This window comes from Pirellulaceae bacterium (assembly GCA_019636385.1).
GTDB lineage: Bacteria > Planctomycetota > Planctomycetia > Pirellulales > Pirellulaceae > Aureliella.
In genome coordinates, this window is sequence record JAHBXT010000001.1 from 1,326,442 (window position 1) to 1,384,112 (window position 57,671).

Sequence of the window (57,671 nt, forward strand, 5' to 3'; positions counted from 1 at the left end):
CAATCCGTCGAGTAGTTGGATTTGGCTAATCGTGCGATTTTCAGCATCGCTGATTGTCCACATTCCATTCATCTTTCCATCGCTGAACTCGACTGAAGATTGAAACGGCGATTTGAATTTTGTGTAGGGCTCTTTTTCGAACAGCTTCGAGCTACCAGCGGTACAGAATCGAATCCACACTCCATCGGCCCGGCCCATCTTGTACGTTCCGCTAACTATGACATCACCGCGCTGGCTCCACTCCTGATATTCTCCATGGTTAACAAAGTTACCATTGGAATCCAGGATAACTTGCCGAGTTATATGCAGTTGGCCCGATGGATAGCGTTGCTGAATGACTTCGCCTTTGACTACTGCGGCTTCCGTTTTGACGACCGTTCCTGAATCTTCCAACTCCAACACCAGTTCTTCCTGAGCCCATGCGTTGGATAGGATTATTGACATTAACCCGATTCCATAGGCACCAATCCAAAGTCGGCGAGGTTGATTCATGGCAAAACCACTTCCTTAGCTGGTGACGCAGAAGCCTTGATCATCCAGAATTGCAATTCCATCGACTGCTAACCGATGCTAGCAATCATGACCTTGTGGCGGCACAATGTGCGCAGCACGAAATGCTAACCAGATCGGCAAACTGCACCGGCAGCCTTGAGACGGACTGCCAATTCCACCATAACTGGCGGGAATCGGCAGGACTTAGCGAGGTTTGTTGGTGCGAACCAATCGAACGCCGCTGATAACAACGTTGCCTGGCTTGGCTACCAATTCGATGTTCAGCTCCTTGCTCAATAGCACATTCTCAAAACGGCAATGTGCATGGAGCCCGCTGCGAGTAGCCGCAGGCTGTTGGATTTGGTCCAGTCCAGCCGTTAGTGCAGTAGACTTCATCGTGACCTGTTGTGACTGATTTACATCGGTCAACCGTACCTCGAAGCTAGGTGGCAGGCCACCATCATGCAATTCGGATGTTGTTCCAAAATACAATTCGATATCGTAAGCATGTGCTGCGACCGATTGATTGTTAGTCGAATCCGTTACCTCGGCCGTGACGGAAGCTACCTCTGCAGGCAACTCATCATCGGAGTCAGATTCTTTGGGCCTGCTGCCGGATTTAGCCGGTCTGCTTTGGATCTGGGTAATTAGCCCGATCCTCAGGTGTGTTGCCCCCACAGCTCCTGAAGACAGCACCCAGGAATTGTCTGCACCCAAAAAAGCGGATGAATGTTGTTGAACGAAACGCACGCCTTCATTCAGACGGATCGAAAGTGGTGGAGGATCGCCCGACGAGTGAGGATATTCAATCCACAACACGCCGTCTTCATCGCGCCGATCTCCCGGCGCTCCGAAGTTAATGCCTACCGACTCGATGGCGGTGTCGGCGTCGGCCAACGTAGCTGTCAAATTGGTCGCCCAGACATCGACGTCTGGCATGTGCACCAGCGCCAGCGATGTCTGATTCTGATAGGCGCACGAACAGGTCCGTGTGTAATCCGGAGCATTCAACACGCCGTTGGCCACGATCAAATTGGAAGTACATCCCGACTTGAATCCGCCAATATTTCCGGTACCGGCATCGGTCAACAAATCGTAATAGCCGGCAGCTCCTGAACGAAAAGTCAGGAGATTCTCGCTGGCAATAATCTGATTACAACCATAGGCGCGCGTAATTCTCCATGGCTGCAATTGGCCGGTCAATGGATTCTTGATCATACGTGGCTGACCTGTGCGAATATCAAACGCACCGGCGGATTGTGAGTATGCGTTGGTGTTGGTCAGAATCCACTGATGATGCAAGATGCACGGGCCGCTGTAGGACAGATCGTCCTGCGCCCATTGCAGCGACCCGGTAGCGGCTTGATAGACGCGCATTCCTTTGCCAATTTCGTCGGCCAGCCGATCGCTGCCGCGTGCGCCAGCTTGTAATAGCAAATCGTACTCTTGCGAATATCCTAACCACGTACCGACCACATGTTCGCGAACCTCCCAGAGGCCCTGTCCGGTTTGTGCATCCAACGCCAGGATGCGATTGGATTGGCTGTTCAATTGTCCACGGCGTTTCAAAGCTTCCTCGATTTGTGCCGGATGGCGATCGAGGCAGTACACCTTGCCACCGCCGGCCACGATGCCGTTGTGCCAAAAGCTGTGCTGAGCGTCGACGCGCCACAGCAGCTGACCACTATGCCGGTCAAATGCCAGCAGTGCACGACTGGCGGCGCGATCTAAACTCTTGGAACCGAAGGCTGCCTTGTTGCCTTTAAGGAGCTTGTCTCCATCGATTTCCAGACCTAGACGCTGACGATACTTTGCAAACCCCAACCCACCCAGCAGCACGTTGTCGTAGACTCCGATAAAACCCCATTCCAGCTGGTCGCCTGCCTCGTCCGTTGGCATGCTGATCTGACCTCTATCTTGGCCCGATGCTGCGTCCAGTATCTTGCAGGTGTTGCCCATCACCAAGTAAATGCGATCCTCGGTGACAACGTAATTCGTGCCGCGGGCGTTGGCCCCGGGAATGTGAACTTGGTTGTACTTTGTATCCAGTGGCGCATCTTCGTAGGTTTGATCATAGTACACATCAAATGTCCCTAAATCGTCGAAGTCGCGATGCCACAACACACGACCGGTATACACATCACGAGCACTGAGGCAATTATGTCCCTGAATGACTAAGCGGCCGGCGACTACTTGTTGCGGAGGACCATGGCCATGCCTGGGCAAAACATCCAAATTGCTGTTGCCGCCAAACCACAAGATTCCCAGCGGCATTTTCACTCGACTGTCATCTGACTTTACTGAATTGGCGATGTCACCATGCTGATGCGTCCAGTCCGCTGAACCAGGCAAAGGACCCACGCGTCGGACCACAACCGCGTTGGGATGAATTGTTAGCTGCGCCTGCTCCAATTGCAACTTGCTGAGGTGCTCGGCGGTTTGCTGTATCAGCGCAGCATCAGACCGTTCTATCAGCATAGCTCCTCCGAATGGTCGTACTGCTGAATACACGGCCTGGATGTCGGCGTCGGACCACTGGCTCGCCAGTTCTTCCGAAACGAATACGCTATGCGCAATATTTTGTGGCGGAGAGAAGCTGCGGGGAACGGAGCAGTGCACAGTGATTTTCGTCCCATAAGCCCCAAGAGCATCCAATTGCCGTCGCGCAGCATCGACGCGCTGCGGATTCGAATCGACAACGGCCAGCTGCACAAACGGACTAATCTGAGCCCAAGCCGCAATGAAAGCTGGGTCACACTCTCCGAACCAAAACGCATAGCCTTCGCCATTGGTCTGTGCAATCATGTGTTGTACACGCACGACTGCGGCTTCAATGGACTGTGGCTCGGCTGGCTGGGTTGTGGCTGACCTCTTAGTCGTCGTCTGCTCGCTCACTGCCGAAGTTGCTGGCTGGCCATAAGCATAGATCGTCCCTGATTCGGAAACAGCCAATAGCTTGTGATCGGCGACCAGCAGCCGGCCAATATTCTCGGGCGCTGTAAACTGCCGAACGATTTGGCCACCAGTCAATTTCCCGCTAGCCACTTCAGGCAGGCCAATGACTGTCACCGTCTGCTGGTCGGCTGCAATCAAGTGCTGGCCGGCGAGAATCAAGTCGGACATGGCTGGAGCGTTGATGTTCCACACGGAATCACGATACTTATCGTCATTCAGGTTAGCGGGATAAGCCCTAATCAGGGATTGATCCGATGATGAATAAGCAGCAAACAGAAAGTCTCCCCAAATGACTGGCTGGTTCGGCATAAAGGCCGTTTTGACTCCGGTCTCGATGTTAAATGCGCGCGTTCCGATATGCCGCGTATGCAGGTAGAAATGAACTGCGTCGGCTGCCACAAACGAGCCTCCGCTGCCTTTTCCGCCAGCTTCGATTTCAAAGTACTTGAACCGACCATCCGCGCGCTCAAAAACGGCAGGCACACTGCGGCCACCGGGCACAATTAGATAGTTTTCCGTGGCCAGTAGTGCACCTTGTGGAGCGACACCCGCAAACGAAGGAGCGCTATGTGGCTGTTTGATGTATTGCGCCCCAGTGCTGTCGTTGACCCACCGCAATTGTCCATTCTCAGCATTCAATGCATAGATAAAGGTGCCCATAAATGGCCAAATACTCGCCGCAAAATAGACGGTGTCATCGCGTACCACGGGACCGCCTCGCGCTGGCCAAGCTGACGTCAGCCGCCGATTTCCCAACGCGTGTTGTCGGCCTGGCGCACCGCTGAACCGCCAAAGCAATTGGCCATCTTCGGCGCGCAGGCAGTATAAAAAGCCGTCATCGCTGCACACCAGGACGCGATCGCGCCAGCCAACCGGGGGCAAACGAATCGGAGCCTCAGCAAAAAAGGTCCACAGCGGCTGGCCACTGGCGGTGTCCACTGCCAACAACTTGTCTTGATCGTTGAATCCGACGAACATCCTGCCGTCCATAACGATCGGCTCGAAGATTCGATCGTAGGGCATCAAATCCTGATTCAGTGGGTCATCCCACACCGGCTCGCGTGGCGCCTGCTGCATGCTCCACAACAGCTGCAAATCGTCTGGCAACTGATTGGGCGAAGCCGCCGAGCGCTGAGCGTCGTAACGCCACATCGGCCAATTCTCAGCCGCGCGGCTAACGGAAGTCCACCCGGCGATCAACAGCCCGCAACTAGCAGCTATGCGGTGAATCGTGTTTACACAGTCGAACATGCAATCGGCCTCTTTGAGTTTTGTAGCCACGTTCGCCAGAACGCAGGTGGTTATCGTGAGTGATCACCAAACGCATCCACGTTTGGCGGAAGCAGCAATCGCTGGTTGTGGGCGAACCATAGATACGCGCCCACAGCCTACTTTTTCTTGCCCGGAGGGATCGTCAGCAGTTGCGGCGTCGACTGCTCAGCAGGAATCGGATTGCTAACCAGCGTACTGCCCACCGCAGCATCCCAGTCAAAATCTAGCAACAGATCAAACCCTGGATTTTGTTCTTTGACCTGACAGGAACACGGTCCGATGATGAATTTCGAGGCGATGTGAATCACTTCACCTGCAATTCCTTTACCGACCAGCGCGTAGAGTACGATGCCGCGACCAAACACCGGAAAGGCGATCGGTTCATCGGGGTAATCGCGCAAGTCTTCCTCGCTGTTCAGCAAACAGTCAATCAGGAACTTCTCGGCGGGATCCTGACGACTCACCGTAATCACCGAGAAGGCAAGACGCAACTTGATCTTGGTTTGTTCCAAGACTTGCGGTTCCACTTCCAGTGCATCCGCTGTGGGCAGCTCCAGCTTCTGTGCATCGGCTTCCAATTGCTGCTCAAGCGTGTTGAGCGCCTGAGCGTCTTTTTGAGCGTCTCCCGACTGAACCAGTATCCAAACAGCGGATTGGCCATCGGTTAATCGTCGCGTGAGCTCGCGGCGCACCGGTGAATTCAGCACATAGCTGACGCCTTCAGCGGTCAGTGGACAGGCATGCGCTTGTTGATCTAAGGACGACCTTTTGGGATATAGCGTTACCAGGATGGGCGCTTTGTCGGGCTGGCTGTAAGTCTTCCATAGTTCCAAAATACTTGGATCGCTTGTGTTGGTGATGTCGACCTGCTGAACATCAACGACGGAGGGGCGATCGCTATTGCCGCTCAGTCTCGAGATTTCTTGCGCCAAGTCGCTGGCTAGCGGACCATGACTGAGGGCCAGCACGCGGTAACGATCAGGATTCCAACGTTCGAGGGCATAGCGGAACACCGGGACTTGACAGGCCACTGCAATACTGAGCAGACTCAACCAAGCGCAGACCAAAATCAACGCAACTCGACCATAATACCCATTGCTTCTAATCATAGAATCACGCCATGTTAAGTAGCTATCCTCGCCAGTGAGTGGGGCCATGCCTTGCCACGGTCTGGCGACCCTGGGCTACGCAAAACCTCTCACGACCACAGCTGCGGCAAACTGGTTTCCAACCCTCGCGTTTCCGCTCAAATGCTGGCCTCGAAACTTACCCAAAACATTGTACACACCGCCTTAGGTGGGCGGTAGTTGCGGAGTCTGGGCTGGCCTACAGGCCGGACAATCGAAACAGACTGACGGGACAGGTCTGTTTTTGACTCGTCCCGTCAGTGTAGGCAGACGACAGATGGGGTCAGCCCAATTTAGATGGAATGCAGTTGATTCACTTCAATTGATTGGCGACCGAGTTCGATGCACCCCATTTACCTTGACCATGCTACGACCACGCCCGTGTTGGCCAGCGTCCGTGATAGCATGCTACCGTTCTTAGGTGATCTATATGGTCATCCGTCCAGCAACCACTGGAGCGGTCGGGCTGCTGCAGAAGCGATCGAGGATGCGCGAAGCCATCTGGCCAGCCTGCTGGACTGTCACCCTAATGAAATTATCTTTACGTCTGGCGGCACCGAAAGCATCAATCTTGGACTCTTAGGGGTCGCTCGGGCCATCGGCCCAGCTATCGATGCTCCACACTGCATTATTTCCAATCTGGAACATGCGGCCGTCCGACAGACATGTGCGCAAATGGAGCGCGAAGGCTGGCAGGTATCGATCGTGCGCTGCAATCGTCACGGGCTGGTGGAACCCGATCAAGTGGAAGAAGTCCTGTGTTCTCAGACGCGCATCGTCTCGATCACTCACGCTAGCCACCAGCTCGGCACCGTCCAACCGATCGCTGATATCTCCAAGCTATGTTTTGACAGAGACATCCTACTACACACCGACGCCTCGCAAACGGTGGGCAAGATCGACTGCCGCACAACTCAGTTGAATGTTGACCTGTTGAGTCTGAGTGGACACAAGTTTCACGCGCCCAAAGGTATCGGCGCGCTGTATGTCAGACTGGGCGTACCGCTGGAGAATATGCTGCACGGCGAGGGACACGAAGCCGGATTGCGACCCGGTACACCCAACGTCGCGGCCATCGCTGGGCTGGGGCAGGCTGCTAAATTGGCACAGGCCGGTCTGGTAGCATCGATCGAGCGCCTGAGCGCACTGAGTAAGAATTTTCATGAACAATTGCAGACGCTGATCGGTAGACCCGTGCGATGGCTGTGCGATTCGTCCGAGCGACTGCCGGGCATCATGGCCTTGGAGTTCCCCGGCGTTACGGCTCATCAGTTACAACATAGGCTGCCCGAAATCTGCTTGGGACCAACCTTTACCGACAACGGAAAACGGACGACTCCACAAACCGACGCTTGGGCAGCCCTGGGACTGACGGAATCGCAAATCGCCAGCGTGGTACGCATCTCCATCGGTTGGACCACAAGCCAAGAAGAGCTGGATCGAGCAGCGCCCATGATCGCCTCGGCCTACGATTCGCTGCTGTCCGATTTATCCATCTCGGATTGCTGAGCTTCCGCGGGTTGCGAGGTAGTTGGAATTTGTGGCGGATGCTTTTCGATCGCTGACTCTGGCTGGTAAACTTCGTCTAGAGGCGTGCCGTCAACGCTGCGCCGCAGAATTAAATAGATGGCAACCGACGCGGACCAGAAAAAGCTGAATCCGTAAGCCAGCACCAGATTTTCAGCCAGCCAGCCTCCAGCTTGCAAATAGCGATTCGCATCGTCAGCCAGACCGCCAACCGACCACCTGTAGGTTGCGGAAATGAATCCCCAACCGGCCTGCACTGTCCATTGCACCAGCAGCGCACCTACTTGCCCTAGGCCGCCGAGGGCTACTACAAGCAACGCGACAACAACCGGCCTTTGAAAGATGTAGGCATTGGATCGACTAAAACCTTCAAAAGCGTCCGCCTTGTTTTCGATGCTGATGGCACAAATGCTCAGCGGAACCCCGATCAGCAAGCTAATCAACAATCGGCCGACAGCGAACATCAACGGAATGCTCAACACAATCAGCAGCACTCCTGTGACCGCCGCTGCCACATCTCCCAAGCGCGAAGCCCAACCGAGAATGACAATCGGCAGCAGCAGACAAAGCAGTGCAACGAAGTGCATTGCAATCGCCCAAAAAAAACTCATCCAGCGACTGGCGATGACCTTGGCAGTTCGTCCCCAGTCGGCAATGGTTCGCTGGCCTAATTCGACGGCCGCGCGCCGCGCCAACAGTCCGCCCAATAGCGCCCCAACCATTCCGATCCACACCAGGCAAAACGAAGCATAGGCCAACTGCTGGATGGACAGCGTGGGAAGATTGTCTATCCATTGAGGCACTGGCCAATGGATTCCGTATCGTTCGGACCAGACTAGCACACTACCCCAATCGTAACCTGGCGAAAACCAGCGCTCGGCTAGGCCTACCCCTTGTTGAATCAGTAGGACCGCCACCAAGCTCACAAACAGACTCGTCATGCGTACCGCCGGGTGAATCGCCCGGGTTATCGGGTACCACCACCAGGCAGACCGATCCCAGTCGATTTCAGCTCGCGATACTACGCGATCTTCAAAAGGAGTTTCTTCCATTGGTGACTCGGTTCCAATCTGATGTTACCAGGATTCTACGTTCCGGCGAACGTAGCTGCGACTAACTCAAACTGATCAAAGCACTACGCGTCGTGCCAACCCGGAGGCAACGCCGGTCTTCCCGTCGGCGGAGCCTTCGAATCTTCTTGTTGAGACTGGCAGGGTACCGCAACCTCCTCGTTTAGCCAACGCCCCAAGTCGATCATCCGGCAGCGATCGCTGCAAAATGGCATGCAATGCTGGGCTTGCTGCTGGTCCACGAACATGTCGCAGCTTGGGCAACGCGGGCGGCGTATTTCAGAATTCGGTATCAGCGGTTCGTTGGGGTGTTGATGGTACTTCTCCATCGGTCGGCTCGTTTCTGTTCTGCTGATTCTTCGATGAACCCAAGCTAGCTTTTTCGCAAAGCGACATTGGAAGGCATCTATTTTCCATGGATCAACCAGCAGCCGAAGATGGCCACCAGGGAAATTTGCGATTTTTTTGAAGGTTTGACCTAACGTGTCCAGGGTCTTGCGAAACTGGCTTCAGCCGATCGACGATTGGCCGATGCGCATGTTCGTCCTGAGTTTTTTGGAAAGCACTTCAACCATGTCACTTTCACTCACCACTCTGCGGTCGACTACCCCCAGGCAACTGGAATTCGCTTGGACCGATTTGGATTCGTCTTGGCAGGCTGACCAACGAGTCCCGGTGAATCCGCGCCCCAGGTTACCAGTGCATATCGTTCGCAAGCAACCATTCGCCAAGGCAGCAACGACTAGCTCCGCATCCCAAGCCAAAACGCGCCAACCTGTCCAACTGGATCGTTCGGTCAGAATTGGCCAAGCTCGCATGGGTACCTTGATGCTGAATTTGCTTAGAAGCTACGGCATCACCGAGGAAGAAATCGCCCTGGGCATCGCCAATTACGCTGGCGATGCCTGATCAGAACCTGCTGCTAGGGGGATACGTTTATCAGATACCTTTGGACTACAATAGGGCGGCTGCAACCGCAACAGGGGGATACGCCGAACCCATGCTGTAAACGATCGCGGTTGGCTGGTTGGTTCTATAACACGGTCCGAATTCCGACGCATGCACAGTATCGACTTTCAGCATCCAACGCGGCTCGTCTTCGGCCAGGGCTCGGTCGCTCGACTGGGGGAATTTGCCACCGAACTGTGTGCGACACGAGTCCTACTGGTTAGCGATGCCGGGGTCGTGGCGGCCGGACATCATGAGCGAGCAGTCCAGTTATTGAAAGCTGCGGGCCTACATGTCCAGTCCTTTCTAGATGTCCACGAGAACCCATCGACGGTTGATGTTCAGGCGGGCGCAGAGTTTGCCCGACAGGTCCAACCCGATTTACTCATTGGCCTGGGCGGCGGAAGTTCGATGGACTGCGCCAAAGGCATCAATTTTCTGTACTCTTGCGGCGGCACCATGGAAGACTATTGGGGTGTGGGTAAGGCCACCGGGCCGCTGCTGCCGATGGTCGCCGTGCCAACCACGGCCGGAACTGGTAGCGAAGCACAATCCTTCGCGCTGATCAGTCAACACGCTACCGGGCGAAAAATGGCTTGCGGCGACCGGCGGGCTGCCTGCCGTATCGCTGTCTTGGATCCCGAGCTGACTGTCACTCAACCGCCTCGCGTGACCGCGTTGACCGGGATTGACGCCATCAGTCACGCGCTGGAATCTTACGTGTGTAAGCGCCGCAATCCGCTCAGCACCTGCTATAGTCGCCAGGCTTGGCAATTGCTCAGCCACGGCTTTCCAATCGTCTTGCAGCACCCATCAGACTTGGAGGCTCGGGGCCAGGTTCAGTTGGGGGCCTTTTTCGCGGGACTGGCCATCGAGACCAGCATGTTAGGGGCGGCGCACGCACTTGCCAATCCGCTCACCGCACAGTTTGGAGTAACCCACGGGCAGGCGGTAGGCATGATGCTGCCTCAAGTCATTCGTTTCAACGGTACCGAAGTTGCTGGGTGGTACGACGACTTGTGGCATGATGCTTCGCGGACCGAGTTGGGACGAAAGTGCAACCGCGATCTAGCCAGCCTCAAAGGTCCGGCGGGCAGCGTGGAATGTTTGGCCGAACTCGTGGGACGACTGGTTCGCCTGGCAGGATTAGAAACAGAACTGCAACGTCTAGGCGTGGCCGAAGATTCATTAGACGCACTGGCGCGCGATGCTACCGATCAATGGACGGGAGCATTCAATCCCCGCTCACTAACTGAAGCCGATTTTCGTGAAATCTACCTGCAAACGATGGCGCGGCGCGAAGCGAGTTAGAAGGTGTTAAAAAAGATGGGTAATTGGCAATTGTTCAATGGATGGTTGACCCTTGCGACTTGGTTGCTGATCGGATGGTCTCAGATAACCACCGCCGACTGGCCATTGCCACGGGGCACGGCCGAGGGCACGGGAGCGACCGCCGAAGTACTGGCCGATCAACTGGAGCTGTTGTGGGAGCATCGACAGGGAGGGCTCGGGTTCGATTCCGGGCCGATCATTGCCGCAGGTAAAGTATTTGCGGCCGACGCGGACGGGAATTTGCTAGCTCTGAATTTGGACACTGGCCAGGTGGTGTGGAAACTCAAACTGGACACTGGGTTCATGTCTTCACCAGCCTACCATGAACAAACCATCTACATCGGCGATTTGGATGGCGTTATTCGAGCGCATAACGCCCATACGGGCCAAGAGCTGTGGAGCTACAATGCAGAGCGCGAAATTGATGCGGGGGGGAATTTTTTTGGTGACAGTTTGCTAATGACCTCGCAAAGCGGCAGCCTGCTGGCCATCGATCGCCGCAACGGGCGGTTGCTGTGGCGATACGACACCGAAGATCAGCTTCAATGCGGGCCGACGCTAGCAGGTCATTTGACGTTTCTGGGTGGCTGCGATCAACACTTGCATATCGTTGATGTGCGAACCGGTCAGTCGGCCACTGACAAAATACCGATCCAAGCACCCACCGGCAGCACACCCAGCATCAGTGACCAAGTGGTATTGGTCCCCAACCACAAAGGTCAGATCTGGGCGTTCGCAACCAACACCTTTCGTCCGCTGTGGATGTTCGAAGATTCAAAACTGGCCAACGAGTTCCGCAACAATGTGGCGGTGGCAGACGGACTGGTGGTTGCCGCCAGTGGGAATCGCCGGCTGTTTGCGTTGGATATGAAAACTGGAGATGTTGTCTGGCAACAGACATTGCGCAGGCGGGTCGAATCATCACCGGTGATTGCTGGTGACAAAGTCGCGGTGGCCGGTTCTGATGGTCGCATAATGCTGTTGGAACTAAAAACTGGCACGGAAGTGTGGAGCTTCGAAGTCAAAGGATCGTTTCTAGGCTCACCTGCCGTGGCGCACGGCAAGCTGGTGGTGGCTTCGGATCGTGGTGATATCTTGTGCTTCGGTTCGCCATCGTCCTGACCCGGAATTTCCTAGCTACCGTCGGCAGACGGTGGGCAAACTATAATTTCACCGTCTAGCGGCGGTGACTGCTGGTAGATTCTTACAGGCCACTTAGCATACAATCCAGGCAGCGAAAATCGGCAATGAGTACAGAAACCCTAAAGACCGACGTTGGCAGTTACTTTATCAGTAACTACCCACCTTATTCCCAGTGGAACGCCGATGTACTGCCGCAAGTGCAGCATGCGATGTCACAGCCGCCCAGTCCCGATGTGCCATTGGGACTGTATCTGCACATTCCATTTTGTCGCAAGCGCTGCAAGTTCTGTTACTTCAAAGTCTTCACAGGCAAGAACGCCAATGAGATCGAAGACTATGTCCAGGCTTTGTGTAAGGAAATTGAGTTGGTCAGCGCGCTGCCGGTGATGGGTCAGCGACCATTTCGCTTTGTGTACTTTGGTGGCGGAACGCCCAGTTTTTTGTCGCCTAAGCAGTTGGTCAGCCTGGTCGATCGACTGCGAGCCAACATCCGTTGGGATCAGGCCGAAGAGGTAACCTTCGAGTGTGAACCGGGCACACTCAGTCAGCCAAAGGTGCAAACGTTGCGCGAATTGGGCGTAACGCGGCTGAGTTTAGGTGTCGAAAACTTTGATGATGCCGTGTTGGAAGAAAACGGCCGCGCCCACTTGTCCAAAGAGATTCACCGCGCTTGGGAGTGGATCGTGGCGGCTGGCTTTCCCAACGTCAACATCGACCTGATCGCCGGTATGGTCGGGGAAACGTGGGATAATTGGCGACGCAATATTGACCAAACCCTGCAACTGTCCCCCGAGAGCGTCACGATTTATCAAATGGAGCTACCTTTCAACACCGTCTACTCGGCGGGAATGTTGAATGAACACTCCGAGTCCCCCGTGGCGGACTGGCCGACCAAACGGGCCTGGGTTCGGTACGCATTTGAGACACTGGCTCAGGCCGGTTACGTGCAAAGCTCGGCCTATACCATGATCAAAGACCCCAGCAAAGTCGCCTTCAGCTATCGCGACAACCTGTGGCGCGGAGCCGACCTGTTGGCAACCGGCATCGCTTCGTTTGGCCACGTATCAGGGGTCCACTATCAGAACCTGTCGGAGTGGCAGCAGTATTTAGCCAGCTTGGCCGACAATCGGCTGCCGCTGGCGCGCGGTTTGGTAACCACTCCAGAGCAGCGACTGATCCGCGAGCTGATCTTGTTGCTCAAACGCGGCTACGTGGAGCTAGACTATTTTCAGGACAAGCACCACGTTGACATCTGGCAGCGATTCCAATCGACATGGCAGAACTACATCGACTCCGGCTGGGTTCAGCGCGACGACCGCTGCCTCCGGTTAACCACCGAGGGACTCCTGCGAGTCGACGGGCTGCTGCCCGCTTTTTTTGAACTTGAATATCAGAACGTACGTTATACCTAATCGTTTCGATCTGATTCTGGAAGATTCTTGGTCGTCTTTCGTCACTCAGCTTCTGCGGTCAACGTTTTGTGTGGCCATGTTTGGCCATTTTGCGTCGAATTGAAAAGCGAGGCGACCGTTTTCTCGAGAACGTAGCACATTCAAACGAGGATGAGCTGTCTCAAAATGGTTGCTTATTCTCAGCTTGAAACATCTTCAATGTGCCTCTGTATCGCTGAACATGGCACTAGTGACACGCTGACTCACCTGTAAGTCGAAGAGAACACGTTAATTCTTGTTGGCGCTCAATTTTTGAGCGACTTGGCACGCGGATAGCTTAAGAGCGAGTCTCAGTTCTCGTCCACTTCGGTTGCGGATGCAGCCGAGGCGGAGATGTTCGACGATGACGTAAGTACCTGGTTTGGCATTTTACGAAACACCCCTAGAAAGGAGCCGCCTATCAGCATTGAAGGCTTGGGAGTCAACGCAGTGTCTATTATTTACCCTCACCGCAATTCTTAACTACTGTGGTCTCCCCACCCGGGCGTCCTCTCCTATAGGGGGCGCCTTTTTTTGTTTTTCGCTCATATCTGTTAGGCCGGTGCGGTCCCAGATTCATTGCCTTTGAACACGCTTGGAGGCTCTCGGCTCGCTCTGGGTACACCCACCCGTTTGCAGCAGCCCGCTCAGGCCGCCTTCGAATCGTCGGGTCGATCACTTTAATAACTCGCCGACAGCGCCGTCCGCACCGTTCCGCAGCCACCAATGGCCTCTGTGATTTGGCTATACTAGTTACATCGCCTTGCCCCCTGTCATGACTGGCACCCTGATGAAGCCAAAGCTCTGCATTTTGTCTGCTGTATTCGCCTGGCTTATGTTGTGTGGGCAACAAACCAGTGCCACAGCCAACGATTCGTTTCCCTGGCGTGTCGGCTCGGCTACCGCTGCGATGCAGGCCGACGACGACATGGTAATCGGCGGTGGCATCGGCCCGGGAAAAGTCCAAGGTCAAGAGGGCAAGCTACAAGCGACTGCTATCGTTATTCACGGACAGACCAAGCTGTGCCTCGTGGGCGTCGACATCTTGATGATGGATCGCGATTATATGGATCAAGCCGCACGCGGCATCGAGGCGACCTGCGACATCCCGTTTGACAACATTCTGATCAATGCCAGCCACACGCATCATGCTCCATCAACCGTCACGGTGCATGACTACCAGCGCGACGAAGAATTTTGCCGTCGCACGGTGGCCGCTATCGTCCAAGCGGCAGCTCACGCCGATGTGGCCGCGCGCAGCGCGCCACCCAGTCGCGGCCTGTTTCGCTTGGGGCAAGAAGCAACGGTTGGCCAGAACAGCCGCCAGTTGCTCAAAGATGGTCTGATCTACTGGATTGGCCCGCGCGATGATTTTGTCCGACCAACCGATCCATTCGATGTCGATCTACCTGTCATCGCCTTTCGGCAGTCCAGCGGAATGTTGACAGGGTTAGTGTTCAATCACTCGACGCATTGCATTGGCACGCGTAGCGGCCTACGCTCGCCCAGCTTTTATGGCCTAGCAGCGCAAGAGTTGGCCGAACAACACGGCGTACCCGTGACTTTCCTGTCGGGTGCGGCCGGGTCGACTCACAATCTGGTTCTCAACTGCGACGAGATGGTCACACGCCTGAAGTCGGCCTTCAATGACGCGCTTGACCAGGCCCAACCCTTGCAATCAACAAGACTAGCTGCCAAACGTGCCGAAGTGCAGTTTCAATTTCGCACGTTTGATGAACAAACCGAAGACCGCGCGGTATTGGCATATTGTCGCAAGTACGCGCCGCAACATGCCGACGACATCGCCCGGGTGTTTCGAGAGAGTCGCCTGAAATTGAAGCCGCTGCAGGGACAATCGCGACCGATGTGGCTGCAAGCCATGCGCATTGGCGAAATTTATCTAGTAGGTGTGCCCGCTGAATTTTTCACCGTGCTGGGACTGGAAATCAAACGCCGCTCGCCGCACCGATACACCTTTGTTTGTGGGCTATCGAACGACTATGTTGGCTACTTGCCCAGTCGTCAGGGATTTGCCAACGGTGGTTATCAGACCTGGATGGGCCTGCACAGCTTTGCCGAGATCGGCACTGGCGAAATGGTAGTTGAGGAATGCCTTCAGCTACTGGAGCAACTAGGCGCTCTGTAGCCACCGTCGCGTAGAGCCGTTCGCTCAGTTCAGTCAGCACAGTTGGCGGGCCGGCGCGGGGCCAACCAAACTGGAAGTTACGACCTTGATTTCTCTCCGCGCGAATTGGGTGCTCGTGCACAGCTTGCTTTGGCCTCGCTGGTCTCACCCTGGACATTACGTGAGCAGTAGCAAGGTTAAACTACCGACAGCGCCACCAAAGGTGTTCAGGCAAGCATTGGGCGTGAGCCGCCGCTTGAATCGCGCTGCGATAGCGCTTCGCGTCAGCAGGATAGCCGGCTGTCGGGCGCAGTCCTGAAACATGCCGACTCCAAAAATGATTGATCGACTCCATCAAACGCTCGCGCACATACTTGGCAGCCATCGAAGCCAAGGCGGTGGGTGCAAATGCATCTCCGCCGATTGTAAAGTGTAGCGAGAGTTTCTGAGGGGCGATTGCTTGATAACTGCAGCGTGCGACAGTCGCTTGAATTTCTGTGAACCAACTGTCGGGCATCCACTCCAGCAACATTGGCAGGTAATTCGTTCGTCCTCCCTGTCGATCGCAATAGACTTCAATTTCAACGTCAGGAGCGCATTCCATTAGCGCGGCCACCAATTGAAGACTGGCCTGTGACAGTAGCCGGCCCTTGGAGTCGAATCGTTGGACCTGCCGATTGAACTCGGGTTCGCTAATGATTTTGGTTCGTACCGCCAACAACTCGATGTTCAGCGCTCTCAACGCAGCGCGAGCCAATTCGTTAAGTCGATTGACTTCGTCGGCGGTGCTAGCTGCGCTGGCGGGCACCGGCAGACCGGCGAGGGCATCATACCACGGCAGATTCTCTGACCAATCGTCTGAACCGGGTGACAAGTGTTGTAGCAACTGAACCATGTTCGCAGGCTCGGCGGTGCCACCTGCTGGAGGTTTTAAGAGGCCCACCATGGCCAGCAGACCATATTCCAGCGACCCTAAACCGCTGCCGGAACGATACAGCTTTTTGGAGTCTCCTAGTGGCACATGAGAGCACCCGGATGCCCAGGCGGATGGGGCAAACTGTGGGCTAAGACATAAGGAAAACTGAGTGTCGGATAGTCCATGGGGAACCAGCCAGGCCGAGCCGCCTATCAGTAGCGGCCCTAAACTGGGGCCATAACCAGCTTCGTCTATGCCGATTATTAGTTTTTTTCCGGAGCCTGGGCTCATAAGCTGGGTAACTCTGGAGGCGATTCCTGGTAGATTTGGAGCGGCTGGTTATCCATAATAACAGTTGGTGCAGATCTCACACGATCACAAGCGGCATTCGGTAGCTGAGCTTATCTATGAAACTGTTTCTTCGTCCACTGTTTACTGTTTGTATGTGTTGCTGGTTTGCACTGGCCGCACCGCAAGCATCTGTGCATGCTCAAAACACCATCGTCGCGCCGGCCGCAAAAATCTCGGAAGAGGAAGCGCTTGCCCGACTGGATCAAGTTTTGGCCGATGCGGGGGTCGATCCGGCCAACTATACGCCACCAGCGGATACACCTCAACCGGCAGCCGATTCAACTGCGCGACCAGGCAAAACTCCGGACGCCAAGGCTGCCAAGCCAGAAGACGGCGCAAAACCCGTTGTGCGAACAAGCGAGCCTTCGCAACCTGCCGATCCCAAAGAATTGACATCCGCCAAACCCAACGATGAAGGCAAAATCGAGTTCCAATTTCGCAATCAACCCTGGCCTGATGTGCTGCGATGGTTGGCGACGGTTTCGGATCAATCGTTGGATTGGCAGGAGTTGCCAGGCGACTACATCAACCTGTCTACGCGCCAGCCGTACACATTGGAGGAAACCAAGGACGCCATCAACCGCGCGCTGTTGTTGCGTGGATACACGTTGCTGGAACACGACCGCGCCTTGACGGTGGCCAAGACCGAAGGTCTCAACCCATCGATCGTACCTCGCGTTCGACCAGAGCAGCTGGCCACCACTCCGCCACACAGTTTTGTGCGAACGACGTTCGAATTGAGCTGGTTGCTGCCTGAGGATGTGGTAAACGAATTTGGCAGTTTAATCAGCAAGAACGGCCAACTGCTATCTCTGGCTTCGACCAATCGCGTCGAAGCTATGGATGCCGCCGGCAACTTGCGCGAGATTTACGATATTTTGACTGAAGAGCAATCCGCTGCCGCGTTGGAAAACCTGGCCCAGCAGTTTCACCTGGCGTTTGCTCGAGCGTCACGGGTCAAGACTGACTTAGAAGCATTTTTAGGGGTCCAAGCCAACCAGTCGGCGCAACGCACTATGCCGCCAGGTGTCGATCCGCAGCAAATGCAGCAGCAGATGCAACAGCAGATGCAGCAGATGCAGCAGCAGATGCAACAACAAATGGCTGCGCAACAACAGCAAAATCAGCGACAAGGCAAGCCCAGTGCGCAACCAAGTGCTAGCGGACGTCAGCGACCGGAGAACGTGTTGATTTTTGCCAATGATCGTAACAACACCCTGATCGTCCACGCACCGCCCCACAAGCGAGCCATGATTGAATCGTTTATCAAGCGCGTCGACGTACCCAACGAATTGGCGACCGACTTTGAGCGCATCAGCATTCGCATGAAAGTATTCCGCCTGATTTCGTTGTCACCCCAAGAGCTGATCGCTTCGCTGAACGCTATGGACGTACTGGACCCAGCCACACGACTTCAAGTCAACGAAGAGAATCGCTCGGTGACCGCCTTCGCATCGCTGGCCGATCAATTGTTGATCCAGCGGGTCATCGACCGCTTGGACGGATCGCAACGGTCGCTAGAGGTCGTTCAACTGCGCCGATTGGATTCTGAATCTGTGGCCAACACAGTTCGGTCCTTGTTGGGTGGCGACGAAGAGGAAAAGACGCAGAATCGCTATGACTATTGGAATTTTGGCTCGCGCAACAGTGGTAACGACAAGAAACCTGAAAAAATGAGGGTGACGGCCAATATTCAAGACAATCAACTGCTGCTGTGGGTTAATCAAATTGAATACGACGAAGTCCAGAAGCTGCTGGTGAAACTGGGCGAGATTCCCCAGCCGGGCGGCCGCTCCAGCACCGTGCGTGTCATCGACGCATCGCGATCGCGCGACACACTTCAGTATCTCAAGCAGCTTAAAGAGCATTGGGAGAAAAACTACGAAAACTCCATGATCATTCCGGATGACTCGGAATTCTTGGATCAACCCGCCAACGAAGCAGACTCGAATAAGTCACCCGCGGCACCAGCCGACGACCGGGACTCAATTTCCCGCAATCGATCGAGTCACCAATCGACATTGCGACTGGTTGGGACGACCAATCCGTTTAGTAGCTCGGATGACTCGACCAGCCAATCCGCCGACAACGATGACTCACGTGCCCAGGCGAAAAGTAGTCCATCCACTGGCAAGCCACCCGTTAAGATTCGACTGGATGAGCGCGGCAATTTGGTTATCGAATCCGACGATACCGATGCTCTGGACCAATTGGAAATCTGGATGCAGGATCAGCGTCCCCCGCGTCGCGAATACGATGTATTTAAGGTCAAGCATGCTCCAGTGACGTGGATTCGGCTGAACTTGAAAGAATATTTTGCGAAAAAGAAGGATGAACCTCAACAAACCCGCAACCCCTACTGGTGGGACTACGACTCGCGACCCGCACAGAGCACTAAGAACGATCGTCAACTGGGCAAGCGTGCAGAGATTGATTTTGTCGCTGATGAAGATACGGGAACCATTGTCGTGCGCAATGCCGACCGACGCGATTTAAAGACCATTGGCGAGCTGATTGAGCTGTGGGACGTTCCGTCCAAGCCGGTATCAGAATCGCTCATGCGGTTCACAAAGACCGTGACGCTCAAGCATTCCCGAGCCGATAAGGTCATCGAGACGGTGAAAGAGGCCTATCGCGATCTGCTCAGTTCAAACGACAAAGCCTTTGAGAAAAAGGATGCTGAGGGTGACGCAAAGCGCGAATCCGGTGGTATGGATTTCATGTACAAAGGCCGACTGTCGCTGGCAGCCGACGAAGTAAGCAACCGGGTTATCGTTTCCGCTCAAGGACCTGAGCTGCTGAAAGTTGTACTGGCTACGATCAGCGATTTGGACGAGGCGGCCAAGGATCAGGGGTATATCAAAGTAGTGGCCCTAGGTGACGGCCTGACTCCCGATGCCCTTAAAGATGCACTACAAACCATCCTGACGACTCCCAAGTCAGACAACGCACAAGCTCAGCAAGCGCAAGCCCAGGCTAAGGCCCAAGCGGAAGCCGCAGACAGAGCGCAGCAGGCCGGCCAACTTAATAGCTCCAGCAATAACACTCGGAGAAGCCGTGGCTCGTCACGATGACGAAACATCCCGTTTCGATATGTGCCATTTGCGGCCTGCTGTGTGCGGATGATCGTCAGGCCGAGAGCAATTCGGTACACAGTTGTGGCCGTCGCGTGGCTTGGTTCCATCAGCATCGCCCGGCAACTTCCCAGGCTGCGCTTGGTTGCGGAACGAATATTCCGCTGGAGTCAGTTTGCGCTCAGATAGATCGTGTCCTAACCACCGCCAAACGCCCGCTGATCTGGATCGACGGCGCGGATGTACAAACGATGCGCGCCGCCGTCCTGCTTGCTCAGAAACACTTTGGCACAATCCATGTGGCGCAATCCTCAGGCCAAAGTGCCGTACAGCGCGTAATGACCGGGGATGGCTGGTTCGGAACGACATTGGCCGATGCATCTCGACATAGCCGGCTCTTGATCACCCTGGGCAGTAGTTGGATCGAACGCAGTCCGAAGCTCTTAGATGGTTTCGATTTTGCCGAAAGCTGCCGGTGGTGGCAAATCGATGTCGAGAACGGGCAGCAACATCCGGCGCTTCCTGCCCCCACCCGCCGCCTGTTGTGGCCCAGAGCCGATTGGTATCGAAATTTTTCACGTGTGGCCAGTTTATTGCAACGAACAAGTGAACCAACGTTTGACGCGACATCCGCTGAAATCGTAGATCTAGCTTGCGCACTGCGCGAATCTTCGAATTCGACGATCGCTTGGGAAGTGTCGCAGTTGAACAACCCAGATGATGAATTGCTGATTCATCACCTGTGGAATTTAGCCCGCGTGGTCAATTCTTCCAACCGCTGCCAACTGCTCGCGTTCGATAGTCAGCCTGGACTGGTGACGGCGCAGGCGGCTCTAATGTGGCTGACGGGCTGCTCGGCCACTGCCAGCTACAGCGGCACTGATTGGAGTTGTCCTACTTATCTGTCAGCGTTTCAGTTGTCTGACTGGCAGCGAGAATTCGATGGCATCGTGCTGGTCCGCAATACACCCTCGCCAGAACCGCTTACGCCACTGCGCTCAGAGGTCACTTTGAGCGAAAGTTCGATGGCGTTTCGAGATGGTTTACACGCCGGCCGACAGATGGTGGCCGCTGTTGGCGTTGAAGACAGCGGCTTTTTGATACGTGGCGACCACGGCGCGACACACCATCTAGCGCCTGCCATGAGTTCAAACCATCAACTGTCCGGCGATTTACCTCGGGCATGTCGGTTGCTAACAACGACTCTGGAGATGGCTCTCTGTGAAAAGAGTCGGCTATGATCGAGTTGGCCAATGCCCGAATTGTCGATCCGCTACACCCGCAGAATGGACAAATCACCAGTTTGTTCATTGACGGTGACCGATTTGTAGCTGCTGCGCGCGAGCCTGGCGTGCAGCGTATCGACTTGGGGGGGGCCTGGGTGCTGGCCGGCGGCATTGATATTCACACGCATATCGGCGGCGGCAAAGTCAATTTAGCCCGTCTATTGATGTCTCAGGTTCTGTCACCGGAACAACGCACGGTTTGGCCCACAACAGTCACGGGGCAAAAATATGCACGTATGGGGTACACCGCTTGTTTCGAACCAGCCATGCTGCTGAGTTCTGCGCGTCACACGCATATGGAATTGTGCGACACGCCGTTGTTGGACCATGGTGCTTATGTCGTGTTAGGCAACGAGGATTGGCTCTTAGAGTTATTGGGGCGAGCAAAACTGGAAGATGTGGTTTTGCGCAGCCTGGTCGGTTGGTCGCTAATGGCCAGTCGAGGACTGGCGGTCAAAGTCGTCAACCCGGGTGGCATCAACGCCTTCAAATTCAACCAGCGTCAACTGGACGTCGATATGCCTCATGTGCGCTACGGCGTGACCCCTCGTCAAATTATTCAACGGCTGTCAGCGGCAGTGGACGATCTGGGACTGGCTCATCCGCTGCACCTGCATGCCAGCAACTTAGGAATGCCCGGCAACATTCGAGCAACACTACAGTCGCTGAATGCTGCCGAAGGCCGGCGAGTACATCTGACACACGCTCAATTTCATTGCTACACTGACCAAGGCCACTACGGCATGGGCAGCGGAGCGGAACTGTTGGCCGAATATGTAAATGCCCATCCGAATGTCAGTTTGGATGTTGGACAAGTGTTGTTCGGTCAAACCGTTACGATCTCGGCTGACACGATGGCACAAACTCGCAACCTGTCTCACGCGCGTCCTCAACGAAGCTTGCTGAGCGACATCGAATGCCAAGCTGGATGCGGTGTGGTACCGATTCGCTATCAAGACACGCTGTACGTGCATAGCTTGCAGTGGACAATCGGCCTTGAATTGATGCTGCTGGTTCGCGATCCATGGCGGATTTTTCTGACGACGGACCATCCCAACGGCGGACCATTTACTGGCTATCCTCACCTGATTCGGTTGCTGATGGATCGATCGTTTCGAGAGTCGATGTTGGAGCGGATTCATCCGGCTGCGGCCGAACGCAGTTTATTGCGCGAATTAACTCGACAATACACTTTGGACGAAATCGCTATTGTGACCCGAGCCGCTCCGGCAAGAATCTTAGGATTAGGCGGCATGGGCTCGCTGGTCGCGGGTTGTTACGCCAATCTAGCGGCTTATTTGCCTGCCGGAGATTGGGAGACCACCTTCCGCAATGCCGCCTATGTATTCAAATCTGGGCAGCCGGTTATCGAGGACGATCAGGTCAGGCAACTTGAAGTACCACGCAACCGCTGGCGCGCGCAAGTAGACTACGATTCAGCCAGTGTAAATAGCTGGAGTCCCCAATTAGAGCAGTGTTTGCGTTTGCCGCGACAAGCTCTGGAAATCTGCGACGACCAGGCTGCCCAGTTGAGCCGCGCAACATCTGTCGTCCATGATTGTATCAGCTCATGCACATTGAAAGCCACATGATTAGCCACTGCTTACTTTAACCGCGTACCCCGCGGGCCGCGTGAACGTCCTGGCTTAACCACCTGCCGATAGGTCGCGCGACAACATTCCCGCTCCAACAAGCTACTATCCACTACATGCAGATTAACGACGTTGATATTCTGGATACGTTCGCCGAAGCATTTCCGATGACCGCCACACGCGTGATTATCACGGCGGCTGATGCCTATTGGGCACGGCGTGCGGCTGAGTCGATGACTGGCTTTGCCACCAGTGTGATTGGTTGCGGCTGCGAGGCGGGAATCGAATCCGAAATACCAGCCGATCAATCGCCCGATGGTCGGCCGGGAGTGACCGTGTTGCTGTTTTCGATTTCCGGCAAAGAATTGGAAAAGCAGCTTACCCGCCGAATTTCGCAATGTGTGCTGACTTGCCCTTCAACCAGTGCCTTCGCCGGCATGACTGGCGAAAAACTGATCTCTATGGGAGACCATGTACGTTATTTTGGTGATGGATACCAGCAATCCAAACGAATTGGCGAGCGACGTATTTGGCGCGTGCCGGTAATGGACGGTGAATTCGTGTGCGAGGACAAGACCGCGCGACAACCCGCAGTTGGTGGCGGAAATTTTGTAGTATTGAGTCAGTCACTGCAGGGCGCTCTGACAGCTTGTCAAGCTGCACAGCAAGCCGTGCAACGCTTGCCGCGCGTAATTATTCCCTTTCCGGGCGGCGTAGCCCGTAGCGGATCAAAAGTTGGCTCCAAGTATCGGGGACTCTCGGCCTCCACCAACGTCGCTTTTTGTCCGACGCTCCGGCATGTCGCTCCAACCCTGCTACCAGATTCGGTAACCGCTGCGCTGGAGGTAGTGATCGATGGACTGACCGAATCTGATGTGGTGGCGGCCATGCAGGTTGGCATTCGCGCCGCCTGCGCTGAAGGTCGCAAACACGGTTTACAAGCTATTACTGCCGGAAACTACGGTGGCAAACTCGGCAAGTACCACTTCCATCTGTACGAGGTGTTACAGTGAGCGCCCTGACGCTGATGCTCAAGCATACCATTCCCGATGGCCTGCGATTGCAGCTTGGAGCCATCGTGCCACATCGCCTGCAATCCCTGTCAGTCGCAGAAATTGCTCGGCACGTCGTGACGACAGACGATGAGCGGACAACGGTTGGCGACTGGTTCGATATTGCCGACGGCAATCGCAATCTCTTGATCTTGCAGGGCGACCTAGCGCGCTGCGATGGCATCGGGCAGTCGATGAACGGTGGTCAGTTGCATGTCGTTGGCTCGGTGGGACATTTTTTAGCCGACGGTATGAAAGCCGGAGTGTTGACCGTGCAAGGTAATGCCGGCCTGTATGCGGCAGGAGGCTTACGCGGGGGTCACGTTCTCATTTCTGGCAATGCTGATGACTATTTGGCGGCAGCAGCGCCGGGACGGCGACATGGCATGAGAGGCGGAACTGTGCTCGTCAGTGGTAATGTCGGCTGTTGGGCTGCCAGCCGTATGAGGTATGGCACGGTAGTCGTGCATGGCGATATCGAATTGGGGCTGGCCCTGCGTATGATTACCGGCACCGTTGTTGGCTGTGGAGCAGTCGATCCGCGCTTGGGCTGCGGAATGCGTCGAGGGACACTGCTATTTTCGCGAGTCGACTCGGCTGCGACGTCGGCTGAACATGGCCCTGCTGGATTTACTCAGCCCGAATCTAGCGAATTATCTTTTTTGCCAATGCTGCTCAAACAGTTGCACCCGCTTTTACCCCAGCCGCTGGCGCAGCGACTGCAACAGGTGCCATTTTGCGACTGGCCGCGTCGCGCCGATCGCAGTTTAGGCGATACTAGTAGCGGCGGACTAGGGGAAGTCATTTGGCTTGCACTGTAGGATCTTCGTAGTCGGGCAAGCATGACCCATGCATGATACAGCTTCGACCAACCAGCTGGCCCCAGAACAACCATTGCCCCTGCCTGCGCTGCTGTCGCGCAATCCGCTGCGCTGGCTCACGATCTTTGGGCCGGGGGCCATTGTAGCATCACTGACGATCGGTACCGGCGAATTAATCTTCTCGTCGCGCGCCGGTGCGATCTTTGGCTATCGCATTCTGTTTCTGTTTGCGCTGATTACGCTGGCCAAGTGGATCTTGCTGTATTCCGTAGCTCGACACATGGTCGCTTCAGGCGTGCATCCGCTCAGACGCTGGGTTAACCTGCCGATTGGTCCACGTGGCTGGTTGCCTGGACTGATGTTCCTGCTGGCCGCCGTGTGCATTCCGATTTGGGTCAGTTTTCACGCCAGCGTGCTAGGTGATTGGTGCGCGGACTTGACCAATACCAAGCGCCTGCTCTCAGGTGCGACCGTTCATATCTGGGGGTTAGTGATATTATGCGGTGTATTCCTGCTGGCGCTGCGCGGAGGCTATAGAGCGCTGGAGAACATACAACTGCTGGTGATAACCATCATGCTGGCAGCCGTCGTTGTATCGCTTGTGTTGCTGCGCCCAGATTGGTTTGAATTGCTAACAGGATTCATCATCCCACGGTCGCTCGAGTTTCCGCAGTGGCTTGTGGACGACTCGCGACCAGCCCTACAGCGCATCGCCGCGCAACCGCTTTGGATTGAAGCATCGTTATACGTGGGCGTCATCGGCGGGGCGGGGTATGACTATTTGGCTTACACCGCATTCTTACGTGAAAAAGGGTGGGGCAGAGCGGGAGGCTCCGAACTCATAGACACCCCTTCTGTGAAGGCGCATACGGAGGCCGAATCACAACCCGCTGCGTTAGCGAAAGGATTCGATCCGTCCCCCGCTACCGCACTGGGCTTAGACATCACTCCTCGCGATGCTGATCCAGAGCCACTCACGAGCCAGCAAATTGCAGACTTAAAGCTCTGGATGCGTGCGCCGCTCATCGACTGCACAGCCAGTTTCTTGACCGTCTTAATTTTCAGCACTGCGTTTGTAGCTTCGGGACACCTGATCCTGGCGCCTCAACACCAAATCCCGGGCGACGGCAGCTTTCTTGGCTTCCAAGCTCAGTTCCTTACGCGCCTGAGCCCTGGACTGTACCCGCTGTACGTCATCGGCACGTTCTTGACGATGTTTGGCACGCTGTACGGGACAATTGAGGTGGCGCCTGCCATCCTGCGCGAATGTTATCGACTGCTGCTCGTAAAACATCAGTCCATCTCGACTGCGGGCTTGCGCCAGGTGGGACTAGCCTGGACAGCCGCTGGAGCGGGCGCGGTGTTGCTGCTGAGTTTTTTCATCCAGTGGTCGGGAGGTCCAGACCGTCCACCGGGACTGACTGGAGTGTTGGTTCCGGCAAATCTCTTCACTGGAGTTTTGTCGTGCGGCATCATCTGCTTGCTGAATCCATGGATCGACCGGCGGCTACCCACGGCCTTGGCACCCGGCTGGTGGTTAGTAGCGATGAACCTGATTGCAGGCTGCGCATTCTTTGCGTTGGGCATCAAAGGCTATTGGGATTACGGCGGAGTTGCCGCACTCTGGATACTGGTGGGGACCGTATTGGCCGGTTTTGGCTTGGCCTGGGCGCTGCGGAATCGCCTGTGATGGCCACTTTATCGGCGGATGCTATTGCACAGCACTAGGCATCTCGATCACGATTTTTAAGCAATGATCAGCCCGGGTGCGGTGCATGTCGTATGCTGTCAGCACATCGTCAAATGACAGTCGATGCGTAATCAACAGCTCGGCTAGCGACGAATCCTGATTAATCAATTCGATCGCTTGACGACTGGACGCTTGATTGTCCTCTTCAGTTGCTCCGACAATCGTCGTGGCCTGACAACATTTGTGGAAGAACAGTTCAAAGTTGAAATCCATGTGCTGGCAACGCGGATAGCCGAAGAACAAGATTTGCCCGAACTTTTTGACCAGTTCCAACGACAGATTGATGGACTGAGTCTCTCCAGCCGCTTCGACAACGATGTCCGGCAAATGGCCACCTAGAATTTCGTGCAGCCTCTCGACGGGATCGGTCTGCGCGTTGTTGATTTGGTGCGTCGCGCCGAAGCGCTGCGAGTACTTCAGTCGATGCGGATCGGCATCGAGAGCAATTACCTGAGCGGCACCCATGCGCCGCAGGATAAAGTTGAACCACAATCCCGCCGAGCCTTGACCGAGAATAGCCACACTACGCCCCATGACGTTCGGTAAACGCTGAGCGGCATACATGACAGTCCCCAGTTGCTGGGCTTGTAATAATACCTCCAGCGGCTTGCCCTGCGGAAGCGGGATGACGAGATGTTCGGGTGCGAGGTAGTATTCGCACATAGCTTGATGTTCTGGAGCCAGTGCTAACACGCGATCACCCACGGAAAACGGCGAATCATCATTGGCTACCTCGTGAACCACTCCGACCATTTCGTGTCCTGTCGTGCCAGGTGGAAAGGGATAACTGGATGGTGGAGCAAAATGAAGCATTCGAATATCGCTGCCGCACAGCGACACATGCGAGGTGCGAACGACCACAAAGCCGGGTCGCGCTTGCGGCTGGGGCGCTTGAATGAATTCGGCCCGGCCGCGGGCCACTACCTGAACCGATTTGATGATGCTGACTCCGGTGTACCTGGTTTTCCGATGATCGTTTCACGCCTGTGTTGAGTCGGCGCGGAAGAATGCCAATTGCAACGAATTGAGTTTTGTTACTAACGACAAATGTGCCTTTCACAGCCAATCTGTATCGGTCTTGCGTGTTCTACCCTACGAATCGCGCGAACCACTACCTGAATTTTCGTCGGACCAAGGAGCGAATCGTCGGGATGGATCAATGGCACGCTGAATTTTACTAGCTAGCTCCTGCCAGCGTCGCTGACCCAAAAACAGCCTGTTGGACCGACCACGCACGGCGACCCCAGACAAATTCAATTCCCGCAAGCCTTCATCTAACTGAGAAATCTGCGAACCATACACCTTGGCCCATGTAAGTGTACCACCGCCACAATGTCGATGATCGTGCAGCATGCAGCGCTCTAATAATTGGCTAAGTCGCACCAGCACATCTGGCGACACAGCCATGCGCACCAGCACGGCATCCTCGGTTGGCAACGACTGCAACCATTGCCGATCGGCTTGTCTTTGCTGTTCATGCTCGTGATGCATCAGGACGCGCGATTCTTGCTGTATTAATTGCTGCAGTCGACTTACGGCTCCATCCAGCGAGCTGCTCGGGGCCGCCAAGCGAAGTGACAATTGATGATTGCTGTCGATGTCCAAGCCCGCGATGGGAAAGGGCTTGGCTTGAATTTTCGCAGCCAAGTGAATTGCCTGTTCGAGGGAGCCGTTTTCGATTACCAGAGTTGCATGTCCTTGTGGGGCTGGAAACACTTTCAGGGTGGCTTCGACCAAAATTCCCATGCGACCGAGGCTGCCCACCATCATCTTGGGGATATCAAATCCGGCAGCGTTCTTAACGACTTTGCCGCCTCCGCGAACCAAGTCCCCTAAACCATCCAACAGCGCCACTTCCATTACAAAGTCGCGCACGCCACCATACAGCAGCCGATCGGGCCCGCTGATTCCGCTGGCAATCGTGCCACCCAGAGTTGCACCGGCCTCCACGAACAGCGGATCAAACGGCAAATACTGGCCATGCTCGGACAATGCTGCGGCCAATTCCTGGATGCTGGTTCCAGCCAACGCAGAGATTAGAAACTCGCCGGGGTCGTAGCTGACGACGCCGCGTAGATTGACTAACTCGCAGCAGGTGACTTGATCGTCCAATCCCGTCAGACACTTGGTGCGGCCTCCCACTGGCATCAGCGGCAACCGGTCGCCACCGCGAATGCGTTGCTGAAGTTCTACAACCAACGACTGATTAGCGATATCCATGAATTGCCAATTGCCTTGAGCTATCTATCTGCGGTCGGAAACTGGGGGTCTGCCATTGTAATAGATGGCATCCGTTTGTGACTTGCCAGTCAGGCGGCCAGTAAGCGATAATTCTGACAGCCCTGGCCGCGCGCCAGAGCGTGGATGGCACACAACCACTCACTGCCCAATCCACCGGCTCACAAATTTTTGAAACCAAAGCAGCCTATTGAATCCTAGCCCGCTGTGAGAGCGAGGGGGGAACCCGACCGTCCCTCGCTGAAGCACCGGGTTGTGCGATCCCCGCCACAATCTTGTCATGCCTATTCGCAATCTCGTCACCTTGCTGATCGTAACCGTAGTCTGTCTGGCCTGCGCCTTGCAAGCCAGAAACTTGAAATATGGCGGTAAAATTGGTCGTGCCATCCGCCTGCTGGACGACAATTTTGTCGAATCGGTTGATCCTCAAGAGCTGTACGCTGCCGCCATGCAGGGCGTGGTCGGCAAATTGGACGAATTCTCTGAGTTCATTCCGGCGGATCGCTACAGAGAATTTCAGTCGCAGATCGAGCAGAAATTTGGTGGCATCGGCGTACAGATTGAAGGACCACCTGCCGTGCGGCGACTAACGGTTGTTACGCCTCTACCGAAGACGCCCGCCTTCAACGCCGGAATGCAAGCCGGAGATACTATTCTAGAAATCGACGGTCAATCCACACAGGATCTGACGCCTGCCGAAGCCACCAAATTCATGCGCGGCCCGGTGGGTACAACAGTCGAATTGTTGCTGCAACGTATGGATTCATCGGAAACCGTTCGATTGAAAATCCCCCGAGCCGACATCGAAATCGACAGCGTGTACGGCGATCGCCTGCGCGGCGATTCGACGTGGGATTATTTTTTACCTGAGGACCCGCGCGTCGCCTACATTCGCATCGCCATGTTCGGAGATCGCACGACCGACGAATTTTTGGAGGCGCTGAAGCGCGTTCGCGAACAAGCTGCCGCTCTAGTTATCGACCTACGATTCAATCCTGGTGGCATTTTGACCAGTGCAGCTGATATTTGTGACATGCTGTTGGATGAGGGCGTGATTGTACGCACGCAGGGTAGACGTTGGATGTTCAATAGCACCTATTCAGCATCTCAAGGCGTCGAACTCGATCCGGCCATACCTATAGTAGTACTCATCAATCAAGACAGCGCCAGTGCCAGCGAAATCATGGCGGGTTGCTTGCAAGATTTAGGACGCGCCCAAGTCGCTGGCAATCGCTCGTATGGCAAGGGCACTGTGCAACAGGTGTTTGAACTGGAAAGCAATCGGACGGCACTCAAGTTCACTACTGCTCGATTCATGCGGCCCAGCAATCGCAACATTCATCGCACTCGCGAAATGACCGACGATGATTTTTGGGGGGTGGTTCCCGACCCTGCCTTGACGATGTCGCTGGACGAACCACAGCAGATCTACCTCAATCGGCGCTGGATCATGCGCAGCGACCCACGCCTCAGCAGTCGCCAACACCAGCCGCCTGAGCCAGCGTTTGCTGCCGACCCTCAACTCAAGCTGGTGGTTCAGCACTTGCAGCGCCAGTTGGACATGCAGCGGGTTGCCTCGCCATGAGCCTGCTGATCGTCGGTTGTGGGTACGTTGGTAATGAACTCGTCCGCTGGTTGACAAGCAGCGGTTGGCCCAGCTCTAGCATTTTCACATTGACGCGGACGCAGCAACGAGCCGTGCAGCTAAAGCAGTCGGGAGTAACTCCCGTGATCGGTGATTGGCTGGACTGTGCATCGCTGCCTGAATTGCCGCCGGTCGCACATGTGCTGGTTAGCGTACCGCATCGCGCTGTCTCGACCGCCGCCCTGAGCCTAAAACCAACCCCTGACGACTATCAGCATGTCGTTGGCCTGCAGAATCTTCACCAGCGATTGACTGAACGAACGACGCCTCAGTGCGCCGCACCACATTGGATCTACTTGAGTACAACTGGAGTTTACGGCCAAACGGATCCGGGCGATCGAGTTGATGAGGACTCGCGGGTTTCGCCGCTGCGCACGGGGGCACGCATAGCATGGTCAGCAGAACGCTGGTTCAACGAGCATCGACGGCAGTGCCCCTCGACCGTTCTCAGACTGGCTGGAATTTACGGCCCTGGTCGTATACCGCTCATGGACACATTACGAGGTGGACAACCACTGGCTGGACCTGCCGAGGGGCTGTTGAATCTGATTCACGTCACCGATATTGCTCGCGCCATTGATTGGCTGATCACCGCCGAGAATCCGCGCTCGTTATACCTTCTATCCGATGGTCATCCCGTAGCTCGTAGCGACTTCTACGGCTACATAGCAAAAATGCAACAACTACCTCCTCCGCAATTTGCTCCTGCAGAACCCCTAGCTCCTGGTTCACGACGCGGCGGCAACAAGCGCGTCGATGCCAGCCGATTCTGGACCGATTCTGGATTGACTCCCATGTACCCCGATTACCGTAGCGGATTGACGGCAATCATACAGTAGTTGTCAGCCGCCGCGCGGTATTCCTGCCAGAACCCCAATAGCAAACTTATCAGCACGATAAGCAGAATGATAATTGCGTCAACAGAATCCTGCAGAAAGCAGGACAACGAAGCCGCCCTAATCAGTATCAACGTGACAGGACTTTTCAATTGATTCAAAAAGCAGCGCAATGGCGAGGACTGCCACCGCCTGAGTGCTTGATGCGATCTGTGATCCAACGCGCCAAAGCTTCGTCACTGCTCAAACCGCCGTCGTTTGATCCCAGCGCCGACGTGAGCTCTGTGCCGCGTTGACTCTAATAGTTAGCAAACTTCGAGCCCATGCTTCAAACACAACTCAAGCTCAATAATGAAGCTGGGCAGTTGTTGGACGAGCCATAGGTCGATGAAGGATGTTTATGATAGCCAGTGCCAGGTAGAGCAAAAACATCGAGCTAGGCTCGGGGACCATACTGTAACGCAGGTCAACGTACGAATCACCATAAATCAAATCCCAGTAACCTTCAAGCTCTGGCAATGACAGGTGATGGAATTGCCCCAAGACCTTGCCATTGTTCGTGGCATCGATCAATCGGAACATATCTCCGGTCTGTGGAAGATAGTCCCCCAGTAAGCTCACCAGCAACTGTCCATCGAGGTGGACATAGTTCTGGCTGCGAAGCTGATCGTGTTGCGTTCCCGGCATAAGCCCACCGAGCTGAAGTATGAGGTTGCCGGTCTCGTATTGAAAGAACTCACCGGATAGATCCATAGTGCCAGTATTGTCATCATGGCCGACCACCAACTGGCCGTGATTCTCCAGCAGGTTGATGAAGGCTCCGTGACCACTGATAGTGCCATGATTGACCAGTCGGGAACCTTGTACCGAAGGCCGTGTATGGTGGACCCAATTGAGATTGAGCCGGCCCTTTTCAGTAATTGACCAATAACTGGGCAAGTCAAGCCCGCTCTGATTGTCAGCTCCGATCAGCACGTCCAAGTGGCCACTGTTCAGATCAATGGTGTCTCCAAAGCCTTCCACTGTCGGTACGCCCAGTTGATCTGGCAGCCCGATGCGACCGGCGCGAATCGTCAACGTGGTCTGCGGATCGACGCGGGTTGAGGAATCGGTAATGGTCGAAGCATCCCAATTGAAATATCCGGTGGTAATGGTCGTGTTTCCCGTGACATGAGATTTGCCGTAGGTCTGGAAGAGCGTTTCCTGAGTCAGTGCAGTTGACGTAGTAACACTGCCACCTTCGTAGGTCAATTGCTGGCCTAGCATATTCATGGTCACAAAGGACCCAGGACCTCCGTCTAGATTCAGTGTAGACCCCTGGCCAAACACGAAGTCAGAGTGAATCGAGGCCGTGCCCTTTTTAACATCGATCAGTCCCTCATTCCTGAGCAACGAACCTTTGATGCGCGACTGATCATACATGTCGATTTGCCCGGCAGAGCCCCACTGCGGCCAGATGGGCGAGTTGATGGTCATATTCAATTCGGCATTGTGTCCAATCTGCAAGTCTCCACGGAAGCGATTATCATCGTTGATAAACGAAGTCGTCAGCGTCCATGTTTTGTGGCCTCCAATTGTGAGCTTATTGTTATCATCCTTTCCGTCCAGGTCGATGCGCCCGAAAGTCATTCCGACATTGGCGTTGATAGCCACGGGAGCGTTGTATACGAGTGTGCCAGCCGACGAGTATGAATGAGAGAGTGCCCAATCGGAAGCACCTCGAAAGTCTATTGTTCCACCGGACTTGATTGCAAAATCTCCTTCCGCCACCACAATATTATGGAAGTCGATGATGGCGTAGACGTCCGAATCAACTTCCGTGTTGCCTCGCATGATGAGTGCATTCGCAGGGTGAGTGGACATAAGCACAGCAGACTCGGTGTTCTGTGCGCCAGCCTCAAAATATGTCTTAGAACCCTTGTCCAAATACAGGTTGCCGATGTCTTCTTTGAAGTTGATCGAGCGACCTTCCGCGACTCGCATTTTTCCGACGAACTTCTCGAAGTCGCCGGCGGCAAAGACCAAGTCTCCGGACAAGGCTTCGATACTGCCGAAATTGTTAGAACCACTGAGATTCATCTTGGTCGAAGCGTTCGAGTCGACGACCAATGTGCCTCCCTTGGCCGAGATTCGGCCATTATTGTCCAGCTCTTTCTGAATAGAGAGTTTACCGTGACCTTGCAGCGCGACGCCTGGATCGGCGATCAACATTTGAGTTACGAGATGTCCGCCGTCAAGAGTGACTTTGGAGCCTACGGTATCCAATGCCAGGATGCCTCCGATATTTGTGCTGCTCTGTGGCTTGACAATTATCTCTGACTCCCCATCGACTAATGCATCACTGACTACATTGAGATCACCGAACACCGTCAGCTGTGCCGCACCTGACAGGTCCAGCGATTTTGCGTTAGCTGGTAAGGCTGCCACCACCTCATTGCCAAATCCAATTCTGACGTGCTGCGTCAGATCAGGTGTTTGACCACCGATCCAATTGAAAGGAGTAGACCAGTTGTTATCTGAGGGCGCAAGAGCATTGCGAGAAAAATCTACTCGATCCAGATGAACGGAGGCGGCACCCTTTTCGTGGGCATTTACCAATACATCTAATGCGCTGGGCAGGATGCGCGTACCGCTCGTCAAGGTCGTATACATCAGAGACTCTTCAGGCATGATGTGCCCTTCATTTTCACGGCGAACCTTCACGCCGCTGCGCATTCCAATCCATGGGTCTGGTATAGGAACATCGGGAACAAGTGAATTAAAGCCAATGCCCGATAAATGTCCCATCTCGTGAAGCATGACCGTCAGCAGGTCAGACCGATTTGTCGCCGAGTCAGAACTTGCGGTAGCCGTGTAACCGTATTCGAGTTCATTAGGCGGATTTGTTCCTGCAAACCACTGGTTCTTATCTGCGAAGTCAAGGCTGTCGACGTAACTAGTTTGAAACGGTCCGAATTCTTCGTTGACCAAGGGGGTTGGATCGATGAACCACTGAGCGTTGATTCTGAATTTGATCGAGCCATCGAAATTGTTGGCCACAGCTAACGCAGGACCGTCGAAATCTTCCCAGTGAATGTTCCAGTGGTAGGTCTCATTTCCGGGGCGTAGCGACATCCACATTGTGGCGGCCGCCTGAGCAATCGATGCCAACTTGCTTCCGTCTGGATCATACGAGGGATTGTTTTGCGGATTATCAATCGTAAAAGTAATGTCGATCGCCCTGACAGGCATCGCCGCTTGCAAATACAGGGCTAAACAACCCGCCAATCGGAGACATAATCGAAATGAGAGTCGTATCATGTTTTCGCTTTCAAATTCAGTATTGACTGTACTAAGCAGCGAGGTCTCCTGGTCACCGTCACCATTCCATCTGCTTCTCCGAAGGAGTGGGGCGGCATTAAGCGAACACCCGGTCGCCGTTCCCACGGTTGCTTCAGCCGAACATTGCCCATCTGCTATATGACATAGCGAAATTCGCTTACCAATCCGCCTCAGAAGGTGAATAGATTTCTGAAAACGTGCAAATGTCAGTTCGCCGGGCGCGCCTTATCAACTAACGCGAAGAGACCTGTCTGGCTAAGACAATGGCGATTGCCAGCGTTCTTGCTGAGATAGATGCCCAGCGATTAGGGCGGGCAATTGCCGTACTTCGCAGAGCCTGTGGTACAGAATGAAAACGAAGATGGATTGCACCCCCAATTCAGTTCGCCTGCCGAGCAACCGTTTTAGAGGATTTTGGCCATTAGCGATGCTATACTGAAGGTAGATCTAGGACATCGATACAGCGGAATGGGGCAATGCTCTTCCAGCAATTCACCATACTCATGGCGTATTCTGCGACAATTGGAGTTTAGAGGAATGGAAGATGTCCACCGAATCCAACAATGGCTCAGCGAGGCTCAGGCTGGGTCGAACGATGCTCTAGGACAGGCTTTGGAGGCGTGCCGTGCCTACCTGTTGCTGGTCGCCGAGCGCGAACTGGACCCGGCTTTGCGCGCCAAGGGCGGCGCATCCGACATTGTTCAGGAAACCTTTATCGAAGCTCAGCGGGCGTTCTCGCGCTTTTCGAGTACCTCCCATGATCAATTTCTGGCTTGGTTACGCGCGATGCTGCTGAACAATGTCACCGATTTTCGTCGCAAGTATAGAGGCACACAAAAGCGGAATTCGGATCGCGAAGTGGCCCTCGATGCTGGTCCATCTTCCTCCGATTGGCGCAGTCGGTTGGCGTCGGATGCCCCAACGGCCAGCGGTGAGTTCACGCAACAGGAAACACTACTCGAGATTCAAGCGGCTTTGGAGCAATTGCCTGAGGATTATCGACTAGTGATTGCTTATCGTTACGAAGAGAACTGTTCCTTTGAAGAGATTGCCCTGCGAATGCAGCGGACCCCTAACGCCGTCCAAAAACTATTTGCCAGGGCCATCGATCGGCTGCAGGCGATGATCGAGCGCGAGTTATGATGGACGACACTCATCTTTCGGACGATGAAGTTCGACAATTGCTGGAATGGGATGAAGCCCTGGCCCGCGGCGCAGACGCTCCTGCCAGTCATACGCCCCCCGCTGCAGGCGACTCTCGGTTAGTAAAACAGATCCGCTGCATGAAGTTATTGCGCCAGGCCTGCGGCAGACGGGTCTCGATCATTGCTGGCCAGCACGACCATCGCAAGACGCTGGCAAACTCGACGGCGTCAACCGTAACCCCTCTGGCAGCCGACCTGCCGAGTCTGGCGTCGAACTCGTTCCCCGCAGCCTTGGGCAAGTATGAATTGAGGGATGAAATTGGGCGAGGCGGTTACGGAGTCGTCTTCCTGGCCTATGACCGAACGGTGAGCCGCGAAGTGGCTTTGAAGGTTCCTCATGCCGGAGTGCTGATGCGCGAGGAATTGCTGATGCGCTTTCGCATCGAAGCCCGAGCTGCCGCAGTGCTCGACCACCCCAATATTGTGCCGGTGTACGATGCTGGCAATATAGGTCCGGTCGCCTATATTGCCTCAGCCTATTGCCCGGGAATCAGTCTGCACGAATGGCTGAGCGAAAACTCTTCACCCGCCGCTCCGCGACAGGCAGCCGAATTGGCGCTTTGTCTGGCCCAGGCGATTCAGCACGCCAATGAGCGCGGCGTGTTTCATCGCGACTTGAAACCAGCCAACATTCTGCTTCAGCCCATTAAAACGTTGTCTCCGCACCTGGATCAGAATCATGCAGCGCGACGCGCCCAAGCGGTGGCGGTAGCTCGGCACAGTGCGCTATCAGCTTTGATTCCCAAGATAACAGATTTTGGATTGGCCAAGTTGTTGGACCAGCCGCAGGCAACGCTCAGTGGATCGATCTTAGGAACGCCGGCATACATGGCACCGGAGCAGGCCAGCGGACAATCCAAGACATCGACATCGCGAGTCGATGTTTATGCTCTGGGGGCCATCCTGTATCAGCTTCTTTCCGGCAATGTCCCGTTCGAAGGGCAATCTCCATTAGAAACGCTTCACCGAGTTATCCATGAGTCTCCGATGCCTATTCGTACACTTCGGCCCAGTGTTTCGAAGGACCTGGAAACCATTTGCCTGAAGTGTCTCGAAAAAGATCCTGGACAGCGGTATACATCTGCCGGGCAATTGGCCGAAGACCTTCAGCGGTATTTGAATCATGAACCTATTTTAGCAAGACCTGCGTCAGCCTCCGAACAATTGCTCCGACTTTTTCGTCGCAAGCCACTGGCTAGCAGCCTAGTGGTGGCGCTGGCCTGTGCCATTGTGATCGGACTAGCCACCGTTTCGTTTCTGTTGAAACAATCGGAAGTGCGGCGCGTGCAGATACAACAGGCACTAAACGAGACCGCGGCGGCAAATGAATTGGCCAGTCAGCGGCAACGCATTAGCCAAAAACTATTGTATTTAAACAGCATATCGCTGGCTGACCGAGAGAGCACTGTCAATCTGTCCCATGCTCGGCAGGAGTTGATCAAGTGTGATCCGCAGCTGCGCCATTGGGAATGGGATTACCTATGGAAGAAATGCAATCCGGAGCTGTTGGACCTTTCGGGCCACCGCCAGGCAACTCGCGTCTGCCGTTTCAGCCCGGATGGGAAGTTGATCGCGTCTGGTAGCGGCAGTTGGGGACTACCTCAGGCGGGCGAGGTCATTGTCCGTGACAGTCAGACTGGTCGTATCATCTGGGAATTCAATGAGCATATTGGGCAGATTACGGGCTTAGCGTTTCACCCACATCACCATTGGCTGGTCTCATCGGATCAAAGCTGGCGCAGCGATCAGCATGGCAAGACTGTAGTCTGGGACCTGGAGAATGGGCAGTATGTGACCGCGCTGCGACTGGCGCGCAGCACCCACGACGTCCAGTTTGACCCCAGCGGAGATTATCTGGCTACGGCAGGTTTCGATGGTCGCGTTAGAATCTTCCGCACAGAAGGTTGGCGGCTGGTGCGGACGATCGTGCATCACAACAATAGCGTCCACGAAATCAGTTTTCATCCCTCCGGCAAGCTGCTGGCTACGGCCGGGCGCGATGGACGGATGGGTGTATTCGAAGTTCAAACTGGCAAATTGATCTACGAACAAGATGATCTCAACGACGCTCGCTGCGTCTCGTTCAACGCCGATGGATCGCTACTGGCTTGCTCGACCTTCGATGGATATTTGCTGATTTGGAGAACCAGCGATTGGAACCTCTTGGCCAGACGTTACTCTTCATCGGGCAGAATTGGCAGCATGTCATTCTGTCCTGATGGTGACTCTGTGTTGGTCACCACGCTCAGTGGCTCCACTGAACTATGGAATGCATTGACCGGCCACGTTAGCTTCTCAGTTCCGGGGCACTATCCGGGTACCCTTTACGCTACGACTAGCCCGACAGGAGATCTGATCGCGACTTGTGGCTTCGATGCTCAACTGAAAATCTGGAGCTTGACATCCAACTCAGACTCGAAGGTGTCGCGTGTGCAAAACGCGTATGTCAGTGATGTTGTAGTCATTCCCGGCACCCGAGCAATTGCTACTGGCGTTACCAAGAACCTGTCGTTTGTGGGAGCCGGAGACGGCGACTATGCAATTCGAATCTTTGATCGGGCAGAGGGAAAGATCACACGATTACTTGCTGGTCACACTGACTGGACAACCAAGTTGGATGTATCGGCAGACGGCCTTTACCTCGCGTCGGCCAGCCTGGATGGTAACGTCAAGCTCTGGCAGATCGAGACGGGCGAGTGTCTACAAACCTTCATCGGTCATCATGGCCCAGTAACCGATGTGGTCTTCGGATCGTCCACTGTACTCGCTTCAGCCGGCCAAGACGGCTCCGTTAAGCTGTGGCATACGGAAACCGGAGAAATGATCGCGGATCATTCCTTTGGCAAGGCCCCCGTTACCAGCCTAGCTGCTGCACCGGCCACAGGCTGGCTCGCGGCTGCCAGCCAATCTGGGCTTATCGAAGTGTGGAACTTGCAGTATCCCGATCTGCGCTTGAGCTGCAGTGGTCACGAAGGCATTGCCCCTTGTCTCAGTATGACCAAAGGAGGTGAACGTCTGGCGGCCGGCAGCAATTCGTACAGCATCACTTTATGGGATATTCCCAAAGTAGAGGCGGTAATTGCTCACGGTTCCATGACCCAAGTAAATAAACGACTTACCTGCCAGCTTCCCAGTCGCGAGGTCAAGGACTTGCAATTCCTGCCGGATGGCCAGCGATTGGCGTATGCCTGTACAGATTTCAGGGGTACCGCTGCTCTTCGCATGATCGATACTGAGACTGGCAAGGAAGCGCTGCAATTGGCATCCACAGGCCAAACTGTGGCAGCTGTCACCTACGATCCGCAGCAACAGGAACTAGTCTGGGCTGTCAACAACTTCGTGCATCTGATCGATGCACAGCTACCGACTCTGACTGAACGTTGGCAGCGTCATTCAAGTGACAGGCTGCGGTGGCATGCAAGTCAAGCTGATTCAGCGGAACGGCAGCAGCGAGCCTACAAGCTAGGCTGGCATCTTACCCATTTGATTGCGGCTGATCCAACGAATGCTCGACACTACTTCAGACGAACCGGTGCCTATGCGGCCCAAGAACAATGGGATCTAGCCAAAAACGACTTACAGAAACACTTTGAACTTGCTGGAGCCTCTGACGAAGCACCGTTTTACTTTGGATTACTAAGTCTCGCGCAGGGCGACTTGGTCGAATTTCATGACGCTTGTGACGAACTGATTCAGCGATTAGCCACCAGTAATATCGCGCGTGATGCCAACGCTTTGGCCTGGGCTCTGGCGCTGATTCCCGAGCGCCGTCAGGATCTAGAATTGATGGAGGAGCGTGTTGACTTCGCGTGCACCAAGACTCAGTTCGAATCGATCCGGCACCTGTCCTACAACACGCAGGGGTTGGTGTTCTATCGCGCTGGAAAGATGCCGCAGGCTCTGGAATCCGTTAAGAAGTCGATTGAACTGAAAAACGGCAGTGCTCACGAAGCCGATTGGATATTACTGGCCATGATCCATCACGCGCTTGGAAACATTGCCGAGTCGCGAAAATGGCTGCAGGTGGCTGAGCGCAGCCTTGACCAGGCCGTATTTATCGGCAGCCCGGCATCGAAAGCCTATTCACGCAACTGGTTCAATCGCTATCAAATGCAGTTGCTTCTACAGGAAGCTCGAAAGTTGCACCAGTGAACCTGGGCGTTGACCGTCTTCGTCATGGGGTCGGTTGAATTGTTGGTGCGATGCCGCTTTGATGTTTACTCGTATTCCCATTTCATGACTCAAGGGGCATCCATCTGGCGTCGGAACTATTTCCATTGCTGTTGATACCGGCCCAAAGTTTGTGCATGAGTCGACTGAGTGGCCAAATTACCCATTGCAGCCGGACTAAGATCTCCAAGCACTAAGCCACTAACGCAACAGATTAACAAACAGAGGATTCGCATGGAGAACACCTACGCAGACGTGAGTGGGTCAGCAGCCACCTAGAACAACCGCTCCCCAGGGTCGTACGCCCCGAGTATCCTTACTATGATTCCATGCGCTACTCAGAGACCACCCATTCAACCACCACCAATGAGAAAATATCGAAGCGACCACTGCTTCTGGATTCTGGAACAGAACAGCTGCTGGAATCCTATCAAGGTTCCGCAGGAATTTGCACGCCTAGCTGCTTGGACCATTGTTGCAAATAGCTGAAATCCAAAGCCGCTCGATTGACTGCCAGCAACTCGCCAATATCTGCCAAGTCGATCAACCGTCCAGCCATGGCCTTGAAAGTATCAGGTCCTCAAAGGCTAGCACCTGCACGCTGGCGTGCACGTGTGCAATGTGACATCACCGACGGCGCGCGAAGGCTTGTGAAAAGTAGCTAGAGTCATCCAGCAACAAGTCGACATTCACTTCGATGTAAGCCTCCGGTATCTCATACTTCCACTGATAAACCTGTATCGCACCGAGCGCCTTGGGGCCACCAGAATTCTTCGACCGCAAACCTCCGGATTGCAGGGATTGATCGAGTTGTTGTAACGCGTTGGCCTTGGGTACCAGTACGGCCAAATCAACATCTCGGGTGCTTCTGGTATAACCCCAGAAGGAAACAGATAGCCCACCCCCAATAGCCTTGTGTGGAATATCCGCCGGTGTGGTCCACACGTGTTCTAAGGCAATCAGGAGTTGGAGGTAGGCATGGTGTTGTTACTGAGGAGGTGGCTGATTGGCTTGCTGTGCGCGACGCTGCTGGACTTCCATGATTTCTTGCCATGTGCGCTCTTGAGGCTCGCGATACCACTGGCGATAGGCTTGCGCCAGTTCACCGTCAGGACCTATCTTATGCCGCAGGCCGATCGCACATCTTTCGACGGTTCTTGCACAATGGTGGCTTCTCCTGTGGTTAGCAGCCCCGTGGTTACTGTGAATTGCCGCTTTGAGCGTCTGCGACTGCTGGCAAATCGAGCGGCGCGTAGTAGGGGCGGCCTTTCAATTCGGAGAGCTTTTTAAACCACATTCTATCGGCAGACTCAGGTTGGAACGCCCAGTGCTGGCGATGATAGTTCCAATTGTCGGGAGCAAGTGACTGAGCGGCTTTGAAGTATTCTGCCGAACCTGCATCGCCGGCCAATTGTAGGTGGACGGCCAATTTGAAGTTAGCCTCGGCCAATCCATACCGGTCGTCTTCGGACATCAACCGCCTGCCGATTTCTGCTGTAGAGAGCGCATAGGGGCTGCGGTCACCCTGTTTAACCCAATCCCTCAAGCCCTGGACATAGCTGCCACCGTCCACCTTGATGTTCAGCAGCGCTACCGGTCGCGAATATGCGACTTCAGCCGGACGGACGATCCGTCCAGCTTCGTCGATCCACACACCCATCGGCACATTGACCATCTGGAACAAGCTACTGACCACGTGTTGCCTGTCGATCAGCGTGGTGTAGGAAGCTTTGGCCTGATCGTAGTACTTGCCGCACGCGACTTCTCCCTGCGTGTCTTGAGCAACGGCGATGATTTCAAAGTTCTGGTCCCGCAACTCTTGGTAGATGGCCTCCCAGCCTGTCAGGTCGCCTCGACAGCGACACCAAGACGCCCAACTCAGCAATAGGACTTTCTTGCCACGAAAATCAGACAGTTTTATTAACTGGCCTTGACGATTGGGCAGCTCAAAATCCGGGGATTCGGCGGCAGTGCGCGGCGAGCCGATCGAGCCAAAGCTCCAGATGCGTCGCTGAATGTCAACCACCACCGGCTGCGTGAGGCTACGTGCCAGTTGTGTAAGATTCAAGAGTTCCATGTCATCCTTGATTTGCAACAACTCGGCATCCAGGTCGCGACGGATGAGAATGCACTTCTGGTCACTGCACAGTCCTTCGGGTTTGAGTACGTATCCAGTCACCTCGGTGACCTGCGCAGGGGTCAGCCACAAAGCCTGTTCGGTGTCGAGCGCCAGGTCGAGGGTGACAGTGCGGTTGTTGTAGAGCACCGTCCCTTGCGTTGCACCTTGAGAAATTCCTGCCAGCGACGCCGCCAGCCCGCACACGGCAAGAACTACCAACCGACTAGCATAGCGCAACATGATAACTCCTGGGGAGGGCGATTCCGCGAGCAGACCGCCGAACGAAGATGAAACGGATCGAACTGGACTTTAAACTTTGAACTTAGACCGGCGATCCACGCTCGCTGACGATCATTGTAACCGATGCGGCTCTCCTATGATTCCCATGCAGCGATGGCGAAGGATGCAACTTCAGCGATTTGCTTTATGGCGAGCGCGTGCTTAGTGATAGTGGAATCGGTAGCGTACGACCAACCGGCCGGTTACTTCGCCTACTGGCGTGATCTTGATACTGCTATTGATGGTATCGTGGGGTTGACTGTAACTCCAGTCAACAGCGTCCGAAATACGCTCAGGCGGTCCGCCATATACCGACACATCGACACTGCCGTTTAGCTCGCCTTTAATATGCACCGAGAATCTGAAGACTTGCCGGACATTGTCTACGCCGGGAGCAAACGCGGACAAAGGTCGAGCGTCGATCTGGCTAAAGTCAATGACTTCGTACTGTTGCCATCGACCAGCTCCGCGCCATAACATGGCGACCAACAGCCCCGCGAACAACAGGCCGCCGACAGCGATTACCACAGGATGTTCATTCAGACGCCCAGAATTCCAGGCAGCCCTCAAGCCAGTAGTCCGTTGATTGCGATACATAGTAGAATTCGAGATGCGTTTAGTAACCTAGCAGCCGTTAATAAGTCTAGCCCGTGTGTGCCCAGCCCCGCTGTGTGAATAGCACGCGGGCAGTTTAACTCATCCAAAGTCACGCTATTATAATTTCTCTTGAAACCTTGAGCCTCCCCACCAGCATTTCGCTTTTTCGTTAATTTGCGCTGCTGTCTTTCCATTTTACGCTGAACAAGAATACTGCCTTGATGAATACAAGTACTAACCGATTTCTGTTCATCCTGACTGTGCTTTACTTGACGGGGACTGTTGGGCTGATTGACGTGACACGGGCTGAGGAAGGCATGTATCCGATCAGCGAACTCGAGCGGCTGGACCTGGTGAGCTTGGGAATTGACTTGACCGCCGACGAGCTGTTTAACAGCCAGCATGTCAGCTTGGTCGATGGTATCTGCCGCGTGAACGGCTGCACGGGCTCCTTCATTTCTGCCGAAGGTCTGATCATTACCAACCACCACTGTGCATACGAAGCCATTCAGCAAGCCAGCACCCCTGATCGCGATCTGTTGGCAGATGGCTTTCAAGCCAAGACGCGGAGCGACGAAATTCCGGCAGCTGGTTATGTGGTGCGCATTACCGAAAGCTATCGCGATGTTTCCTCGCAAGTACTGTCGGTGGTCGAGCCTGGCATGAATTACTTGGCCCGAACGGATGCCATTCGCAAGCAGAGTCGTCAACTGGAGAAAGAGGCCGAGGCACAACACCCAGGGCTGCGCGCTGAAGTGGCCGAGATGTTCATCGGCAAGACCTATGTGCTATTCTTGTATACCTTTCTGCGCGACGTGCGATTGGTCTTCGCGCCACCGGCCTCAATCGGCAACTTTGGTGGCGAACAGGACAATTGGCAGTGGCCGCGGCATACAGGCGACTTTGCGTTGATGCGCGCCTACACCGATCCCCGTGGCGCTTCAGCGATGTTTGATGAGTCGAACATAGCCTACCGTCCCAAACGAGTCATTCGCGTCAATGCCAACGGGGCTAATGAAGGTGATGGGGTATTCTTGCTGGGCTACCCCGGACGTACGGTGCGGCATCAGACAGCCAGCTTTGTGGAGACTGAGCAACGCGTGCGGCTGCCACTGATCGTTGATTTATATGGCTGGCAAATGGACGAGCTGATCAATGCCGGAGCAAATGATCGAGCCGTTGAATTAAAAATGCTTAGCCGACTGAGGTCGCTGCAAAACGTCGAAAAACGCAGCCGGGGACAACTGCTGGGACTGGAGCGAGCGAACATTCTGGCCGCTCGGCAGCGCGACGAAGAACGGCTGGCCAAGTTCATTGCGGCTGATCCCCAGCGCGCGCGACGATTTGGTGGAGTGCTGCCAAAACTCGACGCCCTGTATCAGCAGCTTCAAGTCAGCCTGCCGCTGGAAATGCATCTGGAGCAATTGCGGACCGCTCCGCGGCTGATGGCAGCAGCCTGGTTCCTGTTCGATTCAGCTTCTGAACGCGCCAAGCCGGATGTCGAGCGCGAGCTGCCGTATGCCGACAAGAATTTTGATCAGACGGTGCAACTGGTCAGAAATTCGTTGCGCGATTTTCACGGGCCGACCGACCAGCGACTACTGCGTGGATTGTTGGAGAGACTGCACGCCATCGACAGGGCTCAGCCAGGCAATCAAGCCCAACCATGGCTGGTCGATTTACAGATGGTTGATGCTTGGGTGGACGTCAGTCAATTGAGCCAACCAGAATTCTTCGCACACTGCCTTCAACTGGACCCTGCAGCGCTAGCCAAACTGGATGATCCGCTGCTGCAGTGGATGCACCGCCTGTATCCGATCTTCATGACCATTCGTCAATCACACAAGACGCGGGAAGGACAGTTGGGAGAGCTGTATGGCGAACTGTTGGAAGTGAAGCAGGTATTCCAATCGACCGACTTCATTCCTGATGCCAACGGCACCTTACGGCTGACCAGCGGACGGGTTCGCGGTTACCACCCCACGCCGGACGTATTTCAACCGCCAGTTTCGACGTTTCGCGGAGCCTTAGAGAAGACGACCGGAGTTGAACCGTTCATAACTCCCGCGGTCGTCCTGGATGCCTGGCACTCCAGGCGATTTGGCAACTACACGCACCCGCACTTGCATGACATCCCGGTAGCCTTGCTGTACGACACCGACACCACCGGCGGCAATTCGGGTAGCCCAGTACTGAATCGGCTTGGTCAGTTGGTCGGTGTCAACTTCGATCGCTGCTTCGAAGCCACCATTAACGACTTTGCCTGGAACAAGGACTACAGCCGTTCGATCGGGGTTGATATTCGCTACGTTTTGTGGTTGATCGACATTGTCTACGGAGCAAATCATTTGATCGACGAGATTCAGGCGATCAATCGATAGGAATATATCAGTAGTCATTATCAGTAAACGATGAAAACTTGATTCGCCCAGTACCAGAACGATGATCGCTACCAATACGCACTGGCCCAACAGCCGACAGCCCTCGACGATGGCCTCATCGTCGAGGGGTTTGCTGAGATGTCGCCGACGACGCTCATTTGGATCATCAGAGAGGCATCGATGCATGTTCCATGGCTTGCGACTGGTGCGCTCTGGACTATCGAAAGCTATTCCAGTCGATATCCAGCTTGCGCATCCGTGCCCGCAACGTGTGCGGGTTGATTCCCAGTATCTTGGCGGCTCCCAGCTCACCCTCAATGCGTCCACGGCAGACGGTGAGCGCCTTCTGAATGTGCTGTCGCATGGCTTCGTCTAGATTGGCGATCGGAGCATTTACGACACGTGCTTTTCGCGACTGCAGAGTCTCATGACTTTCGGGAATTACTTCGTAGAAGGTGGGACCACTGTCGACTTCTGGTTGGGACTGTATGGACAGGCCTAGTGCTCCAGCGATATCTAGATGTGTGCCGCGTCCCAGAATCACGGCTCGATCGATAACAGCCCCCAGCTCTCTGACATTGCCTGGCCAATGATAATTGGCCATTGCCAGAAGATCTTCAGGCGAGGGAACAACCGCAGGTAGTCCGAAGCGTGCGGATGCTCGCAGTGCCAAGTGTTTTACAAGCATAGGCAAGTCTTCAACCCGGTCGCGTAGGCGAGGTAGAAAAATTGGAAACACATTGATGCGATACCATAGATCCTCGCGGAAGGTGCGCTCACGTACCATGTTCGATAGATCACGGTGAGTGGCGGCGACAATTCGCACATCAACATGGATTGTACTCTTACCGCCCACACGCTCTATTTGATGATCCTGCAAGACTCTCAGCAGCCGCACTTGAGCTGCCAGGGGCAATTCTCCGATTTCATCTAAGAACAGTGTGCCACCGTCTGCACGCTCAAACCAGCCTTGGTGTTGTTCCATGGCTCCCGTAAAACTGCCCTTCTCATGCCCGAACAATTGCGAGTCGATCAGCTCGGAAGGTATGGCTCCACAGTTTACGCGTACGAACGGACCACTGGCTCGTTGACTGCGTTGATGAATGGCTCGCGAAATCACCTCCTTGCCAGTTCCCGTCTCACCCAGGATCAAAACAGGCATGTCTGATTTGGCTACCAATTCAACACGCTCCATTACGTTTTTCAGTCCTCGATTGGCTCCAACAATCTCATCGTGAATTTGATGGCGTCCAAGTCTCTCCAGCAATATTCGCCGGTCCGCATCAGCCGCTTCGCGCAATACTTTTAATTCGTGTAATCTCAGGTCATTGGCCAAGGCCACTGCCAAGGGTTCGCACAGTTCGCGCAGTAACCTTCGCCATGTGCGTAGGTCGGCTTCGTCGGATAGCACCATCACCGCCAAACCTGCTACGGACTGACCGCTGGGTAATGGGCAAAGCAGGGTCGTTAAGCTCGGCTCAGGCACGACGATTCGAGACAGCTGCCGAAAATCGTCAGGCTTGTTTCCAATCAGACACTCTTGACCCTGAAGCAATTGCTGAACCACGAGCGTTTCGTCGTCATTCAACGTAGTGATCAGGGCCGGCAGGGGACTACCCATGACCGTCTCACACGCAACCGTTTCCAGTCGGTGTCCATCTTCTGAGAAACGATCCAACCGAATCGCTTGCAATTTACAGCGCTCAGCCAATAGACGACTAATAGTCTTAACGGAATCGGCCAACTCCAATTGACGCGATATCTCGCGCCACACCTCAAGCAACAGTTGGTGAATATCACTCAAGTTTCAACCCTTGACATAATACGAGACCCTTAACCCAGCAAATATAACGCCACAGCCAGCACATTTCACGGCTAACCATCATATAAGATGGCCAGAAATCTTGACAAAAACATGAGCATCAACGGGCACTCATCGCTTGCCGTTCAACGGAGTCATTCGGTGCTGGGAGCTGCAAACGAGCTGAGCGACCGCCTGCTGAAGCACACATGCGCAACAAATAGCTGGCTGTTGACGATCAAATGAGCATCTTACCATCTGTTAAATGCGATCGAGTTAACCTCCGGCACGCCGCCGGTTCCAGTTGACTGAACCGCGCCAAACTCACAAGCAATTTTGATACCAATTGACCATCCAGCAATTGGCACAGCAGTTGCTTCTCTGGACCGGTTCGGGCAGGGCACCGCTGACGGTATCGCGCTCTGACGATTCTAGCAGACTAGGGCCGTCAATCTGGATGCAGCCCTGAACTGAGCTGAGCAGAAGCAGCCTAGTGAATCAGTCAACAGCACGCACAACAAACGGGAAGTAGCATGATCGAATTCAGCAACCGGCCAACAGCCAGTTCATTATTGTACTTGGGAGCGAGCCTGCTCGCTTTCCTGCTAGGCTGCAGCAGCTCGTCGGAATCGGCAGATAGTCAGGACAGTAGCACTGCCTCGACCAAGCCCATTTCACTGCTGAATGTTTCATACGATCCGACCAGGGAGTTCTACCAGGAATTCAACGAATCATTTGCCAAGCACTGGCTGGAGCAACATCAGCAACGGGTAACTATCGAACAGTCCCACGGCGGGGCAGGCAAGCAAGCACGGGCCGTGATGGATGGCCTGGAAGCCGATGTGGTGACCCTGGCAATTGGCTACGATATTGACGTGATGGCCCAGCGAACCAGGCTGCTGGATACCAATTGGCAATCGCGACTGCCTCACAACAGTTCCCCCTATACATCAACGATCGTATTTCTGGTTCGCAAAGGCAATCCCAAGGGAATCAAAGACTGGGACGACTTGATTCGTGGTGACGTCAGTATTATCACGACCAATCCTAAAACCAGCGGCGGAGCCAGGTGGAATTACCTGTCGGCCTGGACTTATGCGCTTCACCAGGAATTAGGGGATCTAAGCCAACTGAGCACCGTACCTGCCGAAGATCTAGCGGCGGCCGAAAGTAAGGCTCGCGATTTTGTCGCTCAAATCTACCAACGAGTCCCCGTATTGGACTCCGGGGCAAGAGGCGCGACCAACACGTTTCTACAGCGTAAGCTCGGCGACGTGCTAATCACTTGGGAGAACGAAGCCTTTATGGCACTCAAAGAGTCTGCTGACGGTTCTGCGGAGATCGTGGTGCCTTCGATCAGCCTGCTCACGGAACCGCCAGTGGCTGTGGTTGACAAATATGTTCAGAAGCACGGTACAACACACGTAGCCCAAGCATATCTAAGACACTTGTACAGTTCCCAGGGCCAGCAACTTGCCGCCAAGTATTTTTTTCGGCCAACTTCCACGGAGGGAATTTCCGTCGAATTGCTGTCGCAATTCCCTGAATTGAAACTGGAAACGATCTCCAATGTTTTTGGCAATTGGCAAGCCGCACAGCGAACGCATTTCGATGACGGTGGCTTGTTCGACCAAATCTATCAGCCAACCGCCAAGTGATTGACTCAGGGAAGAAACACGGCGCGATGATGGGAGTTAGTTTCAAGCAATACAGTGTACTGCCAGGATTTGGTATCGCGCTGGGCTATTCGATGCTGTACCTGAGTCTGATTGTGCTGGTGCCCCTGGGAACCTTGGTTTTCCATGCGGGCACCTTGGGATTGGATCGCGTTTGGCAGATCATTTCTGAGCCGCGCGTCGTGGCCTCGTATCGCTTGACTGTCCTGACATCGCTGGCTGGAGCTTGTGTCAATGGTGTGTTTGGATTTGTGGTCGCCTGGGTTCTGGTGCGCTACCGATTTCCGGGACGACGCCTGTTAGATGCTGCGGTTGACTTGCCGTTTGCCCTGCCGACAGCAGTTTCTGGGATCGCCTTGACGGCCTTGTATTCACAGAATGGGTGGTTAGGCCGGTACTTTTATAATTGGGGGATCCCCACGGCGTTCTCGCCATTGGGCGTCGCGATTGCGCTGACGTTCGTTGGATTGCCGTTCGTCGTTAGAACACTTCAACCCGCTCTGGAGGAACTGGACCGTGAGACCGAGGAAGCTGCCGCCAGTTTGGGGGCGAATCGGCTGCAAACCTTTTGGCGAGTCATTCTGCCCACTGTTTTGCCGGCGTTATTGACCGGATTTGCGTTGGCGTTTGCTCGCGCTCTGGGCGAGTACGGATCGGTTGTGTTTATTTCAGGTAACATGCCGATGAGAACCGAAATCACTTCGCTGTTGATCATCACCAAGTTGGAACAGCACGACTCTGCTGGTGCGACCGCAATTGCGCTCGTGATGCTCATCTTCTCGTTTGCCATTTTGCTGACGATTAATATCTTGCAATGGTGGCTGTATCATCGGCGAACCACGGGAGGTACGTGATGTCATCGAACGCTACAAAACTTGGTGCTTCTGCCGCCTGCAAAGATCCTCTATGGTTGAAGTTGCTGCTGATTGGAATCTCGCTTGGTTTTTTAGGACTGCTGCTGATATTGCCGCTGTCGCTCGTGTTTATGGAGGCCTGTCGTGAGGGCTGGCAAACCTACGTACGCAGCATTCGAGATCCTGCGGCCATCTCAGCCATCAAGTTGACTCTGCTGACGACAGCCATTTCGCTTCCTCTGAACACCCTGTTTGGCCTGACAGCTTCCTGGGCCATTGCCAAATTTGAGTTTCGAGGCAAGTCCTTTCTAATCACACTCATAGATCTACCCTTTGCGGTTTCGCCGGTGATATCTGGCTTGATCTACATACTGATTTTTGGCATGCACGGCTGGCTAGGGCCGACACTGCTGAAACACGACATTCAAATCATCTTCGCAGTGCCTGGCATCGTATTGGCTACTTTGTTTGTCACCTTTCCCTTTGTAGCCCGAGAGTTGATTCCACTGATGCAAGAGCAGGGGACCGAAGAGGAACAGGCAGCGATCTCGTTGGGTGCCAACGGCTGGCAAACCTTTATCAGAGTCACCTTTCCCAACATCAAATGGGGCTTGTTGTACGGAGTGATCATCTGCAACGCGCGGGCCATGGGAGAGTTTGGTGCAGTATCGGTAGTCTCGGGTCACATACGTGGCAAGACCAATACACTGCCTCTGCACGTCGAGATTCTGTACAACGAATACAACGTGGCTGCTGCATTCGCGATGGCCTCGCTGCTGGCAATACTGGGCTTGATTACTTTGGTACTGAAAACCGTGTTGGAATGGAAAGTTCGACAGCAATTATCCGCTGGCGCATCATGATCGTGACTTTGCACGCGTTTGAATTGACTGTCGACCGTGTGCATCGCGCTGATCGCGGCCGGACTATTGTGCGAGCCAGAATGGAAAACCATCAATTATGAGCATCGAAGCGATCCACATCTCGAAGTCGTTTGGCAGCTACCAAGCTCTGCAGGATGTCAACTTGACGGTCCAGGATGGCGAGTTGATCGCTTTGCTGGGACCATCCGGTTCAGGCAAAACTACCTTGTTACGCATTCTGGCTGGATTGGAAGTTCCCGACCCGAGTGATCAAACTCGGATACTATTTCATGGTCACGATGTGGCGGATAACCGAGTCGGCGAGCGACGTGTCGGATTTGTATTCCAGCATTACGCTCTGTTCCGACACATGACCGTCTTCGAAAATATCGCCTTTGGCTTACGCGTACGACCGCGCAAATTGCGCCCCTCCCGTGATGCCATTCAGGCCAAGGTCCACAATTTATTGAAGCTGATCCACTTGGAAGCCTTTGGCGGACGCTATCCGACCCAGCTTTCCGGTGGTCAGCGTCAACGCGTGGCCCTGGCTCGAGCGTTAGCGATTGAGCCGCGCGTGTTACTGCTGGACGAGCCCTTTGGAGCCCTGGACGCCAAAGTTCGGCAGGGACTTCGGAACTGGCTGCGAAAGCTGCATCACGAATTAAACATGACTACCATCCTGGTTACCCACGACCAAGAAGAAGCCTTAGAGGTCGCTGATCGCGTAGTAGTGATGAACCAAGCTAAGATCGAGCAGATTGGCACGCCGGCAGAAGTGTTCCATCAGCCAGCCTCCGAATTTGTCATGGATTTTTTGGGCAATGTCAACGTATTCCATCAGCGCGTCCAGGTTCGTCACGATGGACCTGAGTCGCTAGCGCGCAGCCCTGGTCAAGCCAAGCAGAACGTAAAGTTCTATGTACGCCCCCATGAGATCGACATCAGCAGTCGGCCCTCCGAACGGGCCTGGCAGGGAAAAATCCTCAGAATCAATCCGGCCGGAGCCATGGCAAAGATTGCCGTCCTGAGTGAGACCTACGGTGAAATTCAGGTAGAGGTCCCTCAAGACAGATTTCGGTCGTTAGAGTTATCCGTCGGTGACGTGGCCTATATGACAGCCATACAGGCCAGATCATTCTCGGCAGATTATGAAATTTGATCTCTGTATTGCCAACGCTGAACAAGCTGACTTTGGGCCGTGGATAGCCCCTCGTCGTCACTGGTTCAATCCCAACCAATTTTCATCTCTGTGATTTCTTGCATTGTGCCATACCGTATTCGCGCGGGGTCGTTTAGTTTTGGAACCCGCTTGGCAATGCAATCATTGGAACAACATCCCGTGCTGCATGCGGTGCTGGCCGTTAAATGCGATGGCTGACCGTCCTATGTCATGGAGCCGCTTCTCTTGAGTATCTACGACTTGCAGTGTGGAGCCGCGTTTCTCCTGGGAGAATCGGTATTTTGCGAACAACAGAATTTTCTACTGCAATTGGCACGCCGATCGCTGAATGTTGTGAGGCGTAAGAGCGAGCTATCTGCTTGAGCGAGATGAGCGATCACCTACTCGTGGTCAACGGATTGAATTCGGGCTCGCTGCACAGCATTGATCGCATTTGGCCAGCCACTCGATTGCGTGCTTGATGAATTTTGCGAGCTGTAATCGACTGATCGCCAGACATTGGGGTCTTAACTGAATAGGAGGATATTATTTTGAAATTAACACTGTGTACCCACCGCTCAATGAAATACTGGCTGATAGTGACTATGGCATGTTTTACGGGCTGTAGTAATGAGCCTGCTCAATTGGTTACCCACACGGTCGAAGGACGTGTTGTTTTGGGGAAAACTCCAATCCGTGATGCAACGGTTGTGCTACATCCAGTTACCGAGTTGAGTGATGAAGCCATTCGTCCGCGAGCCTTAACTGACGCGGATGGTAAGTTTCGATTAACGACCTACAAGCAGCATGACGGTGCACCGGCTGGTGAGTATCGAGTCACCATTCAGAAGTGGACCACCGACAAGCCCGATGAAGGCCCAAAGAATCGACTGAACCCGAAACTCGCAGTGCCTGAAACCTCTGGTCTTACAGCAACCATTCAGGACGGAGAGAACAAACTGCAAGATTTTAAGATCAGTAAGTAGATGCTGGCTGATCACACGTTAAACCACTTTCGTGAGACTGCTATCCTGGCATCTCACGCGCATTAACCGACACTTTAACTCACAAAAGAGAGAATCATGGCCCGTTTTAAGTACCGTCCGTTCAATCAACTCAGTTCGAACAAGATGGGTTTCACTTTGGTGGAATTGCTGGTGGTAATCGCCATCATTGGAATCCTGGTGGGGCTCTTGCTACCCGCTGTTCAGGCGGCTCGTGAAGCTGCGCGGCGTATGAGCTGCCAGAATAACCTCAAACAATTGGGAATTGGCCTGCACAATCACCATGACACCTACAAGTACTTGCCTGCCAATGTTCGGCCCGATGCTCTGAGCACTGTGCGTGTTCGCTGGGCAACTTATCTGTTGCCGTTTATTGAGCAGGGCAATTTGTATAACCAGATTGACCAAACCAAGAATTGGTCAGATGCTACCGTTCCAACAGGTGGCAGATCCAATGCAGCGCTGTTTGGAACACGGATACCCTCTTATGAATGCCCTTCGGCACCCAACGGTGAAATTCTGGATGGAGCCCCCGCGCCCGAAACTTGGCAACGCATCGTTGCCAATGGAGACTATTCTGGTTTTTATGGTGTCGATCCCCAGTTGCTCACCTTGAATCTGGTCGATCAGGATTCTGCCAAAGTCGATAATGGTGGTCTGTCAAAGACTAAGAGACTGAATTTTGCAGACTTCTCGGATGGTCTTTCCAATACGTTGCAACTGACCGAATCAGCGGGTCGTCCCAATCGTTGGGTTCGAGGCAGACTCGTGATCACTGCGCAGGTCAATAGCAACGAACGAGTCAACGGTGGCGGCTGGTGCCGTCCGGCGAGCGAGCTGAACATTCTGAGGGGTGCGTCCAGTGATGGAAACACGATTCCAGGTCCTGCAGCAATCAATGTGACCAACGGAGAGAATTTGGGCACCTACCCACACCCGTTCTACAATGTCGATGGAACAGGTCAAGTCTACGCCTTCCATGCTGGTGGTGCGAACGCACTCATTGGAGACGGCTCCGTTAGGTTTATCGCTCAGTCGATCAGCATGCGCGAGTTTGCTCGACTAGTTACCAGAAATGGTGGCGAAATTGGCACAACGGCTCCGTAGTGGGTAACCGCGAGGAGACAGCTTGCAAATCGCTGGCCTGCCAGATCGAGTCTGTGGTCTGGCAGGCCGCTAGGTTGTGTGTGCCGCTTTCGTTAAACCAGCAAGAGCTTAGCTGGGCGAACGGTACGCAATTGCGGTCTTCGTCACGGGCAGCATGTTCAATACTCAGTTTGTTGGCGATGAACTGTATGACGTCTCTATACCTAGTTGATGAAGTAGAACTGTTGACGCAGCAAGCAACATTTTCAAGATATACGACTCACCATGCTCAGGGGACTGGTCGATAACGTCAAAGCAAGTTAGGCCAAGATTAATCAGGAACACAACCAATTCTTCGACAACCATATAGACGCACCGAGTCCGTGATATTTGCGGACGACAACCCGCAAATAGTGTTAGCTAGACCTGCATTAGCGATAGGCTGTCAAAGAAAGTTTTATGTCGCCGTCCGACTGCATTGGAAGCAGTTGTAATTTTAGATCCATTGCCTTTAAATGACCGGTTTGTCGATCTGATACCGTTCGACTGGCAAATACAACTCGAAGGAAATAGCCAACATGACCAGTAGTCTTTTGCAGCGCAGTGTCACTACCGCCGTTGCTCGCAATTTAGCGACCACCACCAAGACATCACCTAAGATGATGTCGATTACGCCGCGTTACCTGCTTAGGCTCTTGCCATGGGTACAAGTCAATGGTGGTGTGTACCGAGTCAATCGCACCAAGGTCGAACTGGCGAAGGCCGACAGGATCGCAGTCGGCTTTGAGAATGAAATTGCGTCGCTCCCCAGTCAGGCGTTACGGAGCGTACCGTTGTTTTCTAGATTGCCCGATACCATTCTGGAACGCATGGCCGGTTACTTTAGAACAGAGAGTGTACCGATCGGCAACAAGTTGTTGGTCGAGGGCGAAGATGGCAGCAAATTCTTTATCATCGCTCAAGGCCAGGTGGAGGTACTGAGCAAGGGCATGCACGGTAGCAATTTACGTGTCGCGCTACTGACGGACGGTGAGTATTTTGGAGAGTCTGATTTGACATCGGACAAACCTTCCGATGCGACGATTCGCACCATCACACCCTGTGTGTTGCTCACATTGTCGCGAAAAGACCTAGACTTGCTCCTGTCCGAGAATCCGAACATGGTGGCAGAATTTCAAAAGGCGATCGCGGAACATCAAGAATTGAGATCCACTGTAAACCGATACGGCGAGCGTAACATCGACCTAGTGTCGGGGTTTGCAGAAAACGTGGAAATACCTGAGACGTTTGTAGATTACACCCCGACGCCTCGTGAATATACACTCTCATCGGTACAGACTGTAGTACGAGTACACACACGAGTTTCTGATCTATTCAATGGTCCTTACAATCAACTGGAAGAACAAATCAGATTGACGATTGAAGGTATCAAAGAGCGCCAGGAGTGGGAGCTAATCAATAGCAAGAAATTTGGATTGCTGCATTCCGTAGATCCCGCCATGCGAATTTCACCTCGATATGGAGCCCCCACGCCAGACGATCTTGATGGCCTGCTGGCTCTCGTCTGGAAGAAGCCGGCCTTCTTCTTGGCTCACCCCCTGGCAATTGCGGCCTTTTTGCGCGAGTGTACGTGGCGTGGCGTACCGCCAGTGACAGTTAGCGTGTTTGGGTTCCCAGTGATTTCTTGGCGTGGCATCCCCATTATACCTTGCGACAAACTGGAAGTTACCAATCGCTATCAGTCGCGTCAGTCTTCTGGCACAACGAATATCCTGCTAGTTCGCGTGGGCGAGGAAGACCAAGGTGTGGTGGGATTGCATCAAGCTGGCATTGAAGGCGAAGTTGCGCCCAGCCTTTCGGCTCGCTTGATGGGGCTGGATAGTTTAGGTGTTAGCTCCTACTTACTGACGCTCTACTTCTCGACTGCTGTGCTGACAGACGATGCCGTAGGCGTCTTGGAGAACGTTGAGGTTGGCTACTATCACGACTATATCCAACGAGTTCCTAAGTCGTTTGATCATGGTTCGGGAATCTAGACCATGTCAGAGCACATTCCGCCGACAACAGCTTTCGGAGCGGTTCCCAGCGAAGACAGTTCCAGGGCATTTTTGGAACAAGTCCTGGCTCGTTTTCCGGGCATGGCGCAGTCGACCAGTCTGCCATCCGAAGCGCCTGATATGGCTTCTCTTTCAGCAATCGAAACTAGCCGCCTGCCGGCACATGAAACGGCTTGCCCTGGCGCAGACCGCCTGCATTACGACCCGTCGAATGCTCCCGACATGGTTCAGCGATTAGCTGGACATTTGTCAACAACAAGTTTGCCTAAATCGGTTCAGGAAGCCGTCGAGCGGGCGGATCACGCACCTCAGGAACACCCCATTGCCTTTGAGCACTTGCGAGTGACTTTGCAGCAGGCCGAAGTTGCACAGAATGAACTGCGAAGACTTTCATTCGCCAAACAACTTGGCCGAGGTAAATTAACCAGCGACCGTTTAGTTAGTGGAGCGCATGTTCCCGCGACCGCCGGACGAACCCCAGATTTTTTTGCAAAACCATCACAGACGCTTGACGTTGCCTCTGTGCGATCAGATTTTCCTGCGCTCCACCAGTCGATCAATGGTCATGACTTGGTTTGGTTTGACAATGCGGCTACGACTCACAAACCACAGGTTGTGATCGATGCCATGTCGAAATTCTACGCGCGGGACTATTCGAATATCCACCGAGCGGCCCATACGCTGGCGGCACGAGCTACGGATCATTATGAATCAGCCCGCGAAGCTGTTCGTGAATTCATTCATGCCAAATCTGCCAATGACATTGTGTTCGTACGAGGAACAACAGAAGGCATCAACTTTATTGCCAATGTTTTGGGGACTTCATTGCAGGATGGAGATGAAATCCTGCTGACCGAAATGGAACATCATGCCAACATTGTTCCGTGGCAACTCATCGCTCGGCAGCGGGGAGCCAAGATTCGAGTGATCCCTTTTGATGATCGGGGCGAGCTGATGATGGATGAATACCGTCGTCTGCTGTCACTTAGAACCAAGGTTGTCAGTGTGACTCACGCTTCCAACACGCTGGGAACCATTTTGCCGGTCGAAGAAATTGGCGGCTTGGCTCATAAGTTCGGCGCAAAATACATCATCGATGGAGCCCAATCGGTGGCACATTTGCCCATTGATGTGACGGCGATGAATTGCGATTTTTTTGTGTTCTCTGGTCACAAAGTATATGCACCTACTGGAATCGGTGCGGTGTATATTCGACCAGAAATTCAAGAGATATTGCCTCCTTGGCAGGGTGGAGGCAATATGATTCATCGCGTTACTTTTGATGAAACTACCTATGCCTTTCCACCTAACAAGTTTGAAGCTGGCACACCCAGTATTGGAGATGCGGTCGGACTGGAGGCTGCACTGCGGTACTTACGACAATTCGACATCCAGGCTGTGGCCCGTTATGAACACAGTTTGCTAGAGCATGCCGGGCGAGAACTGGCTGGACTCGAAGGCGTACGACTGATTGGCGGGGCTGGCAATCGAACCGGACTGCTGTCATTCGTGATTGATGGACTAAGCACTGAACATGTGGGCCAATTGCTAGACCGACAGGGCATCGCGGTGCGAACTGGGCATCACTGCGCACAGCCATCCCTGCGCCATTTCGGCCTGGAATCGACGGTTCGTCCCTCATTTGCCATTTATAACACTCATGCCGAAATAGATCGGATGGTCAGCGCCATTCGAAGTATACAGCGCCGGCGGTGAGTGGTACCCGCTCTTCATTCAAAAGGACAATTCATGTCGCATGGAACTGCTTACAACAATATCGTAAACACGGTGGGGCATACGCCTCTAGTGCGCTTGCGTCGACTGGCACCTCCGGATGGTGGAGTTGTGTTCGTCAAATGTGAATTCTTTAATCCAATGAGCAGCGTGAAAGACCGTATCGGCAGAGCTATGATCGAATCTGCCGAAAAGTCTGGGTTACTGAAAGTGGACACACATATCATCGAACCTACCAGCGGCAATACAGGCATTGCACTGGCCTTTATAGCTGCGAGCAAAGGATACCGACTGACGTTGACCATGCCAGAGTCGATGTCGGTTGAACGTCGCGCGCTACTGAAAGCATTTGGAGCCAACCTCGTGCTGACACCAGCCGCCGA

Annotated in this window: 39 protein-coding genes (2 of these 39 only partly in view); 26 read left to right on the top strand and 13 right to left on the bottom strand. The window is 54.2% G+C overall.

All coding sequences use genetic code 11. The annotated features are described in order from the left end of the window. The 3 genes from KF752_04915 to KF752_04925 form a co-directional block, all read right to left on the bottom strand. A protein-coding gene (locus tag KF752_04915; GenBank protein MBX3420881.1) for a hypothetical protein crosses the window boundary here: on the bottom strand, positions 1-492 show its start. The gene continues 699 nt to the left of window position 1, outside the view; only the first 492 of its 1,191 coding nucleotides appear in the window; the start codon lies at positions 490-492; its stop codon lies beyond the left edge, outside the window. Between the two features lie 204 nt (positions 493-696). Then, a complete protein-coding gene (locus KF752_04920) occupies positions 697-4,698 on the bottom strand; it encodes a PQQ-binding-like beta-propeller repeat protein (protein MBX3420882.1) in 4,002 nt (1,333 codons plus the stop codon). 137 nt (positions 4,699-4,835) lie between these two features. Beyond that, positions 4,836-5,828 (bottom strand): hypothetical protein, encoded by a 993-nt coding sequence (locus KF752_04925; protein MBX3420883.1) that lies wholly within the window; start codon positions 5,826-5,828, stop codon positions 4,836-4,838. A gap of 360 nt (positions 5,829-6,188) precedes the next feature. Between KF752_04925 and KF752_04930 the strand changes: the two genes are divergently transcribed. Further along, positions 6,189-7,355, top strand: a complete 1,167-nt coding sequence (locus KF752_04930; protein ID MBX3420884.1) for a cysteine desulfurase — start codon at positions 6,189-6,191, stop codon at positions 7,353-7,355. On the opposite strand, the gene KF752_04935 is transcribed toward KF752_04930, so the two are convergent. Continuing rightward, positions 7,313-8,425: a hypothetical protein gene (locus tag KF752_04935; GenBank protein MBX3420885.1), complete on the bottom strand. Its 1,113-nt coding sequence runs from the start codon at positions 8,423-8,425 to the stop codon at positions 7,313-7,315. The genes KF752_04930 and KF752_04935 overlap by 43 nt on opposite strands. Before the next feature lie 83 nt (positions 8,426-8,508). Then, a complete protein-coding gene (yacG, locus tag KF752_04940; GenBank protein MBX3420886.1) occupies positions 8,509-8,772 on the bottom strand; it encodes a DNA gyrase inhibitor YacG in 264 nt (87 codons plus the stop codon). Positions 8,773-9,016: 244 nt separating this feature from the next. Here yacG and KF752_04945 point away from each other — a divergent pair, with 244 nt between their 5' ends. The 5 genes from KF752_04945 to KF752_04965 all read left to right on the top strand — a co-directional run bounded on the left by KF752_04945 (position 9,017) and on the right by KF752_04965 (position 15,442). Next, positions 9,017-9,352, top strand: coding sequence for a hypothetical protein (locus KF752_04945; GenBank protein ID MBX3420887.1), 336 nt, complete (start codon positions 9,017-9,019; stop codon positions 9,350-9,352). Between the two features lie 150 nt (positions 9,353-9,502). After that, positions 9,503-10,702, top strand: a complete 1,200-nt coding sequence (locus tag KF752_04950; protein MBX3420888.1) for an iron-containing alcohol dehydrogenase — start codon at positions 9,503-9,505, stop codon at positions 10,700-10,702. 3 nt (positions 10,703-10,705) lie between these two features. Then, positions 10,706-11,845, top strand: coding sequence for a PQQ-binding-like beta-propeller repeat protein (locus tag KF752_04955; GenBank protein MBX3420889.1), 1,140 nt, complete (start codon positions 10,706-10,708; stop codon positions 11,843-11,845). Positions 11,846-11,970: 125 nt separating this feature from the next. After that, a complete protein-coding gene (locus KF752_04960) occupies positions 11,971-13,278 on the top strand; it encodes a coproporphyrinogen III oxidase family protein (protein ID MBX3420890.1) in 1,308 nt (435 codons plus the stop codon). 808 nt (positions 13,279-14,086) lie between these two features. Next, positions 14,087-15,442, top strand: coding sequence for a hypothetical protein (locus KF752_04965; protein MBX3420891.1), 1,356 nt, complete (start codon positions 14,087-14,089; stop codon positions 15,440-15,442). A gap of 181 nt (positions 15,443-15,623) precedes the next feature. Here the strand turns inward: KF752_04965 and KF752_04970 are convergent, their stop codons facing one another. Beyond that, positions 15,624-16,628: a hypothetical protein gene (locus KF752_04970; protein ID MBX3420892.1), complete on the bottom strand. Its 1,005-nt coding sequence runs from the start codon at positions 16,626-16,628 to the stop codon at positions 15,624-15,626. Positions 16,629-16,744: 116 nt separating this feature from the next. On the opposite strand from KF752_04970, the gene KF752_04975 reads away from it, so the two are divergent. The 6 genes from KF752_04975 to KF752_05000 all read left to right on the top strand — a co-directional run bounded on the left by KF752_04975 (position 16,745) and on the right by KF752_05000 (position 26,203). Next, positions 16,745-19,762, top strand: a complete 3,018-nt coding sequence (locus KF752_04975) for a hypothetical protein (GenBank protein ID MBX3420893.1) — start codon at positions 16,745-16,747, stop codon at positions 19,760-19,762. After that, a complete protein-coding gene (locus KF752_04980; protein MBX3420894.1) occupies positions 19,759-21,003 on the top strand; it encodes a hypothetical protein in 1,245 nt (414 codons plus the stop codon). Before KF752_04975 ends, KF752_04980 begins: the two co-directional genes overlap by 4 nt. Next, positions 21,000-22,640, top strand: a complete 1,641-nt coding sequence (locus KF752_04985; GenBank protein MBX3420895.1) for a formylmethanofuran dehydrogenase subunit A — start codon at positions 21,000-21,002, stop codon at positions 22,638-22,640. Before KF752_04980 ends, KF752_04985 begins: the two co-directional genes overlap by 4 nt. 116 nt (positions 22,641-22,756) lie before the next feature. Next, the gene (gene fhcD, locus KF752_04990; protein ID MBX3420896.1) at positions 22,757-23,653 is read left to right on the top strand and encodes a formylmethanofuran--tetrahydromethanopterin N-formyltransferase; all 897 of its coding nucleotides are present in this window, start codon (positions 22,757-22,759) and stop codon (positions 23,651-23,653) included. Further along, positions 23,650-24,513 (top strand): formylmethanofuran dehydrogenase subunit C, encoded by an 864-nt coding sequence (locus KF752_04995; GenBank protein MBX3420897.1) that lies wholly within the window; start codon positions 23,650-23,652, stop codon positions 24,511-24,513. The genes fhcD and KF752_04995 overlap by 4 nt, the downstream gene beginning before the upstream one ends. 28 nt (positions 24,514-24,541) lie before the next feature. Beyond that, entirely contained in the window at positions 24,542-26,203 is a 1,662-nt protein-coding gene (locus KF752_05000) for an Nramp family divalent metal transporter (protein ID MBX3420898.1), read from the top strand. A 21-nt stretch (positions 26,204-26,224) separates the two neighbouring features. On the opposite strand, the gene KF752_05005 is transcribed toward KF752_05000, so the two are convergent. Further along, on the bottom strand, positions 26,225-27,184 hold the full coding sequence (locus tag KF752_05005; GenBank protein MBX3420899.1) for a zinc-binding dehydrogenase: 960 nt from the start codon (positions 27,182-27,184) through the stop codon (positions 26,225-26,227). A gap of 171 nt (positions 27,185-27,355) precedes the next feature. Beyond that, positions 27,356-28,483, bottom strand: a complete 1,128-nt coding sequence (locus tag KF752_05010; protein ID MBX3420900.1) for an FAD-binding protein — start codon at positions 28,481-28,483, stop codon at positions 27,356-27,358. A gap of 298 nt (positions 28,484-28,781) precedes the next feature. Here KF752_05010 and KF752_05015 point away from each other — a divergent pair, with 298 nt between their 5' ends. Both KF752_05015 and KF752_05020 read left to right on the top strand, forming a co-directional pair. After that, positions 28,782-30,086, top strand: coding sequence for a S41 family peptidase (locus KF752_05015; GenBank protein ID MBX3420901.1), 1,305 nt, complete (start codon positions 28,782-28,784; stop codon positions 30,084-30,086). Beyond that, positions 30,083-30,985, top strand: a complete 903-nt coding sequence (locus tag KF752_05020; GenBank protein MBX3420902.1) for an NAD-dependent epimerase/dehydratase family protein — start codon at positions 30,083-30,085, stop codon at positions 30,983-30,985. The genes KF752_05015 and KF752_05020 overlap by 4 nt, the downstream gene beginning before the upstream one ends. A 342-nt stretch (positions 30,986-31,327) precedes the next feature. Here the strand turns inward: KF752_05020 and KF752_05025 are convergent, their stop codons facing one another. Then, complete coding sequence (locus tag KF752_05025; GenBank protein ID MBX3420903.1) at positions 31,328-34,282, bottom strand: hypothetical protein; 2,955 nt, start codon at positions 34,280-34,282, stop codon at positions 31,328-31,330. 558 nt (positions 34,283-34,840) lie between these two features. Between KF752_05025 and KF752_05030 the strand changes: the two genes are divergently transcribed. Next, on the top strand, positions 34,841-35,446 hold the full coding sequence (locus KF752_05030; GenBank protein MBX3420904.1) for a sigma-70 family RNA polymerase sigma factor: 606 nt from the start codon (positions 34,841-34,843) through the stop codon (positions 35,444-35,446). Further along, entirely contained in the window at positions 35,443-39,660 is a 4,218-nt protein-coding gene (locus KF752_05035) for a serine/threonine protein kinase (GenBank protein MBX3420905.1), read from the top strand. The genes KF752_05030 and KF752_05035 overlap by 4 nt, the downstream gene beginning before the upstream one ends. A 645-nt stretch (positions 39,661-40,305) precedes the next feature. Here KF752_05035 and KF752_05040 read toward each other — a convergent pair. The 3 genes from KF752_05040 to KF752_05050 form a co-directional block, all read right to left on the bottom strand. Then, positions 40,306-40,527, bottom strand: coding sequence for a hypothetical protein (locus KF752_05040; protein ID MBX3420906.1), 222 nt, complete (start codon positions 40,525-40,527; stop codon positions 40,306-40,308). A gap of 349 nt (positions 40,528-40,876) precedes the next feature. Further along, positions 40,877-42,037 carry a TlpA family protein disulfide reductase gene (locus KF752_05045; GenBank protein ID MBX3420907.1) on the bottom strand — a complete coding sequence of 387 codons (1,161 nt, stop codon included), beginning with the start codon at positions 42,035-42,037 and terminating at the stop codon, positions 40,877-40,879. Between the two features lie 201 nt (positions 42,038-42,238). Beyond that, positions 42,239-42,673 carry a hypothetical protein gene (locus tag KF752_05050; GenBank protein MBX3420908.1) on the bottom strand — a complete coding sequence of 145 codons (435 nt, stop codon included), beginning with the start codon at positions 42,671-42,673 and terminating at the stop codon, positions 42,239-42,241. A gap of 221 nt (positions 42,674-42,894) precedes the next feature. Between KF752_05050 and KF752_05055 the strand changes: the two genes are divergently transcribed. Further along, positions 42,895-45,054 (top strand): S46 family peptidase, encoded by a 2,160-nt coding sequence (locus tag KF752_05055; GenBank protein ID MBX3420909.1) that lies wholly within the window; start codon positions 42,895-42,897, stop codon positions 45,052-45,054. A gap of 217 nt (positions 45,055-45,271) precedes the next feature. Here KF752_05055 and KF752_05060 read toward each other — a convergent pair whose 3' ends face one another. Next, complete coding sequence (locus KF752_05060) at positions 45,272-46,858, bottom strand: sigma 54-interacting transcriptional regulator (GenBank protein ID MBX3420910.1); 1,587 nt, start codon at positions 46,856-46,858, stop codon at positions 45,272-45,274. Between the two features lie 530 nt (positions 46,859-47,388). Between KF752_05060 and KF752_05065 the strand changes: the two genes are divergently transcribed. The 9 genes from KF752_05065 to cysK all read left to right on the top strand — a co-directional run. Next, on the top strand, positions 47,389-48,513 hold the full coding sequence (locus tag KF752_05065; protein MBX3420911.1) for a sulfate ABC transporter substrate-binding protein: 1,125 nt from the start codon (positions 47,389-47,391) through the stop codon (positions 48,511-48,513). A gap of 29 nt (positions 48,514-48,542) precedes the next feature. Beyond that, positions 48,543-49,385 (top strand): sulfate ABC transporter permease subunit CysT, encoded by an 843-nt coding sequence (gene cysT, locus KF752_05070; protein ID MBX3420912.1) that lies wholly within the window; start codon positions 48,543-48,545, stop codon positions 49,383-49,385. Continuing rightward, the gene (gene cysW, locus KF752_05075) at positions 49,385-50,248 is read left to right on the top strand and encodes a sulfate ABC transporter permease subunit CysW (protein ID MBX3420913.1); all 864 of its coding nucleotides are present in this window, start codon (positions 49,385-49,387) and stop codon (positions 50,246-50,248) included. The genes cysT and cysW overlap by 1 nt, the downstream gene beginning before the upstream one ends. Before the next feature lie 97 nt (positions 50,249-50,345). Then, the gene (locus tag KF752_05080; protein MBX3420914.1) at positions 50,346-51,407 is read left to right on the top strand and encodes a sulfate ABC transporter ATP-binding protein; all 1,062 of its coding nucleotides are present in this window, start codon (positions 50,346-50,348) and stop codon (positions 51,405-51,407) included. A gap of 677 nt (positions 51,408-52,084) precedes the next feature. Then, entirely contained in the window at positions 52,085-52,393 is a 309-nt protein-coding gene (locus KF752_05085; protein ID MBX3420915.1) for a carboxypeptidase regulatory-like domain-containing protein, read from the top strand. Between the two features lie 144 nt (positions 52,394-52,537). Beyond that, positions 52,538-53,518 (top strand): DUF1559 domain-containing protein, encoded by a 981-nt coding sequence (locus tag KF752_05090; protein MBX3420916.1) that lies wholly within the window; start codon positions 52,538-52,540, stop codon positions 53,516-53,518. 557 nt (positions 53,519-54,075) lie between these two features. Next, entirely contained in the window at positions 54,076-55,533 is a 1,458-nt protein-coding gene (locus KF752_05095) for a cyclic nucleotide-binding domain-containing protein (protein MBX3420917.1), read from the top strand. 3 nt (positions 55,534-55,536) lie between these two features. Continuing rightward, on the top strand, positions 55,537-57,270 hold the full coding sequence (locus KF752_05100; protein MBX3420918.1) for a cysteine desulfurase: 1,734 nt from the start codon (positions 55,537-55,539) through the stop codon (positions 57,268-57,270). A 33-nt stretch (positions 57,271-57,303) separates the two neighbouring features. Next, positions 57,304-57,671, top strand: partial view of a cysteine synthase A gene (gene cysK, locus KF752_05105; protein MBX3420919.1) — the 5' portion only. It continues 574 nt past the right edge of the window; only the first 368 of its 942 coding nucleotides appear in the window; its start codon is at positions 57,304-57,306; the stop codon falls past the right edge of the window.

Coding starts and splice junctions, on each gene's coding strand:
- KF752_04920 (MBX3420882.1), bottom strand. CDS start 4,698: ATGTTCGACTGTGTAAACACGATTCACCGCATAGCTGCTAGTTGCGGG.
- KF752_04925 (MBX3420883.1), bottom strand. CDS start 5,828: ATGATTAGAAGCAATGGGTATTATGGTCGAGTTGCGTTGATTTTGGTC.
- KF752_04930 (MBX3420884.1), top strand. CDS start 6,189: ATGCACCCCATTTACCTTGACCATGCTACGACCACGCCCGTGTTGGCC.
- KF752_04935 (MBX3420885.1), bottom strand. CDS start 8,425: ATGGAAGAAACTCCTTTTGAAGATCGCGTAGTATCGCGAGCTGAAATC.
- yacG (MBX3420886.1), bottom strand. CDS start 8,772: ATGGAGAAGTACCATCAACACCCCAACGAACCGCTGATACCGAATTCT.
- KF752_04945 (MBX3420887.1), top strand. CDS start 9,017: ATGTCACTTTCACTCACCACTCTGCGGTCGACTACCCCCAGGCAACTG.
- KF752_04950 (MBX3420888.1), top strand. CDS start 9,503: ATGCACAGTATCGACTTTCAGCATCCAACGCGGCTCGTCTTCGGCCAG.
- KF752_04960 (MBX3420890.1), top strand. CDS start 11,971: ATGAGTACAGAAACCCTAAAGACCGACGTTGGCAGTTACTTTATCAGT.
- KF752_04965 (MBX3420891.1), top strand. CDS start 14,087: ATGAAGCCAAAGCTCTGCATTTTGTCTGCTGTATTCGCCTGGCTTATG.
- KF752_04970 (MBX3420892.1), bottom strand. CDS start 16,628: ATGAGCCCAGGCTCCGGAAAAAAACTAATAATCGGCATAGACGAAGCT.
- KF752_04975 (MBX3420893.1), top strand. CDS start 16,745: ATGAAACTGTTTCTTCGTCCACTGTTTACTGTTTGTATGTGTTGCTGG.
- KF752_04980 (MBX3420894.1), top strand. CDS start 19,759: ATGACGAAACATCCCGTTTCGATATGTGCCATTTGCGGCCTGCTGTGT.
- KF752_04985 (MBX3420895.1), top strand. CDS start 21,000: ATGATCGAGTTGGCCAATGCCCGAATTGTCGATCCGCTACACCCGCAG.
- fhcD (MBX3420896.1), top strand. CDS start 22,757: ATGCAGATTAACGACGTTGATATTCTGGATACGTTCGCCGAAGCATTT.
- KF752_05000 (MBX3420898.1), top strand. CDS start 24,542: ATGCATGATACAGCTTCGACCAACCAGCTGGCCCCAGAACAACCATTG.
- KF752_05010 (MBX3420900.1), bottom strand. CDS start 28,483: ATGGATATCGCTAATCAGTCGTTGGTTGTAGAACTTCAGCAACGCATT.
- KF752_05015 (MBX3420901.1), top strand. CDS start 28,782: ATGCCTATTCGCAATCTCGTCACCTTGCTGATCGTAACCGTAGTCTGT.
- KF752_05020 (MBX3420902.1), top strand. CDS start 30,083: ATGAGCCTGCTGATCGTCGGTTGTGGGTACGTTGGTAATGAACTCGTC.
- KF752_05025 (MBX3420903.1), bottom strand. CDS start 34,282: ATGATACGACTCTCATTTCGATTATGTCTCCGATTGGCGGGTTGTTTA.
- KF752_05030 (MBX3420904.1), top strand. CDS start 34,841: ATGGAAGATGTCCACCGAATCCAACAATGGCTCAGCGAGGCTCAGGCT.
- KF752_05035 (MBX3420905.1), top strand. CDS start 35,443: ATGATGGACGACACTCATCTTTCGGACGATGAAGTTCGACAATTGCTG.
- KF752_05045 (MBX3420907.1), bottom strand. CDS start 42,037: ATGTTGCGCTATGCTAGTCGGTTGGTAGTTCTTGCCGTGTGCGGGCTG.
- KF752_05050 (MBX3420908.1), bottom strand. CDS start 42,673: ATGTATCGCAATCAACGGACTACTGGCTTGAGGGCTGCCTGGAATTCT.
- KF752_05055 (MBX3420909.1), top strand. CDS start 42,895: ATGAATACAAGTACTAACCGATTTCTGTTCATCCTGACTGTGCTTTAC.
- KF752_05065 (MBX3420911.1), top strand. CDS start 47,389: ATGATCGAATTCAGCAACCGGCCAACAGCCAGTTCATTATTGTACTTG.
- cysT (MBX3420912.1), top strand. CDS start 48,543: ATGGGAGTTAGTTTCAAGCAATACAGTGTACTGCCAGGATTTGGTATC.
- cysW (MBX3420913.1), top strand. CDS start 49,385: ATGTCATCGAACGCTACAAAACTTGGTGCTTCTGCCGCCTGCAAAGAT.
- KF752_05080 (MBX3420914.1), top strand. CDS start 50,346: ATGAGCATCGAAGCGATCCACATCTCGAAGTCGTTTGGCAGCTACCAA.
- KF752_05090 (MBX3420916.1), top strand. CDS start 52,538: ATGGGTTTCACTTTGGTGGAATTGCTGGTGGTAATCGCCATCATTGGA.
- KF752_05095 (MBX3420917.1), top strand. CDS start 54,076: ATGACCAGTAGTCTTTTGCAGCGCAGTGTCACTACCGCCGTTGCTCGC.
- KF752_05100 (MBX3420918.1), top strand. CDS start 55,537: ATGTCAGAGCACATTCCGCCGACAACAGCTTTCGGAGCGGTTCCCAGC.